Genomic DNA, 54,553 nt, shown 5'->3' on the forward strand with positions numbered 1-54,553 from the left:
GGTGGGCTCGAACTCGCGGGGCTTGTCGAAGCGGGGCGGCTCGTTGCCCAGGACGACCTCGCGCTTGTGCCGCTCGGCGCCCTTGTCCAGGGCCTTGATGCGCTGGAGGCCGGCGCGCAGCCGGTCATAGGTGACGTCGTTGGGGACGATGTCCAGGCGCAAGAGGCCCTCGTGGACGTAGGGCGGCGGGGAGCGGTCGAAGGCGAGCTGGATGCGCGTGGCGGTGGCGCGGGAGATGAGCGCGCGGGCGGGCTCCTTCACCTCCGCGCGGCGGGGCAGCACGGCTACCAGGTCACCGTTGTGCAGGCGAGTAGGCAGGGGGCGGCGGTCCGCGCGGCCCAGGGTGACGAGGAAGCGGCCTCCCAGGCCGACTTCCTCTTCGATGGATTCCAGGTCCAGGACGGACAGGCCGTGCTCCTCGCGCTCATGCAGCGTGAGGCTCTGGGCGAGCGCGGCCAGGCGGGCTTTCTCGGCCTCGCGTTCCTGGGCGAGGAGCGAGCCGAGCTGGTCGAAGAAGGAGACGTCACGGGCCATGGGCACGTCATGCCACCGGGCCGGGGCCAGGGCTAGCGGGACGGACGTCCGCGTGTTCTGGAGTGCGAGAGGGAGCCCAAAGGCCGGGGTAGAATGACGGCATGCATCTGCCTGGGGGCATTGTCGAAAACGTGCGCAAGCGTCCCGGCATGTACTGCGGTGACGTTGGCGAGTACGGGCTGCACCACCTCGTCTATTTCCTCCTGGACGTCGCCTACGAAGAAGCTCGCCGTGGGGAGTGCAGGGACGTGGTGTTGGAGGTGGGAGGGGATGGTTCCATCGCGCTCTTCTGCACCAGTCGCACCGTCACCGCCGAGAACTTGGTCAGAGTGGTGACGGGAGCGGGCATCCTAGGGCATCCGCCGGGCGATGGCTGGGGCTGGGACAGCATGCTCGTCGTGTCCCTGGGATTGTCTTCACGCTACCAGGTGGACATCTGGGCGGACGGGCGGCAGTGGCGGTTGATGGGCGAGCACGGCCATCCCCAGGGCGAGGGCGCGGCGGTGACGCCGATGGAGCCAATGCCTGTCTCCGCGGAGCGAGGGGTACGCGTCCACTTCGTTCCGGACGCGACCATCTTCGAGGTGCTCGCCTTCGACAGGGCTCGCCTTTCCCGTCGCTGTAACGAGCTGGCGGCGCTCGCTCCTGGGCTGCGCGTCAGTTTCGCCGACCTCCAGCGGGGAGAGCGCACGCTGTGGCACTTGCCTGGCGGTGTGGCGCAGTGGGCTCACGTCCTCACTCAGGCTCGGCCCCATCTCCACCCCGAGCCGGTCGCCTTCGACTTCACGTGGGACGGACTGCGCGTCCAGTGTGCATTGCAGTGGTGCGAAGACGAGGACGGCATGGTGCTGTCGTTCGCGAACACCGTGCGGACCGTGCGGCATGGCGCACACGTGAAGGGCGTCACCCAGGCGCTCCGGGGGGCACTGGCGAAGCTCTCAGGTGAGACGCGGGGCGCATTCCCCTGGGAGCGGGTGGCGCAGGGACTGACGGCTATCGTCGCCGTGAGTGGACCCCGGAGGCAGATGGCGTTCGCGGGCCCCACCAAGGAGTTGCTGGCCATCCCTGGCCTGGAGGAGGCCATCCGCAAGCAACTCCAGCCCTTGTTCATCGAGCTCCTTCGCGAGCACCCGGTGACGCCGGCACTCCTGGCACGGCGTACGAGCGGAACGCGGTAGCCCTCCAGAAACAGTCCGGGCCGGCATTCCCTCGAAGGGAACACCGGCCCGGCGCCTGCGTCAGCTCAACCCTGGCCTGCTAAATCTTGCCGCCGCTCACGACCAGCGCGTAGGTCGCGTCCAGCACGCGCGTGGCCAGATTCGTGTCCTCGATGATTTCGTCACCAATCACCTCCACGGTCCACGTGCCGGAGGCGGGGTTGGCGAGGAACACGTTCTCCACCGTATCCACCGTGTTCGACACGCCGCCCGGCGTAGAGACGTTGCTCGCCGTCAGGCCGTTGTTGCCCCAGTAGACGACGCCGGTGGGGGACGTCACGCGCAGCGACAGGTCGTTGATGCGGGCGTGCGCCGCGCCCACCGTGCCGGCGGGGTCGGTGTAGACCATGGTGACGTTGAGCTCCGTCTCTCCGGGAGCCACGGTGACGTTGTACGTGTTCGTGCCGAGCGGGAGCAGGGTGTCCGTCTCGTTGATGATGCTCGTCACGGCGGCGCGGTCATACAGGCGCTTCACGTCCGCGGTGCCCCAGCCCTGCCGCGCGCGCGTCAGGTCGCCGTTGGAGCCACCCGCGGTCCAGTTGTAGCGATGCGCCATGTTGATCATCAGCGCCTTCGCCGTGGCCATCTTCGGACGGCTGGCGAAGACATCCGCGCCACCACCGAAGCCCGCCCAGACGCCCTCGTGCCACATCTGGAACAGCAGGCCGAAGTGCCCCGCCGTCTGCGGCGTGGCCGCGCTGGTGCCGCCGAAGTTGGTGTAGGACGTGTTGCTGGTGTTCGACGCGGAGCGGATGAGGTCGTAGTAGTACGACAGGTCCGGCTTGAGGCGGCCGTCCGCCGCCGGGCCCACGCTGGCGCCGCCGTTCCACCGGTCATCCCCGCGGTTGGCGTTGTCGTAGTGGTACATGCCACCCACGGACACGATGTTCTTCGCCCACGCCTGTGGCCGCGAGTTCTGGTTGCCGGTGTTGCTCTGCGACTGCGTGCTGAGAATGGGGTACTGGAACAGGTAGTCATCCACCTCCGCGGAGATGGTGGTGTAGCTCGTCACCTGCGCGCTGCCCACGCTGGACGTCTGGAACACGGCGCGGTACGGCCCGGCCGGGTCGATGAGCTCCCGGTTGATGTCGTAGCGAGACTTGGTGCCGCCGAACTGGGAGGACTCGTTGTAGCGATAGAAGATGCCCTGCCCGGAGGGGACCAGGCCGCGCGCGTTCCCGTCCACGCCCCGGGCGAAGTTGATGCTGTAGCAGGCGGTGCCGTGGAAGCTGCCCGTGGTGGACGTGCTGTGGATGAGGGGAGGCGTCGCCCACTCCTGGTGCGTGGTGCGCAGCTCCGTGTCGAAGATTTCGCCGCGGACGCCCTGTCCGGTGAAGCCCTCCAGGCCTTCGAGGTAGGTCGCGCCGCCCACCTGGCGGACGTTGTTGTTGTCGAGCTCACCCGGACCGCCCCAGCGGTCGACGTATTGCACGGCGTTGGAGCGAATCAGCCGCTCCAACTGGGACTGGGTGAGAGTGGCCTCCACGCGCAGGCCGCCCGCCTCGATGAGCTCCACCGTGCCGCCCAGCGTGCGGACCAGCGAGGCGACCTCGCCCTGTCGCGCCGCGCCGCGCTCGCCCACCATGATGGAGTAGCGCTGTGGCTCCAGCTTCAGCGCGCGGCCCTGGAGGGACTCGCGCAGCACGCCTTCTACCCGGTACTCCGGATGGTACGCGCCCACCCAGCGGACATAGGGCAGCCCGGCAACGCGCTTGTGCGTGCTGGCGTTCATCTCCACCAGGAAGGTGTGGTCCGTGAGGAAGCGCAGCACCTTGCCCCCCGCGGCCTTGATGGCGTCGCGGTACTCCGGCAGGGGCGTGGCGTGGAACTGCACCAGGTGCAGGGTGTTGCTGGCGTCCGCGGTGAGCACGCCCGCGACCAGAGGCTGTGCGCCCTCCAGCGGATCGAAGCGCGCGTGCTCCAGCCGCACCAGGTACTCGGTCGGCTGCACGCGGCCCAGCAACGCCACGCCGCCCTGGCTGTAGGCGAAGAAGTCCTGGCGGCGGCCGTCCGCCGTCTCTTCCTGCCAGGTATGGAGCTGCACCGACGCACGCGGCACGTCGAGCGTCTTCAGCGCATGGATGGGCTGCGCCGTCCGGTGGAAGACATGCCCGGCGCCCGTGGCAAGGGCATACGTGCCGCTCGCCGCGCGGTCGATGCCCGTGGCGAGGCGCGCCTTCTCGACCTCGGCGCCGGTGATGACCCGGGCGGGGCCCAGCGCCGCGGTGCTCCGGATGATGCCGGGGCGCAGGTCTGGCGTGTTCGCGGCAAGCGCCGTGACTGGCGCGGACAAGCCCCAACCGAGGGCCAGGAGGGACAGCGGGGACAACGAGGACGGCATACGCATGGCGGGTCTCCTTGAGAGGGACTTCCGTGCTGCACGACGCTTGAATCCTCGAAAAACGAGATGTGCTTGTTAGTCTGCTTAAGGCGAGTGTGTCAATGCATGCCCAAGTCTGGGAATCCATTGGAATGACAGGCATTCGTGACGTTTGGATGACACTGCGGACGCGACAGATGTGTCGGGTTGACTGTCTTTTTCGCGTGGCAGCGTTATGGCTGGGGACCGTCGCTGTCAGGCGCTCTCATGCGGAGGCGTCCGGAGCGACACGTCATGGACCTGGTTCTCTTTGTAGGCCTGCAGGGCTCGGGCAAGAGCAGCCTCTACCGGCAGCGTTTCGCTGCGACGCACGTGCACGTCAGCAAGGACCTGTGGCCTCACGCCGTTCGCAAGGAGGCCCGCCAGCGCCGCTACATCGCCGAGGCCCTGGCCTCGGGCCGGTCGGTGGTGGTGGACAACACCAATCCCTCCGCGGACGTGCGCGCGCCACTCATCGCCCTGGGGCGCGAGTACCAGGCCCGAATCATTGGCTATTACTTCGCGTCGAAGCTGGAGGACTGCCTGGCGCGCAATGCCTTGCGTGAAGGGCGTGCCCGGGTGCCGGAGGTGGCGTTGCGTGCCACCGTGAAGCAACTCGAGCGGCCCCGGCTGGAGGAGGGCTTCGACGCACTGTTCTACGTGACGCTGGACGCCGACGGTGGCATTCGCGTCCAACCCTGGATGGAGGAACCCGATGGACCCTGATGAACTGGCGGCGCGAGCAAGGCAGGGCGAGGTGTTCCACGGCCAGCGCATGCTGCCGGGCGCCTGGGTGGTGCTGCGCGTGGATGGGCGGGGCTTCTCGCGCTTCACCGAGGCCCGCTACGAGAAGCCCTTCGACCCGGTGTTCCACCAGTTCATGGTGCGCACCGCCAGCGTGATGCTGGAGGAACTCCAAGGCGTCTACGCGTACACGCAGAGCGACGAAATCTCCGTGCTCTTCCGGCCGGACTGGGCGCTCTTCGACCGCTCCGTCGAGAAGGTGGTGTCGCTGGCGGCGGGCCTGGCCAGCGCCACCTTCACGCACGCCGCGGGTGTCCCGGCGGTGTTCGACGGCCGGGCATGGCTGGGCGCCTCGGAGCGCGCGGTGCTGGACTACTTCCTCTGGCGACAGGCGGACGGCAGCCGGTGTTCGCTGCATGGCTGGTGCTACTGGACGCTGCGCAAGGAGGGCCGGAGCGCGGCGCAGGCCACCCGTGAGCTGGACGGCAAGCCCGTGAGCTACAAGAACGAGCTGCTCTTCCAGCGAGGCATCAACTTCAACGACGTGCCCCTGTGGCAACGGCGTGGAAGCGGGGTGTGGTGGGAGGCGTACCAGAAGGAGGGCGTGGACCCACGGGATGGCCGGCGGACCCAGACACTCCGGCGGCGGCTCAAGGTCGACTCCGAGCTGCCAATGAAGGAGGCCTACGAGCACCTGGTGCGGGGCCTGCTCGCGGCGCCCGGGGCCGAGGCGGACTGATGCCCAGGGGCGTCAGCCCGCGGTGTCCGGGCCGCCGTTGAGGGGCAGCACCTTCCACAGCCGGGGCTTGTCGTATTGGGGCGGAATCATGCCCAGCGGCCAGCCCTGGGCGGTGACCTCCGCGTACTGGTAGCTGCGCCCGGCGTAGCGCAGCGCCGTGCCCTTGCCGGGCAGCCCCACGCCCACCGCCGCGTGGGACAGCGGGTCGGAGTACAGCACCACCGCGTCGACTCCCGCCTGCCGGAGCAGCATCACCGCGAGCACCGCCTTGGAGTCGCAGTCGCCGCGATTCTCGGCGGGGACCAGCGCCGGCGGGACGATGCCGAAGGCCTCGTCCTCCGGCAGTTCGTAGTCGATGCTCTGCACGAAGCCGAGGATGAGCTGCGTGGCCTGCGCGGCATCCAGCCTCCGCTCGCGGATGGAGGCGACGAAGGTGTCACCCAGCCTCCGCACGGGCTCGGCGTTGGTGCGCATCAATTCCTCGTAGATGCAGCGCATGTCGGCGCTACAGCCGGGCGGTGCGTTGAACGAGAAGCGCTCCCTGCCCAGTGAGCGGTAGTGCAGCCGGCGGCCCAGCGCCGCGTGTTCATCCGCCAGCGTCTGGGCCAGCGCCGTCCCCAGGCCGTAGGAGACGTGGTGCTCGGGGGGCTGGATGCTGTCCGCTCGCCAGTCGTAATCACGAGCCCGCTGCGGTGAGGTGCCCGGCGGGAGCAGCACCAGTCCCAAATCCACCGCGCGGGCGCCTCTGGGATGGCCGGGCTCTGGTGGCGCGATGTCCATGCCCGCCAGATGGCCCAGCGTGCCCAGGCCGCAGCAGCAGAAGCAGCTGGCGAGGCCCACCACGCCGAGCATCCATTTGAAGAACGTCTTCACGCGGGCGCGCGCAGCGTCCCTTCAGGGAGCTGGGGGAAGGGGATGAGCCCGTTGAGCGCCGCCTGGAGGCCCGGGGCGGTCAGCAGCGCCAGCACCAGCAGGATGGCGGAGAGGATGAGCGCCGCCGCGACGTTGCCCTTGCGCACTTCCGCCAGCTCGTCGATGCCCGGCGTCATCCGGTCGAACAGCAGCACGCCCGTGCCGAGCACCGTGACGCCCACGCCCAGTGACAGCCCCACGTGCAGGACGGCCACCGCGACCAGCCGGCCCACGACCAGCAGATGCAGGGGCGGATTCTGCACGGTGAGGTCCAGCGCGTCCGACGTGGCCTGCACCGCGTGCTGCACCAGCAGGCCCAGCGACACCAGGCTGGCGGCGTGGACGAGGCAGGCGGCGACGTTGCCCTGGCGCAGCTCCTCCGCGGGGTTGGTGCCGAGGATGCGGCTCAGTCCACGCAGCGCGAGCCAGATGCCCAGCGCGGCGACGAGGCCGCCGAACACCACCTTGATGAGACCGACGAATAGCAGGAGGAAGTCCATGACGAGCGAGGCGAGCCGGGCGCCCTGGATGAGCGCCCGGCCTCGCATTCTAGCCCGGTGTTACTGCCGGCCGAAGGTCTGCGTCCAGTAGTGCCGGTACGTGCTGCTCGGCGCGTTGAAGTAGCCGACGCCAATCTCCAGCAGCGCCGGGTTCATGACGTTGTTGCAGTGCCCGGTGCTGGTCATCCAGCCATTCACCACGGCCAGGGCCGTGGAGTAGCCGGCCGCGATGTTCTCCGCGGCGTTGCGGTACGTGTAGCCCGCCCAGTTCATCCGCTGCCAGGGCGTGGAGCCGTCCGAGCCCGTGTGGCTCATGAAGTTGTTGGTGCCCATGTCCTTGGAGTGCTTGCGCGCCGCACACCGCAACTGGGGGTTGTTGCTGAGCGCGGGCGCGGGCGGCTTGGCCACGCCACCACAGACGGCCCCGGCGGCACGGCGCTCGTTGACGAGCACGAGCACCTGGTCTTCCAGGGCCGTCCACGCCGAATTCCACGTCGTCACGTCGTCGCAGTACGCGGCGGCGGTGACAGTGGCGGACCCTTCCTGCGTCTCCATTGGCGGGATGACAACGCCTTCTCCAGCGGGCGTCTCTGTGGTGGTTTCCGGCTCACCACAGCCGGTGAACATCGCGGCACCCAGGACAGCGACAGCAAGAAAACGTGAGTTCATGACTGCTCCTTTCCACGGGGTGTGGAGCGCCATCCTCTCGCTTCACATGCCCGCACCGAAAGGCGCTGTTCGCACTCTCTTCGGCGAGCGCCTGCTCGTGTGCCTGATGCATGTCGCTGGCCTTCAAAAGCGCTGCGTCTCTGCCCGTCGCGAAGTCTTCCGTGGTGGGCACAGTCTCTTCATCCGGGACAATTCCCACGCCATGGAATGTGCAGCGGTCGGGACGAAGAACTTCCATCTCGGTGTACATGAACCGGACGCTGCCTGGGCGCACCAGTTTGGTGATGGTGCCGTGGGCGTCCGCGCTGCGCTGCCCCACCACCGCGAACCGGGCCGGATGCCCGTCTGTCCGTGGCTGGGGAATTGAAGCCCGCCACGCGTCTCCTCTACGGTGTCAGCGCCTGATTCCGGAAGGATGGAGACGCGCGGCGCATGTCGGCTCCAGCGAGTGATTCAAACGCCAGTGGGCGCGGGACAGGGGCCCTGCCGTTGCTGCGTCACCACCCGGCGTTCCGGGCCTTGTGGGGCGCGCGAGTCCTCTCCTTCACGGGTGATGCGCTCAGCCTGGTGGCGCTCATGCTGTACGTCGCGGAGCAGACGGGGCAGGCGCTGGCTGTCTCCCTGTTGCTGCTCGTGGGGGACTTCGCACCCGCCTTGCTGGGGCCGCTCACCGGGGCCATCAGTGACCGGTTCGACCTCAAGCGAGTGATGATTGCCTGCGAGCTGCTCCAGGGCGCGCTCCTGGTGCTCATCGCGCTCACGATGCCGCCACTGCCGGTGCTGCTGGCGCTGGTCGCCGCGCGAGCGATTGCCGGACAGGTGTTCCAGCCCGCCTCCCGGGCGGTGGTGCCCGCGTTGGTGCGGAGCGAAGACCTGGAGGCCGCCAACGCCAGCGTGGGCTTCGGGACGCAGGCCGCCGAAGCGTTGGGGCCGTTGCTCGCGGCGGCGATGTTTCCGCTCGTGGGGCTCCAGGGCGTGCTGCTGGTGGACGCGGCGTCCTTCTTCCTGTCCGCGGGCTTGTTGGTGGCGCTGCCGTCCGTGCAGCCCGCGCATGACGGCGCCGCGCCGCCCGTGTCGTTGTTCCGGCAGGCACGGGATGGGCTCGTCTACCTCTGGCGGGCGCGGGTGGCCCGCGTCGTCGCGTTGGGCTTCTGCGCCGTGGTGGCCTTCAACGGCGTGGATGACGTGGCACTGGTGTTGCTCGCGAAGGACACCTTCCAGGCAGGGGACTCGGCGGTGGGGCTGCTGCTGGGCGCGGTGGGGCTGGGCCTGGTCGCGGGCTACGCGCTGATGGCGCGGCTGGGCGCGGGGGCGGCGATGCCGGTGATGCTGGTGCTGGGCTTCGCGGTGAGCAGCCTGGGCAATCTGCTGACCGGCCTGGCCTGGGCCGTCTCCGCGGCGTTCGCGATGCAAGCCGTGCGCGGTGTGGGCATCGCCGCCATGGATGTGGCCAGCCACACGCTCATCCAGCGCTGGGTTCCGGCTGGGATGCGGGGGCGGGTGTTCGGCAACTTCTACGGCGCCATTGGTGTGGCGGCGGGGCTGTCCTACGTCGCGGGAGGATTGTTGCTGGACGCGACGTCCGCGCCAGTGACGCTGCTGGTGGTGGGGGCGGGGGGAATGCTCGCGACCGTCGTGGTGGCGTGGCGGCTTCCGGGCGCGCTGCGGACAAGCGCGGCAACGCGCGAACCGGATTGACGCCTCAGACGCGGCGCTTGCCTTTCACGAACGCCAGCCCCACCGGGTTGCCCCGGTAGATGACCACGGTTCATTCCTGCTTCAAGGCGCGCACCGGACTGTCACCCGACGCCTACCGCCGGCGCTGCGCGCTTCGATAGCGCCGTCCGCGCCTCCCAGCGAGCCTGAAGCCGGGGGAAGCAGGCGCGAAACACCATGAACCACACGGCGCCCGCCAGCAGGTCCACGGCATAGTGATAACGCAGCACCAGCGTGGACACGAGGATGGCCACGGCGACGGGCACCATCAGCCGGAATCGCCACGGGTGCTGGCGCCGGTCGTGTTCGAGCAGCACCAGCGTGATGTACGTGTGCAGGCTGGGGAAGAGGTCGTAGGTGGACGAACCGCTCGCCACCACGGCGGCATTCAGTTGCGTGAACCAGCCACCCTCGATGGGGACGGTGAACAGCTCCGGCCAGGCGGCCACGGGGCCGATGGCGGGCATCAGGTAGTAGCCGGCGATGCCCGGGACATAGGCGGAGAAGACGTCGATGAAGAAGCGCTCCGCCCGCGCACGCGGCCCCACCAGCGCCCAGGCCATGGCGAGGTGCAGGTATCCGTGGAACGCCAGATAGCTGGCGCTGAAGAACTCGTTGACCCAGGGCGTGCTCCACCGCTGGAGCCAAGCGGCCGGGGTGATGCCGAACAGGAACACGTCAGCGGACAGAAGCCAGGCGTCACGCGTCACGAGCCCCAGCGCGGGGACGGCCTGCTTCACGGAGGCATAGAAGAAGAACGTCGCGAGGTAGGCGAGCAGCAGCCGTGCCCGGAAGACATGGGCCACTGCGTCCAGTCGCGCCAGCAGCGCCACGCTGGCCATGAACAGCACCGTGCCGCCAACTGTCTGCACGGTGGCAGCCGCGGAGATTCCCGCGACGAACACCAGCGCCGTCAAGAGGGCGATGCCGAACGCCGCCAGCAGGACTTCGTGCGGGTACAGCCGCTCAGGCATCAGGCGTGGCGGGTTTCGCCCCTCGGATGAGCGAACCGGAGAGGACGCCGCGCACGAACGAGAAGTAGGACGGGATGAAGGGGGCCCCCTGCGCGACGAGGTCCGCGCGCAGCGTCCGGTGCAGCGCGGGCAGGTTGTACCAGGGCACGCGGGGATACAGGTGGTGCTCCAGGTGGTAGTTCTCGTTGCACATGAAGAAGCGCGTCACCGGGTTCGACAGGATGGTCCGGGAGCCTCGGACCGGGTGCGTGCTCTCCGGCAGGAAGGTGTGCTGGCTCATGCCCCGGACGTTGACCAGGGTGTTGAGGAGGAGCATCGGAATCGCCCAGGCATGGAGCAGCACCTGTCCGGGGATGAAGATGACCGCGGCCGTCAGGCCCGCGACGGCCAGCGCCACTTCGAACAGCACCCATCGGCGCTCGGCGGCCGTTCCCTGTCGCCAACCCAGGATGGGAATCATCGTGATGTAGGCGGGATAACCGAGCAGCAGCCGGCCCACATGCATCAACAACTCCAACCACCGCCGCCCCGTGTAGTTGGCGTAGTGGTCCGGGTCCTTCCCTCCGCCCAGGTCGGCATGGTGCTTCAGGTGCAGCACCTTGTAGGCCGCGTAGTTCTGCAACACCGGGAGCGCGCAGGCGATGCCACCCAGCCGGTTCAACCAGGGCCGCCGCGCGAGGCCACCGTGGACGGCCTCGTGGGTGAACAGGCTGATGCCATGCAACGACGCCGCGGCGATGAGGTACAGCGGGGCGCGAGCGAGCCAGTCTATCCAGGCCGCGTCCCGCGCCGCGAGCACCACGGACAGCGCCGCTGCGCCCAGGTAGAGCATGAGGAACACGGCGAGCCGCGGAACGTGCCGCGCATCGACCTGCTCCAATTCACGCAACTGCGAAGGGGTGAGGGATTCTGTCGCGAGCGGCATGGGAAGTTCCGAGGTAGAACCATGCCATGGAACCTGGCCTGGTTTCGACGCCGCCCCTTCGCTTGAAGTTCGCCGTTGTCCGGGAGGACGCCGCGCTGGAGCTGGCGCTCGTCGAACGCACGCGGGCGCGGGCCGTGCTCGCGGTGGCCTCGGGAGGCTGCACGCTCCTCACCCTGGCGCGGCGCCATCCTGCGCTCGAGCTGGTGGGCTTCGATTTCAACCCGCGTCAGCTCGCGCATGTCCGGGAGAAGGCGGAGGGGCTCGGCCGCCTTCCGCTGGCTCGCTACAGCGTGGAAGAGGAGGACACCACGGCCCTGAATCAGCGCGGCGAATTCGAGGGGCTCTTTCGCACGCTCCGCCGGTTCATCGAGGAGTTCGTCGCGCCCGCGCACGAGCTCGCCGCCTTCTTCGCGCCAGCCACCACGGCCTCACAACGCCGGGAGGCATGTGCCCGCTGGTTCGCTTCGCCCTACTGGCCCGTGGCCTTCGAGCTGGCCCTGGCGGCGCCGCTGCTGAACACCATGTTCGGGCCCGCCGCGACCCAGCATGCCGAGCCCGGCTCGTATCCTGGCTATTTCCAGTCGGTCTTCGAACGCGGGCTCCAGCGCGAGGATGCGCCTCGAAATCCCTTCCTCCAGCACGTGCTGCTCGGCAGGTACTTGCGTGAGGATGCCCCCGAGTATCTCCGGGCCGAAGGCCCGCTGGCGCTGACGCTCGTCCAGGGCTCGTTGCCGAATGTGCCGCGCCTGGACCGCTTCGACGTCATCTCGCTCTCCAACATCTTCGACTGGTCGGAGGACGCGCTGGTGGCGGAGTGGGCGGGGTTGCTCGCGCGTGAGGCGCGGCCCGGTTGCGCCGTCCTCATCCGTCAGCTCAACAACCGCCGGGACCTTCGCCGCTTCTTCCAGCCCGCCTTCGAGTTCGATGACGCGCTCGGCGCGGAGCTGCTTGCCAGGGACAGGAGCCTGTTCTACGAGCGCATCGAGGTCGGCTTCCGCGTGCCAGACAGCCCATGAGTGACGTGCGTTTCATCGTTGCCCGGCCCGACTCGCTCGGGCCCTATGTCGAGCGGCTGCGCCTGCTGGAGCGTGAAATCCTCTATCCACTCGCGGATGGGGCCGACCACTTCTTCATCGACCATGGGTCCGGCTACCACCCGTTCTTCTCCTCCATGGGCGAGGCGTACTTCCTGCTGGCGCTCCGTGGCGACGACTTGCTCGGTTCCGTGACGGGGGTCTTGCGTCCGGTGTGGCACGGGACGCGGAAGGTGGACGCGCTCTACATCTGCGACCTCAAGCTGGCGAAGCACGCGCGGGGCTCCGGGCTCTCCACGAAGCTCCTGCTTCAGGGGCTCAAGCACCTCTTCCTCATTCCCCCGCTGCGCCGGATTCGTTTCCTCTATGGCGCGGCGATGCGCGGCGCCCGGGGCGACGTGATGCGCATCGCCCGTGGGTGGAATCCGCTGCGCATGGGGCGCCCCACGAGCCAGCTCGCGCTCTACTTCGTGCCGCCCGCTCGGCTTCAGGCGTTGGATACGCGGAGTGCACCCCCGCGCCCCACGGAAGCAGGGCTCCGCCTGGGGCCCGCGCCCGCCAGGGCGCTGGAGGGGGCGGGGTGGTGCACCACGGCGGGGGCCAAGGACCTTCAGCGGCTGTCCACGGGTCGCCCGTGGCCCTTGGTCCACCTGTCGGCGCCGCCCGAAGCCTGGACGCGCGGTTGGGGCGAGTACCTTCGTACCTGCGGTGTGGAGCTGGCGGCGCTCGGAGAGGAGGCGCTCGCCTGCTTCAGCATCGACGAGCGGCTGGAGGACCACGTCCACTGGCTGCGAGAGGCGGGCATCGCTCCTGATTCGGTGTGCACCGTCTATTCTCTCGACCTCTCCTTTCCTGTCAGAGCGCCAGCATGGGTGCACCTTCCCTCATCCGAAATCTGAAGCTGCGTCAGCACATCGCCGGGCTCAAGGCGGAGTGGAACGCATTGGATGCGCCCTACCTGCGCGCGCTGAGAGACGGCACCTTCGCGCGGGAGGACTTCGTCGAAACGCAGCTCCAGTTCTCCTCCGCGGTGGCGCACTTCTCCAGGCCCATGGCGATGCTCGCCAGCCGGCTGCCTCAGCCCCACCAGCGGCTGCCGCTGGTGGAGAACATCTTCGACGAGCACGGACGCGGCACGTTGGCTCACGGCCACGAGCGCACGTTCCACCTGCTCCTCTCGCGCCTGGGCGTTGAGACAGCTCGCGTGGAGCGACATGTGACCTGGCCGGAGGTGCGTGCCTTCAACGTCGCGCTCACCGGCATCGCCGCGTTCGAGGGGCCGCTCACGGGGCTCGCCGTGTTCGGCATCATCGAGGACCTGTTCAGTGGCATCTCCCTGGACCTGGGCCGCGGCATCGTCGCGCGGGGCTGGCTCCAGCACGGCGAGGTGGTGCACTACCCCACGCACGCGGACCTCGACGAGGAACACGCGGAAGGCTTCTACCGGCAGTTGGATGCGCCCTACGAGACGGACGCGGGGGCCGCCGAGATTGAGCAGGGCCTGACGTTGGGCGGTCACCTCTTCCTGGGGCTGTACGACGCGCTGTTCCGGGCGCGTCACCGCCGGCTGGGTTAGGGCCGCGGCCCGCTGGGGCCTTCCCGCGCCGCGTCTCCGACGGCATGGAGCCGCAGCCAGCCCCGGTTTCGGAGGAGTTGGCGGATGGGGGCTCGGAGCTCCGCGCGGAGCCGGGGCTCCTCGGTGGCCACCGCGTCGGCTGGGACCCGCAACTGCCAGGAGACACCGTCAGGGTGTGATGGCTCGGAGGGTTCTCCCGCGAGCACCAGCCGGACGATGAGCGGCGGCAGGTCCGTGTCATCACCAGCGCGCCATTGCGTCGTGGCCCGCGCGCGCTGGGGCGAAGCCAGGTGGTTGAAGATGCCCACGGCCTGCTGCGCGACCTCCGGCCGTGAGCATTCGAAGACGATGGACCAGACGCGGGCCTGCTTCATTCGCGGCGTCCGCTGCAACCAGCGGAAGAGCAGCACCGCGAGCGCGGCGCCCAGCAGTTGCGCGGCGATGATGGACTCCACGTCCATGGAGTGCATGGCACTGGGGCGGGTGCTGAACGCCCGGGCGAGGATGAGCGCTGGGTTCGCCAGGGCCCGGGAGTCGGTGAACCAGACGGTGGCGGCCAGATAGCCGGCGACGACCAGCGGAATCGCGGTAGGGCGATTCCGCACGCAGCCGCGCACCATGACGAGCAACCCGAAGGTGGACACCAGCTCCGTGACGAACTGCGCCAGGCTGGCCGTGGGCTCACTCGCGCCGACGAGCATCGGCTCATGACACATGACGTGGGCCACCCACCGGCCCGCGACGGCGCCGCCCACCTGCGCCAGCACGTACAGCGGCACGTCGCGCCACGGTGTGCCGTCTTCGAGCGCATCCGCGAAGGTGAGCGCGGGATTGAAGTGCGCCCCCGTGAGCGGTTGAAGCACGTAGGCCAGACATGCCAGCACCGCGCCCGCCGCCAGGGACATGAAGAGGCGTCCATCCGTGGCGCTCACGCCCAGGTGCTCGGCGCCGTGGTGGGCGCCCTCCAGCGCGACCACGAGCAGTCCACAGCCCAGGGCCTCCACCACGAGCCGCCGGGAGCGGTTCATCCGGGCCACGTCATCCGGCGCGGCAGGGGACTGGAATGCGTGCGTCACGGCGAAGCCCCTCCTGGAAGCAGGTCCGCGGGCCCCTGGGAGATCGGCTCCTCCACCGCACCTGGAACCGGAAACCTAGGGCTCACCCGTGGCACCGTCAAAGGCAGGGGGCCAGACTGCCCGTCGGTGAACAAGGCCGGTTGGCCAGACGTGGAGGCGCTGCGCCCGTTGTCGTCGCTCAGGGCTTGTGCGCTCGCAGCCGCCACACCTGGAAGGTGTGCAACCGCCGCCCACGAAAGTCACCGAAGAGCTCCACGGGGCCTTCCACCGTGGTGAAGCGAGAGGCCAGCTCCTCGGGGGGCTCCGCTCCGCCTTCGCTCACCCACAGCACGTCCTGCCCGGGCGTCACGGCCGGGTCGGCCCACAGGTCATATTGGCTGAAGCGGGCCGGTGCCCCCGTCTTCGTGAGCCGCCGCGCGTAGTAGGCCACCTGGGACGCCAGTTGGTAGTTGGGCGCGTAGACAGCGGCCACGTTGTCGGGCGTCAGCTCCGGGAACAACCGCTGCGGCGTGGCCAACTCGCGCAGCACGCGCCAGCCGTGCGTCCGCCACAGCGTCCTGTCCCGGCGGAAGTGGAGCACGGGGAAGAGCAGGTGCGAGCCCACCACCAGCACCACCGCCAGCCCGCTGAACGCCGCCGCGCGCTGCCAGACGGGCCGCATGCCCGCCACGCCCACGCAGGCCGCGAGGTACGCCGCGGACGGCCAGTTGGCCTCGCCTCGGGTGCGCAGCGACGCGTAGCCGAAGAAGAGCAGGGGGACGCAGGCCGCCATGCGCAGCAGGAAGTGCTCGCGCGGACCGCGCACGCCGTACACCAGCGCGAGGGGAAAGAGCACCGGTCCTCCCAGGGCGAGCTGGCCCGCGAGGAACTCACCGAAGGTGCTCCAACCGCTGCGCCAGCCGCGGCCCAGGCCATGGCTGAGCTGGAAGGCGAAGCCCACCCAGTCATGGCCCGCGTTCCAGAACACCACCGGCGCGAAGAAGGCGCCCGCCAGCGTCGCCGTGCGCCACGCGCCCCAGGGCAGGCGTCGCGCTCGCACCGTGGCGATGAGGAACGCCACGCCCAGCAGCACGGCCGGGTACTTCGACAGCAGGGCGCACCCTCCGGCCAGTCCCGCGAGGACCCATCGCTCCCGCCACAGGGCCCACAGGGCCAGCGTCCAGAACAGGAGCAGGGGAGAGTCGGGCGTGGGCCACACGCCGGCCACCGCGCCCGCGGGGACGACGCTCCACAGCGCCGCCGCCCGCCAGGCCGTCGCCGCGTCGCCATGGACGTCGCGCGCCAGCCGCCACACCGCGGCCACCGTCCCCACGCCGCACAGCATCGCCGTGCCCTCGATGCCCAGCAGGGCGATGTGCCAGGCCACCAACGGTGGATGGTCGAAATAGCCCCAGTCGAGCTGGCGGGCCCATTGCCAGTAATAGGCGGTGTCGAAGTAGACGTCCGTGCCCAGCACCAGGGCGAGCCGCGCCGCCATCGCCACGCCGAGCAGCGCCACGCAGGTCTTCAGACTGAGGCCCGTCGAGGCGGGAGACGGCGGAGACACGGCGGCGACCTACTCCGTCCGCCCCTCTGTTGACCACCATCCCTCCAGTGCTTTCGGCTTGCCCGCCCTCGCGCGGGTTCGTATCTCGACAGGCATTCCTCTTCCTGGAGTCCCGATGGCCACGCCCCCTCCGTCAGCTGACACTTCCAACCGTCTGGCCCGGGAACCCTCTCCGTATCTGCGCCAACACGCACACAACCCCGTGGACTGGTTCCCCTGGGGGGAAGAGGCGCTCGCGAAGGCGAAGGCGGAGAACAAGCCCATCCTGCTGTCTGTGGGCTACTCCGCCTGTCACTGGTGCCACGTCATGGCGCACGAGTCGTTCGAGTCACCCGAGACGGCCCGGCTGATGAACGAGGGCTTCATCAACATCAAGGTGGACCGCGAGGAGCGGCCAGACCTGGACCAGATTTATCAAGGCGTGGTGCAGCTCATGGGACAGGGCGGCGGCTGGCCGCTCACGGTGTTCCTCACGCCAGACCTGAAGCCCTTCTACGGCGGCACCTACTTCCCGCCGCAGGACCGCTATGGGCGCCCGGGCTTCCCCCGCCTGCTGATGGCGCTGCGGGACGCGTGGGAGAACAAGCAGGACGAGGTGCAGCGGCAGTCGGCCCAGTTCGAGGAGGGGCTCGGGGAGCTGGCCACCTACGGGCTGGAGGCCGCGCCCGCGGTGCTGACGGCGGCGGACGTGGTGGGCATGGGCCAGCGCATGGCGAAGCAGGTGGACGCGGTCCACGGGGGCTTCGGCGGCGCGCCCAAGTTCCCCAACCCGATGAACTTCGCGCTGATGCTGCGCGCGTGGCGAAGGGGCGGGGGCGCGCCGTTGAAGGACGCGGTGTTCCTGACGTTGGAGCGCATGGCCCTGGGCGGCATCTATGACCAGCTGGGAGGCGGCTTCCACCGGTACTCGGTGGACGCGCGCTGGCTGGTGCCCCACTTCGAGAAGATGCTCTACGACAACGCGCAGCTCCTGCACCTCTACGCGCAGGCGCAGCAGGTGGAGCCGCGCCCGCTGTGGCGCAAGGTGGTGGCGGAGACGGTGGCCTACGTGCGCCGCGAGATGACCGACGCGGGCGGCGGCTTCTACGCGGCGCAGGATGCGGACAGCGAGGGCGAGGAGGGGAAGTTCTTCGTGTGGCGCCCGGAGGAGGTCCGCGCGGCCTTGCCGGAAGCGCAGGCGGAACTGGTGCTGCGCCACTTCGGAATCAAGCCCGGCGGCAACTTCGAGCATGGCGCGACGGTGCTGGAGGTGGTGGTGCCCGTGTCGGAGCTGGCGCGGGAGCGCGGCGTCTCCGAAGACGCCGTGGAGCGCGAGCTGGCCGCGGCGAAGCAGACGCTCTTCGACGCGCGGGAGCGGCGGGTGAAGCCGGGCCGGGACGACAAGCTGCTGTCGGGATGGAACGGGCTCATGATTCGCGGGCTCGCGTTGGCCTCGCGTGTCTTCGGTCGGCCGGAGTGGGCGAAGTGGGCGGCGGACGCCGCGGACTTCGTGCTGGAGAAGGCGTGGGACGGGACGCGGCTGGCGCGCTCGTACCAGGAGGGACAGGCGCGCATCGACGGCTTCCTGGAGGACTACGGTGACCTGGCCTCGGGCCTCACCGCGCTCTACCAGGCCACCTTCGACGTGAAGTACCTGGAGGCGGCGGACGCGCTGGTGCGCCGGGCCGTGGACCTCTTCTGGGACGCGGAGAAGGCGGCGTACCTCACCGCGCCCCGGGGACAGAAGGACCTGGTGGTGGCGACGTATGGCCTCTTCGACAACGCCTTCCCGTCCGGCGCCTCCACGCTGACGGAGGCGCAGGTGGAGCTGGCGGCGCTCACGGGTGACAAGCAGCACCTGGAGTTGCCGGAGCGCTACGTGGCGCGGATGCACGACGGGCTCGTGCGAAACACCATGGGCTACGGCTACCTGGGCCTGGCGGCGGATGCGCTGCTGGAGGGCGCGGCGTCCGTCACCGTCGCGGGCGCGTCCGACGACGTGGCGCCGCTGCGGGCCGCCATGGACCGCGCCTTCGCGCCCACGGTGGCGCTGGCCTGGAAGGCGCCAGGGCAGCCCGTGCCCGCGTTGCTGCAAGGGACTTTCGAAGGACGTGAGCCCGTGAAGGGACGGGCCGCCGCCTACCTGTGCCGGGGCTTCGTCTGCGAGCTGCCCGTCACCGAGCCGGACGTGTTGGCCCAGCGGTTGGCGGCGCTCACCGGCCCCTGAGCAGGGGCCGGCGCGGCCTGCGTCACTTGACGGCCGTCACCTTCAGCGCGCCGATGAGCGGCGTGATTTCGGCGTTGCCTTCCTTGCCGAAGGCGAAGTGCGTGGCGTCCGCCACCACCTGGTTGAAGGTGGGGTCCAACTGGGTCCACTCGCCCACGAAGGCCTCCACCCATTCGTGCCAGTAGAGGGCGGGCACGCCGTCCTGGTTCACCATGTAGATGACGCCGTCCACGCGCCGGGCGGGCACGCCCGCCGCGCGCAGCAGCGCCACGGACAGGAGCGAGTGCTCCGTGCAGTCGCCCTTCTTCTGGCTCAGCACGTCCGTGGCCCGGTCCGCGCTGGCGCCGTAGTCCTTCTCCAGGTTGGTGTACACCCAGGTGTTCACCTTCTGGGCGATGCGGTACGCGTCCTTCTCCGTCCCCACGAGCTGCTTCGCCAGCTCGCGGATGGCCGGCGCGTCGCTCTCCACCATGAGCGTGGACTTGAGATTCTCTCCGCCCTCCGGGTCCTTCAGCGGCAGGGGCTTGCGCGTCTTGGGCGCGACGGCGGACAGCGTCACCTCTACGCTGCCATCCGGCTGCGGCTTGAACTGCTGGCGGTACGTCTGCTCCTGGAACTTCGCGGGCAGGCCCTGCACCACCAGCGTGACGTGGCCGGGCACGGTGCGCGCGGACTCGGGCAGCGGCTTGGGCAGTACCACGCGGGTGAGTCCGAAGACTTCCACCAGGTCCAGCCGCTTCGCGACGGCCTCCGTCTCCTTCCGGGCCTGCATCGTCGTGCCGTAGTCCACCAGCACCATCTCCCCGCGCTGGGTGATGTACGAAACGACGGGGACCTTCTCCTTCTCCGACACGGTGATGGCCTTGCCCAGCTTCACCTGCACGCCGTTGATGGTCCGCTGTTCCTCGGGCTCCACGGTGGTGGAGAGGCCGTAGGACTCCAGGTCCATTCCATCCAACGAGAAGCCCGTCACCTTCGCCTTGCGCAGCAGCGCCACGCGCGGCGGGTCGGCGTCCTCCACCCGCTCCTTCGTCGGAGGCCGCTTGGGCAGCGTCTCGTCGGGGCGGCCCGGGCGCTTGCGCACCACCTGGAAGCCGTCCGCCGTGGCCGTGCCCACCAGCGTCTGCGTGCCGCCGTCACCGGTCTGCTTCACGACGAAGGACAGCAGGCGCCCACCGGGCTTCGCCTCGTAGATGCGCTCCTCGTCATGCATGCGCTCCGACACGCGCGAGCCCACCATGGCCTTGAAGACGAGCTGGTTGGTCGTCTTCACCCGCGCGGGCTGGCCCGGCAGGACTTCCAGGTCGGTGAAGAGCCAGCCGACCTTCTTGTCCATGAGGTACAGGCCGAAGTACTCGCCGCCCTTGGGCCGGGCGGCCTTCACCACGTCGGAGACGGGAGCCTGTGTGGCAGTGGCCTTGGCCGCCGGGGCGGGCGCCCTCGCGAGCGCGGACGGTGCGCCCACCAGCAGGGCACACAGGGGCACGAGGGCCAGCAAGGTCGGTCGGTGCGTGCGAGTCATCGTGCCCCTTCTAACGAGGGAAGGGGCCGTTGTCTTCACCCGCCCGGCCTCGCGGCGTGGCGATTACAGCCGCTTGGTGAGGATGATGAGGTCGTCCCCCACCTTGTAGAAGTCCCGGATGCGGGCCTCCTCGCCGTACTTCATGGAGGCGTAGAAGCCGCGCGTGGGGCCGTAGGCCTCGGTGGCGCTCGTCTCCACGCGGATGAGGCGCCCGTTGCGGCGGCGCAGGTCGCCCTCCATGGCGGACACCAGCGCCGCGCCTACGCCCTGACCGCGAACTTCCGGTGCGGACGCAATCCAGTACAGGTCGTAGGTGTCCTCCGTCATCGGCGTGGGGCCGTAGCAGATGTAGCCCACGAGCTCGCCGTCGCGGTCCGCGACGATGATGGCGTAGTCCGTGTTGTCCGGCGTGAGCGTGGTGTTTGCCAGCTCGATGGCGACCTCAACCTCCTGCGGCGAGAAGGTTTCGATCTTTCGAATCAGGGCGGCGATTGGCGCCCGATCCTTTTCTTCGATGGGACGGATGTCCATGTGCTCTCTCGAGCGCGACCTCCACGAGCCGGGACGCCAGGGCCGGATAGTCCATTCCGGCGGCCAGGGCGGCCTTGGCGAACCCCGCGCTCGGATGAAGGTCGCAGTTGGGGTTGATGTCGATGACGTAGGGCACGCCCTCTGGGGATACCCGAAGGTCGACCCGTCCATAGTCCTGACAGTCCAGTGCTGCAAAGGCTTCCAGCGCGACCTGCACGCAACGGGACTCCAGGTTCGCGTCCAGCCGGCACAATCCGCTGGTGGTGTCCCGGTACTCCGCCGACGCCGCCTCCCACTTGGCGTTGTAGGAGACGATGTTGGGTCTGTCCTCGAACGTACGACCGAAGACGATTTCCGTCAGGGGCAGCGCCTGGCGCGGCCGGTTGCCGAGCAGCGGCACATAGATTTCCCGCCCGGGGATGAACTGCTCCACCAGGGCCGGCTGATGAAACTCACGGAGCACCGCGTCACAGGCGCGGACCAGCGCGGCGCGCTCGTGCACCACGGACTCCGACGTCACGCCCATGCTGGCGTCTTCCCGCGCGGGCTTGACGATGAGCGGCCAGGGCAGGTCCACCGCCAATGCATCCTCCAGGCGCTCCACCACGTGGAAGGGCGGCGTGGACACGCCGCGCGCGGTGAGGACTTCCTTCGCCTTGGGCTTGTGCAGCGCCAGCCCCAGGGACAGCGCGCTCGAGCCCGTGTAGGCCAGCCCCAGCGCGTCCAGCAGGCAGGGGATGGCCATCTCGCCCCGGCTGTCGGCCGCCAACGACTCGCAGAGGTTGACGACCAGGTCCGGCTGGCACCGGCGCAGGGTGTCCATGAAGTCGAGCCGGTCACCTTCGATGGCGAGCGGTTCGGCCAGGGTGTCGCCCCGGTTGAGGGCGTCCGCCATGGAGGAGGCGACACGGACCACATCCTCCCGGGCCTCCCGCCCAGGGTCGTCCTCGAGGAGGTCGTGGTCGCGGTTGTGCAGCAGGATGATGTGCATTCGGTGGTGCGGAAGGGTTACCACGTCCCCTGCCTCCATCACAGTCCGCACGTGAGGCCGGCTGCCCCCCGGAAAGGTTCGCGGTACGTTTGATGCCTCCCGAGGGGGTATCCAGGAGTATGGAAAGGGAATCATGCGCATCCGTGACCCCATCCACGGCACCATCCCGGTCAGCGACCCCGAGAAGGCCGTCATCGACAGCCGGCACTACCAGCGGCTGCGGTATGTCCGACAGCTTGGCTTCGGGGACCTGGCCTTTCCCGGGGCCACGCACACGCGCCACATCCATTCCCTGGGCGCCATGCATGTCGCCTCGCGCGTGTTCGGCGCGGTGGCTGCCCGCTCGTCGCTGCCGGAGGACGTGCGGGAGCGCTTCTGCGCGGCGGTGCGTCTGGCGGTCCTCTGCCATGACCTGGGGCACATGCCGCTGTCGCATGCCTCGGAGCGCATCGCCCCGAAGCGCTCGCTCCTGCGCCTGCCATCCTGGCTGGACGGCACCGCGGAGGGCGAGCTGGCCACGCACGAGGACTACACGGCGAAAATCCTCCTCGACAGCTCGCTGACGCCCATCATCGAGAAGCACTTCGGCGGCATGGGGATTACGCCCATGGCGGCGGTGGCGCTGGTGTCGGGCGCGAAGCCGCCGAAGGACCCGGGCTTCACGCACCAGGGTGTGGACTGGACGCCGCTGCTACGCGCCATCGTCTCCGGCGAGCTGGACGCGGACCGCATGGACTACCTGCTGCGCGACTCCTTCTACACAGGCGTCAACTATGGCCGGTACGACATGGATTGGATTGTCAGCAACCTCAATCCCGCGATGAAGGACGGGCGGGCCTACCTCGCCCTCAGCCGGGCGGCGGCCTTCGCCTTCGAGGACTTCCTCCTCAGCCGCTACCACATGTTCGTGTCGGTGTACCTGCACCACACCTCCGTGAACTTCGACTACATGCTGCGGCGCTACTACGAGGAGTCGCCCGGCGAGTTCGAGATTCCTTCGGACCCGGAAGAGTTCCTGCTCTGTGACGATTCGGCGCTCTGGTACACGCTGCGCCGCTCCAAGAATCCGTGGGCCCAGCGCATCAGCCAGCGGCAGGGCTACAAGCTGCTGGCGCAGTTCACGGAGCGGGACACGGGCTACGACCTGGACGTGCTGCGCAGCGCGCTGGTGTCCCACAAGTTCGACCACTACGTCGTCGAGTCCCAGAACGTGCTCAGCAAGTACACCTCCGGGCCATCTGGCCGAGGGCCGAGCCTGTACATCATCGACGCCTCCACCGGCCGGCTGACCGAGGTGGCGCGCTACACGCCGCTGTATCAGCGCTACAGTGGGGCGGTGCGGCTCGTCCGGCTGTACGTCCGGCCAGACCAGGCGGACAAGGCACATGCGTTGATGGGCCGGGTACTCGGCCAGGCGGTGGAGTCATGAGCGAGCGTCTTCCCAGTCTGGGCCTGGGCCTGGACCTGCTGCCCCACAGTCCGGTGGAGGCCCGCCCTTCTTCCGTGGCGCTGCTGTACCGGCGCGCGGGGGAGGGCGTGGAGGTCTTCTGGGTGAAGCGCGGCAAGGCGCTTCGCTTCGCGGGCGGCTTCTATGCCTTTCCCGGCGGCAAGCTGGACGCGGCCGACGCGGACGTGCCGGTGGCGGGCGCCAGCGGAGAGGAGGCGGCGCTGCGCTCGGCCGCGGCGCGCGAGCTCTTCGAGGAGACGGGCGTGCCGGTGGCCCACGGCGCCGAGGCGCTGCCCGCCGCGAAGGTGGCGTCGCTGCGCAAGGCACTCCTGGACGGGACGCTGGGGTGGGGCGCTCTGTTGAAGGCGGAGGGGTTGTCGCTGCACGCGGATGACTTCCGGGCCGCGGGCCGGTGGGTGACGCCGCCGGCGCTGCCCGTGCGCTTCGATACGCGCTTCTACCTGGTGGAGATGCCCGCCCACGCGCGCGCGGAGTGGTGGCCGGGCGAGCTCGCGGAGGGCGCCTGGGTGACGCCCGCTGATGCCCTGGCGCGGTGGGGAGATGGCACGGCGCTGCTGCACCCGCCCGCGGTGCATGCCTTCCAGGTGCTGGGCTCCTTCACGGATGCGTCCGAAGTCCTGGCGCGCCTGGCGTCGCCTCCGTTCTGCCCGGGCTACGTCTCGCAGCGCATCGAATTCCAGCAGGGCGTGCGCGTGGTGGCGCTGGAGACGCCCACGCTGCCGCCGGCCGCGCATACCAACGCGTATGTGCTGGGCAACGGCGAGCTGCTCATCGTGGACCCGGGCGCCGCGGACGTGAAGCAGTACGCGAAGCTGCTGTCACTGGTGTCGGGCCTGAAGGCGGAGGGGCTGCGGCCTGTGGCAGTGGTGCTCACCCACCATCACGGTGACCACGTGGGCGGCGCGCGCGCGGTGAAGGAACGCTTGGGCATCCCGCTGTGGTGCCACGCGCGTACGGCGGACCGCCTGGACTTCCCCGTGGAGCGGCTGCTGGAGGACGGTGACGTGCTGGAGCTGGCGGGCGAGGTGCCGCAGCGCTGGCGCGTGCTGCACACGCCGGGGCATGCACAGGGGCACGTGTGTCTCGTGGACGAGCGCAGCCGCTCGGCGGTGGTGGGGGACATGGTGGCCGGTGTGGGGACCATCGTCATCGACCCGCCGGAGGGGCACATGCGGGACTACCTGACGCAGCTCGCGCGGCTGCGGGACTGGCCCGTGAGCACGCTGTACCCGGCGCACGGCTCACCGATTCCGGACGGGCCCGCGAAGCTCCAGGAGTACCTGGACCACCGGGCGGCGCGGGAGGCACTCATCCTTCAGTCCGTGTCACCCAACGGTGCCACGCTGGCGCAGGTGGTGTCCCTGGCCTACGCGGACACGCCGCCGCTGCTGCATCCCCTCGCGGAGCGCAGCGCGCTGGCCACCCTGGAGAAGCTGGTGGAGGAAGGCCTCGTGCGTGAGGAGTCGCTCCAGTACTTCCGCGCCTAGAAGCGGCCGGCGAGCCCCATCGCCCCGCCTCCCGGGGCCAGGCTCACCGTGGGCACCAGCACCACGGGGCGCTCCTGCTGGCGTCGCCGCTCGTAGGCGCCATGGGACAGCTCGAACGCGAGGATGGACGTCGCCACGGGCACGGCGAAGGTGGCGGTGAGGACCGCCCAGGACGCTTCGTCCGACAGCGCCACGACGGCCAATGGCGCGGCCGTTCCCACCAGTCCGCCCAGCAGCGTGGGCAGGAATCCGCCGCGTGCATCCATCAGCGAGCCTCCCAGGTACACGCCTGACACTGCGCCGAGCCCCATCCCAAGCGAAGCGCTGATGAGGCTGAGGTTCCTCCCGGACCGGCACTCGCTGTAGCCGCAGGACACCTGGTCCGACACGAGGACGCCTCCGAGGAAGGTCACCGCGAGGCCAGAGGCGCCAATCAGCGCGCCGCCCACCGTTTCGCCCACCAGGCGCGCGCCCAGCGGGAACGGCGCATCCTGGGACGGATGCAGCCGGGGAGAGGCCGGCGGCCTGGATGCCGGTGACGGACGGCCCACCGCGGGCCGCTGCTGAGTGGCCGTCATGGGCTCTGGCATCCGCGGCGCGTCATCCGTTGGCTGGGCGAGCGCGAGGGCGGGCAGCAGGAGCGTCAGCAGGATGGGGCGGTTCGGATGGGAGTGCATGGGCGCTGGTGCTCGGAGTGAGAGCACGGCGCGGGCACGGATGCCATCGCCTCCCTGATGGGTTTCGCGCTGAACGGACGGCGCGCCTCAGGAGGACTGCGTCGCGGGTCTGGGGCGAGTTCCATGGGGCGCTGTTCGGAAATGTCGGGACTTTGGCGCGGCGAAAAGTCCCGACATTTCCGAACAGCGAGCTCCCGAGGTGCGCAGCTGCCCTGGGGTGCTTCGCCTCAGAAGCTCCCGGCGAGGCCCAGGCGAGGCCCGCGTTCGCCCATCCCGGCGACGGGGACCACCTGGAACGTGCTCGGGGCCTTGCGCGTGAGCGCGGGGCGTTCCTCCCCCGGCGATGACAGCTCATAGCCCGCCACGGCGCCCACCACGGGGAGCAGCAGCAGGAACACCGCGCCGCCGGGCTCGTTGTCTCCGATGCCCAGCAGGGCGGAGCCGACCAGCGCGCCGCCCCAGCCGATGAGGCTGCCGCCCGCGGTGGCGAGGAAGGTGCCCCGGCCGCCCATGAGCTTTCCACCCAGCCAGGTCCCGGCCGGGATTCCCACCACGACCCCCGTCAATCCACCGACGCCCGCGACGATGCTGCACTCGTCGCAGCCCACCGTGGACGCACCCACGAAGAAGCCCGTGAGGAGGCCCAGGGAGCCCGCGATGATGCCGCCACCGGCGCCACCCAGGAACTCCACGGCCACCCGTGGCACGGGGTCCGTGGCGCGGGAGTGGGCTCTGCCAGGAAGGGCCTGTTCATTGACGGAGGCCGTGCCCTCCGTCTCCTGGCTCGTGCGGGAGTCGTCCCCGGCGTCTTCGTCGCGGCGCGTCGGCGCGTCCCAGCCGCCCGGGGCTGGAACCAGGGGCGGCGGCGTCAGTTCGGAGGCGGGTGCCCGGGCGGGCTCGCTCGCGGGGGGCTCCTGCGCCCAAGCGGCGTTCGGGCCCGAGAGGACCAGCATGGCCAACCCGATGGAGTGGGCTCGTGAAACCTTCACCTGGGACACGCTACCGCAACGACGGGCGCGCGTCGCCCTAACCAGCGGAGGCCTCGGAAACAGGCTGGGCTCGGCCCTTGCGGCGCAGCAGCACGACGGCCAGGGGGATGCCGCCCAGCAGGAGCTGGGGAACGAGCGAGAGCGCGTCCGGATAGATGCCCAGCATGTCCACGGTGATGAAGGGCACGGGCGCGAGCGGCAGCGCGCCGACTTCCTGCAGCGAGTGGAGGCCCTTGCCCAGCAGCATCACGGCGGTGAGGACCAGGATGACGGTGGACGCGTTGAAGAGCGTCTTCATCGGCAGGCGGTAACCCAGCCGGTTGATGAAGAGGACCATCACCACCATGGCCACCGCGCCCGCGAGCGCGCCCCAGGCCACGCCCTGTGGCGAGTCCAGCGCGAGCCCCTGGAGGAAGATGGCCGTCTCGAAGCTCTCACGCAGCACGGCGGTGAAGGCGATGAGGAACAGGCCCAGCATGCTGCCTCGGCCCAGCGCGCCCTGCATCTTCTCGCGCAGCTCGCCCATGAACTGGCTGATGTTGGAGCGGGCGTTGAGCCACAGCGCCGCGTACACCAGCATGCCCACCGCCGCGAGCGCGGCGATGCCTTCCATCCACTCGCGCTGGGCGCCGGCCAGCAGGTGGCGGCCGAGCACGTAGGACAGCGCGCCGGCGATGAGCGCGGAAATCCATCCGAAGTGCACCACGCGGGCGTGCTCGGTGGCCTTCATCTTGCGCAGCGCGGCCAGCAGCGCCGCGACGATGATGGTCGCCTCGAAGCCCTCGCGCAGCAGGATGAGCAGCGTCAGCCACATCGTGGACAGCAGGGTCGCGGTGGTGCCCGAGTCACGCCGCGCCTGGTCCAGCAGGGCCAGCAGCTCCCGGCCCTCGTCTTGGAGGTGCGGGCTGCCGCGCTCCGCGGCCATGCGGGCCTTGAGGAAGCCCTGCTCGATTTTCAGCGTCAGCGCCGAGTCGCGCGCGCTGAGCTTGGGCTCCACCGGCTCCACGCCGTTGAGGTAGCCGTCCAGCAGGGCCGCCTTCGCGCCCGCGATGTCACCCGCGGCGCCCAGGCGCATGGCCTGCTGCACGTTCTCCCGGGCGGCGAGCAGCGAGCGCTCCTCGTCCGCGTCCAGCATCTTCCGGCGCAGACAGGCGAGGTTCTCCTGACCGAACTCCTTCACCAGGTCCGCGTCGGTGGCGTTGGCCAGCCGCTCCAGGGAGACGCGCGGCGGCGTGCCCTCGCACTCGGGGAGGCGCATGGTGAAGACGTAGAAGGCCAGCGACCAGCGCTCCTCCTCGGACAGGGTGGGGTAGGCCGGCATCGCGGTGCCGGGCACGCCGAAGCTGGTGGTGTTGAAGGCCTTGTACGGCGTGAGGCCTTCCATCAGCTCCGCGTCCTGGAAGTTGGCGGGCGCCGGCTCCATGTTGGCGGCGATGGCCACCTTCGCGCTGCCGTCGGCGCCATGGCACGCGGCGCAGTTGGTGGCGAACAGCGACTGGCCCAGCGCCAGGTCCGGCGGGCGGCGTGGGCTGCGGGCCAGCCCTCCAGCCGTGACGAGGTTCTCCACCAGCTCACCGCAGTCGCGGCTGACGCCGTCAGGGTCCTCGCCCTTGTCCACGCGGGCCTGGATGTCCTGCACGCGCGGCAGGAAGGCCGCTGCCGCGGGACCCAGGCCACGCGCCGCGTCCACCGCCTCCGCCGCGAAGCTCTTCTGCTCCGCCAGCTCGAACGCGGACTGCGACTCGATGGCGAGCGGATAGTCCGCCTCCAGGTACTGGAGGATGCCGATGAGCCGGTGCCACGTGCGTTCCTCGGAGGCGCCGTCGTCCGCGCGGGACGCCATAGGCAGGGCAATCAGGAGGAACAGCAGCAGCGAGGCGGCGCGAGTCATGCCACCCCTCTACCAGTGGGGTGGTGGCCTTTCAATCTTGCGAAGCAACTTCAAAATCTACCGGACTCAGGTCGCGCCCACACCAGAACCGCCTGTGGGTCCAATCGTCTCGACGACCTGGAGCGAGCCCACGCGGAGTGAATCCACCTGCCAGTCATCCCCCCGCAGCTTGCCAATGGTCAGGGCTCGGATGGCCAGGGTGCCGATGCTGAGCGCGCCGATGGCGAGCGCTCCCAGCGCGGTGGCTCCAACGGCCAGTGCGGGCAGGGCACGAGACCGGGGCCTCAGCCGGTGACGCAGCAAGGGAGCAAGCCGGAGGCTGGCCACGAGCGCGGCCACGTTGGAAGCCGTGAGCACGGCGGCGCTGGAGAGGGCCGCGGTCCGCCACGGCGCGTCGATGGGACGAGAGAGGACGGTGGTCTGCATCCCGTGGAAGTGTGCATGGCGTCAGGACGTGCCAGGCGGCGGGATGGGAGGCCCCCGGCCGGATGGATGGCCGGGCGCCTCGTGCTTCACCTTCGCGCTACTGCTCGATGATGATTTCGCAGTACTGCGGGAAGCGGTCGCACGGGTAACAGACGCCACCGGGGCCGCCCACGCAGACCTCGTTGGCGGCACACCGGCCTTGCAAATCACACAGGCGCAGCTCCTGCTCGGCGCTGCCCGTTTCGTCCACGGGGGCCTCCTCCACGGAGCCACCACAGGCCAGCATCACCGCCGCTGCAACCAATCCAAGTCCTCGCATCCACGTCTTGTGCATCCGGAGCTCCGTGGGACTGACGGGTGAGGTCTGGATTGTGCGCTTAACGTTTGAAGGAAGGAATGTGGGCGTGCGCCCTCGCCCGGGCATGCATGTAGACGCTGCCGGGCGAAGGGGTGTGTCAGCGCTCGTAGGTGAGGAAGGTATGGGGTGGCTCGGCGTCGGGATGTGCTTCCTCTTCGACGCATGTCCAACCCGACAGGTCCACGTCGGGGAACCAGGTGTCGCCAGGAAAGTCCCGGGCGATGCGCGTGAGGTAGAGGCGCTGCACGCGGTCCATCGTCTGGGCATAGAGGTCCGCGCCCCCGGCGATGAAGACCTCTGAGTCACCGCTGGTTTCCGCCGCGGAGAGCGCTTCGTCCACGGAGTGTGCCACCTGGACACCCGGGGGCGCGAAGTCACGCTGGCGGGTGACGACGATGAAGGTGCGGCCCGGCAGCGGACGGCCGATGGACTCGTACGTCTTGCGCCCCATCACCAGGGTGTGGCCCATGGTGATGCGCTTGAAGCGCGCGAGGTCCGCGGGCAGCCGCCACGGGAGCTGGTTGCCCGCGCCGATGACCCGGTTCGCCGCCATGGCGACGATGGCGGACAGCTTCATACGGCCACGGGCGCCTTGATGGCGGGGTGCGGGTCGTAGCCTTCGAGCGTGAAGTCCTCGTACTTGAAGGCGAAGAGGTCCGTCACCTCGGGGTTGATGCGCATGCGAGGCAGGGGGCGCGGTTCGCGCGACAGCTGCGTCTTCGCCTGCTCGACGTGGTTCAGGTACAGGTGCGCGTCACCCACGGTGTGGATGAACTCGTGCGCCTGCAGGCCCGTCACCTGCGCCACCATCATCGTCAGCAGTGAGTACGAGGCGATGTTGAAGGGCAGCCCCAGGAAGAGGTCCGCGCTGCGCTGATAGAGCTGGCAGGACAGCCGCCCGTTGGCCACGTAGAACTGGAAGAGGACGTGGCAGGGCGGCAGCTTCATGGACGGCAGGTCCGCCACGTTCCACGCGCTGATGATGTGGCGGCGCGAGTCGGGGTTCTTCTTCAGTCCCTCCACCAGCGCCTTCATCTGGTCGATGTGTCCACCATCGGGCGCCGTCCACGAGCGCCACTGGTGCCCGTACACGGGGCCGAGGCTGCCGTCGGCGTTGGCCCACTCGTCCCAGATGGTGACGCCCTGGGCCTGGAGCGTGCGCACGTTGGTGTCCCCCGCGAGCATCCACAGCAGCTCATGGAGGATGGACTTCGTGTGCAGCTTCTTCGTGGTGAGGAGCGGGAAGCCTTGCGTGAGGTCGAACCGGAGCTGGGGCCCGAAGACGCTGAGCGTCCCCGTGCCGGTACGGTCGCCCTTCTTCACCCCATGGTGCAGGACGTGGTCGAGCAGGGACAGATAGGGCTGCATGGGGCCCATGTAACTGAGCCGGTGTCCGACTCAAAGCGCTAAGCAGGAGCACCGCTCAGAGTAAAACTGGTACAGCCCCCCACACGTGTGTCGCAGGTCTGCGGCTTCTCATGGACGCCAGTCGTCACGCACCGTTAGAAGCCGGGGCATGAAACTCTATACGAAGACGGGTGATGCGGGAGAGACCGGTCTGTTCGGTGGCGGACGCGTCTCGAAGGACGACGTTCGTGTGGACGCGTATGGGGAAGTGGACGAACTGAACGCGACCCTCGGCCTGGTGCGGAGCTTCGAGGGACCCACGGACGTGGACGCGTTGCTCCACCGGCTCCAGGACCAGCTCTTCACGGTGGGCGCGGTGCTGGCCACGCCTGAGGGCACGAAGGCGTCGGCGCACATCCCCGAGCTGAAGGCCGAGTGGGCGGAAGACATGGAGGGCGCCATCGACGGCTTCGAGGCGGAGCTGCCGCCGATGACCCACTTCATCCTGCCCGGAGGCACGCAGGCCGCGAGCGCGCTGCACCTGGCGCGCACTGTCTGCCGCCGCGCCGAGCGCCGCACGGTGCCGCTGCTGCGCGAAGGGAAGATTCCGAAGGCGGTGGTCGTCTATCTCAACAGGCTCTCCGACCTGCTCTTCGTCCTGGCACGCGTGGTCAACCACCGTGCGAGCGTGGAAGACGTGAAGTGGATTCCGGCGAAGCCCTCGAAATAGTCGGACGCGCCCCGTGAACGTGCTGCCCACCGCCCATCTGCGTGACCTCGCCAGCTCGGTTGGCTTCGACCTGGTGGGGTTCGCGCGCGCCGAGCCCATCCCGCCCGACTTCCTGATGGAGTGGGTGGCCGCGGGCTACGCGGCGGACATGGACTGGATGGGCGAGCGGGCCGCCGAGCGGCTGGACGTCTCGCTCCTGTTGCCGGGCGCGAAGACGGTCATCTCCTTCGCGAACAACTACTGGCGCGACGACGCGGAGACGGTGGACTCCCCCATCGCGCGCTATGCCCGAGGGCGCGACTACCACTCCACGCTGCGCGACCGGATGAAGGCGTTCCGCAAGGCGCTCAACGTGATGTACCCGGGGCTGGGCAGCTACGGCGGCGTGGACAGCGGCCCGCTGATGGAGAAGGTGTGGGCGGCGCGCGCGGGGCTCGGCTACGTGGGGAAGAACGGCTGCTTCATCACCGAGCCCTACGGCTCGTGGGTGCTGCTGGCCACGCTCGTGGTGGATGCCGAGGTCGACGACTACGGCAACGGCCCCGCGGCGGACCGGTGTGGCGCTTGCCGCCGCTGCCTCATGTCCTGTCCCACGGGCGCGCTGGTGGGCAACGGCCGCGTGGACGCGCGCGCGTGCCTGTCCTACCAGACCATCGAGAACCGCGAGCAGCAGGTGCCGGAGGCGTTCCGGTTCAAGTTCGACAACCTGATTTTCGGCTGCGACATCTGCCAGCAGGTGTGTCCGCTGAACCGCCGGCCGGTGTTCGCGGAGCACCCGCGCTTCGCGCCCCGGGCAGTGGCGGAATTGGGTGTGCGCGAGCTCGCGGGACTCACAGTGGAACAGTATGAGCACCTAATACCTGGCACCGCGCTGGCGCGCGCACGGTATGACGGGCTGCGCCGCAACGCCGTGTATGCGTTGGGTGTGGCGAAGCAGGCGGACACGAAACCGTTGCTGGAAAAGCTCTGCGGCGATTCGAGTGAATTGGTACGTACCGCCGCGCAATGGGCGCTCCTTCAGCTCGACCCCTGACGTCCACCTCTCCGCAGTCATTGGGCCCCGTCTACGCCGGGCTCATCCTCCAGGTCCTCATCAGCGCGGGGACGTACCTGGCGGGAAAGCGCGCGATGTCGGAGCTGGCGCCGCTCACGGTGGTGCTGTGGCGTTTCGTGTTGAGTGGCTCGGTGTTCATGCTGCTGCTGTGCTTCCTTCCGGGGCCCCGGCTGCCGCCGCGCAACGAGTGGGGACGGGTGTTGCTGCTGGGCCTGCTGGCGGGGCCGGTGAACCAGGTGTTCTTCTTCTATGGACTGTCCCAGTCCACGGCTGCGCACGCGGCGCTGCTCTACGCGCTGACGCCGCTGGGCGTGTACCTGCTCAGCCTGGGGCGCGGGCATGAGCGCGCCTCGCTCCGGGCGATGGGCGGCATCATCACGGCGTTCGCGGGCGTGGTGGTGTTGCTGCTGGGGCGCGGGCTGGCGGATGCGAGCGGCTCGTTGATGGGAGACCTGCTCATCCTGGGCGCGGTGATGTCGTGGGTGGTGTACACGACGGAGGGCAAGCCGTTCGTCGCCATCCACGGACCGATTCGCGCGACGTCGTGGAGCATGGTGGCCTCCACGTTGATGATGATGCTGATGGCGCCGTTCTTCGCGAAGCCGGAGGCGGTGCTCGCGGCGAGCTCCGCGGCTCGGTACTCCATCGTCTACCTGGGCCTGCTCACGTCGGTGGTGGCGTACCTGCTCTGGTACTTCGCGCTGTCGAGGGTGCCGGCGTCGAAGGTGGCCGTGTTCTCCAACCTCCAGCCTGCGGCGACCGCGCTGGCCGCCTGGGCCATCCTGGACGAGGCGCTGCACTGGGAAATCGCCGTGGGCGGCGTGCTCGTGCTCCTCGGCGTGCGACTGACGCAGGCGGCGCACGTCCGGACGCCCGCCGCAGCGCCGGCCGTGCCAGAGCGGCCTTCCGCCTCATCGAGCGTCGGATAGCCGCAAGACTCGGAGTGCCGGGCCTGTCGTCGCCCTTTAGCTTCCCGTCATGGCCGCAAGGGTTCCCCGGAAGGAAGCAGACGTCGTGTCCACGCAGAGGGTGACGGCGGGAAGGTCACGCCCGCCCGGCTCGGTCCGAGCCGTGAAGCATGTCCCGGAGCGGGTGGCCGACGTCGAGTGGGCACGCGTCTCGGAGGAGTTGGACGCGCGAGGCTGCGCGACATTGGAGCGGCTCGTGACGCCCGCCGAGTGTGACGCCCTGGCGGCGCTGTATCCGGAAGACGCCGTGTTCCGCAGCCGCGTGGTGATGGCGCGGCACGGCTTCGGAAGAGGTGAGTACAAGTACTTCGAGTACCCGCTGCCGGACGTGGTCGCCGGGCTGCGCGAGGCGCTGTACCCCCGGCTCGCGCCGATTGCGAACCGCTGGAACACGGCCATGGGCATCGAGGTGCGGTATCCGGAGTCGCATGCGGCGTACCTCGAACGCTGCCACGCGGCGGGGCAGGTGCGGCCGACGCCGCTGCTGTTGCGGTACGAGGCGGACGACTACAACTGCCTGCACCAGGACCTCTACGGGGAGCATGTCTTCCCGCTCCAGGTGGCGATTCTGCTGTCGGAGCCCGGGCGGGACTTCACGGGAGGCGAGTTCATCCTCACCGAGCAGCGTCCGCGCATGCAGTCACGGGCGGAGGTCGTCCCGCTGCGCCAGGGAGACGCGGTGGTGTTCGCCGTCCACCACCGCCCGGTGCAGGGCACGCGAGGCGTGTACCGCGTCAACCTCCGGCACGGCGTCAGCCGCATCCGCTCAGGGCAGCGCCACACAGTAGGCGTCATCTTTCATGATGCGGCGTGAGGCGCGCGAATGACGATGGACTTGTTCGACGGCCTGGGTGGCTCTGGTCCTCGCGAGGAATCGCTGGGCCCTGGTGCCATGGTGCTTCGGGGCTTCGCGCTGGCCCACGACGCGGAGTTGCTGAGCGCGGTCCGGGACGTCGCGCTCGCTTCGCCCTTCCGCCACATGGAGACGCCGGGCGGCTTCCGCATGTCGGTGGCGATGACGAGCTGCGGTTCGTGGGGCTGGGTGACGGACCGGACGGGGTATCGCTATGACGCGGTGGACCCGGTGCAGGGACGGCCCTGGCCGGAGATGCCGGCGGTCTTCCTGCGGCTGGCGCAGTTCGCCGCCGCGAAGGCAGGCTTCGAAGGGTTCATCCCTGATGCGTGCCTGGTGAATCGCTACGAGCCCGGGGCGAAGATGTCGCTGCACCAGGACAAGGACGAGCGTGATTTCTCCGCGCCCATCGTCTCCGTCTCACTGGGGCTCCCGGCGGTCTTTCTCTTCGGTGGCGAGGAGCGAGCGGACAGGCCGGCGCGAGTACGGTTGAGCCATGGCGACGTGGTCGTCTGGGGCGGACCCGCCCGCCTGCGCTACCACGGCGTCACGCCGCTCAAGCCGGGCCACCATCCGCAGGTGGGTGGGCATCGCATCAACCTGACGTTCCGGAAGGCACGATGATGCCTGGCGCAGCGCTGCGGCCTCCCTGTGCTTCAGTTTCGCGATGAGGACGGGCCCTGATGGGCTGCCGGTTGGAAATGGTGGACGGCGGTGAACGCCATAGAGTGCATCCATGCTTCGTCCGGGTGAGGACCTGCTTCAGGTGGAAGAGCGGCTGTGGCTGTTGTCCGCGCCGACCGGACAAGGCATCTACGACTTCGCCTTCGACCGCTTCTTCGCATGCCGCCGTCCGTACGTGCTGCCGGAGTCCATGGAGGTGGTGGCCAGGGTCGGCGTCTGGAACGACTACGCCGAGCGCTACCGCGAGTTGGCGGAAGCGGGCATCCGCCTGGTGCACACACCCGAGCAGCACCTCCTGGCCACGGAGCTGCCTCACTGGTACCCGAAGCTCACGGACCTGACTCCGCGCAGCGTCTGGTTCGATGAGCGGCCAGACGCGGAGACCGTGGAGCGTCTGCTGGGGTGGCCCGTGTTCGTGAAGGGTGAGCGGCAGACCAGCCGGCACCGCAAGTCGCTCTCCATCATCGAGGGGCCCGAGCAGTTCCGGCAGGCGATGGCTGCCTACGCAAAGGACCCCATCCTCCACTGGCAGCGAGTGGTGTGCCGGGAGTTGAGGCCCCTGCGCCGGGTCGAAGAGGGCGCGCCGGACCGCATCCCCAGCTCCTTCGAATTCCGCACCTTCTGGTGGAAGGGCGCGCTGGTGGGGTGGGGGCCCTACTGGTGGCAGGGCACGCCGTACACCCTGACGCCGGAAGCGCAGCGAGAGGCGCTCGGGCTCGGGCGCGAGGTGGCACGTCGGCTGGACGTGCCCTTCCTCGTGGTGGACGTGGCCCAGGAGGTATCGGGCCGGTGGATTGTCATTGAGTGCAACGACGGCCAGGAGAGCGGCTACGCGGGGATTTCTCCGTTCGCGCTCTGGCGGGCCATCCTGGATGCCGAGCGCGAAACCGGAGCGGCCTAGCGCGCCTCAGTCCCCGTTCGGGTCCCACTCGGAGATGTCGTACTTGGGCTCTGGCGGCAGCGCCGGCTTGGTGGACTTGCTGGGCTCCGGCTTCTTCACCACCGGAGGCGGCGCGTCGGACACGTCTTCGTCGAGCAGCGGGTCCTTCTTCGCCGGGCTCGCGGAGACCGCGGGCGGAGCAGGCTTCACCGGCTCGGGCGCGGCTGGCGCGGGCGCGGGCTCTGGCGCCGCCATCACCGTGGGCTCGTCATCCAGAGAGTCCAGGTCGCCCAGGGACGTCGGGTCGGCGGGGGCCGAGGCGGGAGTAGGGGACGGAGGTGGGTCCGATTCACTCGCCCGGTACACGCCCGTCCGCGTGGCCTCCGCCGCGACACCGGAGGACGGAGGCGGCGGAGGAACGGGCTCCGGCGCGCGGCGCGAAGGCTCCGCCGTGGCGGAGGACTCCGACGCGCGGTAGCCGTCCCGCCGTCCCGAGGGCTTCTCATCCCCGAACGGGTCCTCCTCGCGGCTGTTGCGCCGGCGGGTGGGCTGCGCATCACCGTCGCCGAACGGGTCCTCCTCGCGGGTCAGCTTCTTTCCCTTCCGCCTCTTCGGCGGATCCGCCACCACCCCGGCGGGCAGCCCCTTCAGCGACGAGTGCCGGTCCGCACACAGGCCCACGTTCTCCTGGCAGTCCGCCAGGCAGTGGGTGAGCTGCTTGATGGTTCGCCCGCTGCCTCCGTATTGGATGGAGCAGTCTTCCTTGCAGGTCGCGTAGTCCTCCTGGCAGCCAGAAGGGACGGCGGCCGCGGCGGGGCCGGCGGCGAGGGTCAGGCCAAGAATCAGAAGGGCTCGCATGGCGATTACGAAAACTACCAGTCTTCTGGGGTTCCGGCGCCAGGGGGGCGCGTTATGGTCCCCTGGCGCGATGGTCGCGCCACGAGGAGGCACATGGCTGTCAGGGTGGGCATCATCGGGAGCCCCGGGTTGGCCCAGGCACTGGGCATCCCCGGCAAGGGCGAGTCCCACATCTTGGAGACGCCCTTCGGTCCTCACGCGGGCCCTATCGTCACCACCGAACTCGAAGGCGTCGCGGTCACCTTCGTCGCCCGACATGGTACCGGCCACGTCTACAACGCCACCCGCGCGCCCTACCGCGCGAACATGTACGCGCTGAAGGTCCTGGGCGTCACCCACGTCCTCGCCACCGGCACCGTGGGCAGCCTGCGTGAGCACATCCATCCGCTCCACCTCGTCCTGCCGGACCAGGTCATCGACCGCACCTACCGCCGTCCCTGCACCTTCTACGATGACGTCGCCGTCCACGTGGACCTGGGGAACCCCTTCTGCGGCACCCTGCGCCAGGTGCTGGAGCACGCCAGGGACCCGCTGGGGCCGACCGTGCACACCGAGGCCACCTACGTCTGCATCGAAGGCCCGTCCCTCAGCACTCGCGCGGAGAGCATGCTCTACCGCACGTGGGGAGGAGACCTGGTGGGCATGACGGGCATGCCCGAGGCCCGGCTCGCCCTCGAGGCGGAGCTCCACTACGCCATGGTGGCCCTGCCCACCGACTACGACTCGTGGCAGCCGCGCGCGCCAGGGCAGGAGCATGACGATCTGCTGGCGCAGATCTCCCACAACCGGAAGGCCGTCACCGCCAGCGGCGCCGCGCTCATCCGCCGCGCGTTGCCTCGCATCGGCGAAGCCCGCGCCACCTGCCGCTGCGACACCGCCCTGGCCCTGGCCATCGGCACCGAGCGCAGCCGCATCCCCGACGAGGTGCGCGGCCGCCTCCGTCCACTGCTGGGCAGATACCTCCCGCCCAACGTCGCCTGACGACACCGCACCAGGTCCTTCGGCCGGGCCACACGCCGTGCGCTCGCCTAGCCGCCTGCTGCCAAAGCGCGCTTCCGTTTTCACCTTCTGAGCCCCGGTACGACCCGGAGCGAGGAGGCGAGCATGCGGTTGCCCAGACTCAAGCACCTGTCCTGGCGCGAGTTCAGCCGGCGCTTCGTGAAGGAGTTCCAGGAGGACAGCGTCACCGACATCGCGGCGCAGCTGTCGTACTACCTGCTGTTCTCGCTGTTCCCCTTCCTCTTCTTCCTCGTCACGCTGGTGGCGTACCTGCCGTTCGCCCCGGGCGCGGTGGACGCGATGTTGGACCGCATCCGTCCGCTGGTGCCGGGAGACGCGCTGGGCCTCATCACCGGCCACCTGCAGTCCCTGGTGAACCAGCCCCAGCCCAAGCTGCTGACGGCCGGTCTGGTCATCACGCTGTGGTCCGCGTCGCGCGGCGTGAATGCGCTGCGCACCGCGCTCAACCTGGCCTACGACGTCTCTGAATCCCGGCCCCTCTGGAAGACGCAGGGCCTGGCGATGCTGGTGACGCTGATGGGCTCGCTGCTCATCCCGCTGTCCTTCGCCGCGTTCCTGCTCGGCGGGCGGCTGGGGCTGTGGCTGGCGGGGAAGCTGCAACTCGTGGACGCCTTCCACCTCGTGTGGTCCTGGCTGCGCTGGCCCTTCACCGCGTCACTGGTGATGCTGGTGCTGGCGCTCTGCTACTACCTGCTGCCCGACGTGAAGCAGCGCTTCAAGTACATCACCCCCGGCTCCGTCCTGGGCACGGGCCTGTGGCTGACGAGCACCTGGGGCTTCACGCAGTACGTGGAGCACTTCGGCAAGTACAACGTCACCTACGGCTCCATCGGTGGCGTGATGGTGCTGCTGCTGTGGCTCTACCTCTCCGGGCTCATCTTCATCGTCGGAGGCGAAATCAACGCCATCCTCGAGCACGCCTCGGTGGAGGGGAAGTCGAAGGGCGCCCGCGGCTTCGGGGAGCCCGCGCCGCTGGAGCCGCCCCTGAAGACGCCCGGCGCGGCCAAGAGCGCCAGCAGCGCCATGCGGTCGAAGCTGGCGCGCTTCCGGTGGCGGCGCCGCGTGGCCCGGGGGCAGGAGCCCGAGCCCACCGTGGAGGAGCAGGACCCTCGCTCCTCCACGCTGCACTGACGGCCGGGGACTACTTGCCGCCCAGGGCCTGCTTGATGGCGGGAAGCCCACCCGGACCGTTGTTGCTGCCCCGCAGGTTCTTCTGCGAGATGATCTTCTGGATGTTGGCGATGCGATCCCTGTTGGTGGGGTGGGTGCTCAGCCACTTCATCAGCGCGGGCGTGTCGCCCTGCTCCTTCTGGAGCTTCTGGAAGAAGGTGATGAGGCCCCGCGGGTCATAGCCCGCGCCGGAGGCGTAGCGGGCGCCGTACTCGTCGGCTTCAATCTCCTCGCCGCGGCCGTGCGCCAGCAGCGTGCCGCCGCTCACCAGCGACGCGGCGATCTGCGCCACGGTGCCCGGGTTCTGCCCCAGCGCCGCCTGGGTGATGGCCTGCAGGCCCATCTGGTTGACCATGGCGCGCGCGGAGTGACGGCCCACGACGTGGCCCGCCTCGTGCGCCATGACGCCGGCCAGCTCCGCCTCCGTGTCCGCGGCCAGGATGAGGCCGGTGTAGACGTACAGGTAGCCGCCGGGCGTGGCGAAGGCGTTGACCATCTTCGGGTCGTCGATGACGTTGATCTTCCACTTCACCCCGGGCCGGTCCTTGGAGGCCTGGTTCAGGATGCTGGCGGAGATGCCGCGCACGTAGTCGACGACGGCCGCGTTCTGCACGTATTTGATCTTCTCCTTCGTCTCCAGCTCCGCCTTGACCTGCTTGCCGAGCTGCTCCTCCTGCTCGTCGGAGATGAGGGTGCGGGCCACGGCCTTCTCGGCGGAGATGCGCTGCTTGGTGCAGCCCGTCGACAGGCCCAATGCCAGGGTGACTCCCAGTACCGCCACGAGGATGCGCTGCATGACGAGTGCTGCCTTTCTTTCCAGAGGTCTACGCCGCGTCGCTCCGCGGGAGGCGCGACGCTGGCCCACATCGGCACCTGCCTTCAAGGGCCACATGGTGCAAGCATCCAGGCATCCGGCTTTCGCGCCGCCACCACCCCCGTGTTCACTGCCCGGCAGGTAGGCGGTGCGTGGGGACGCCCGCCGGTGTATGTGCCCCCCAGGATGCCAGAGCTACCCGAAGTCGAAATCGCGCGGCGCAACCTGGTGCGCTGGTTCAGCGACCGGCGCCTCGTGCGCGCCGAGTCGGAGAACACCCGCATCTTCCGAGGCGCCGAGCGCCAGCAGTTCGACACGCTGACGGGCCGGTTGGAGTCGCTGGTCCGCCGGGGCAAGTACCTGCTCTTCGCCTTCGAGGGCGGCAAGGGGCTGATGGGGCACCTGGGGATGACGGGCAAGTTCGTCCGCCGCACCGAAGGGCAGGTGGCGCCCTACAGCCGCGCCCGGTTCCATCTGGACGACGGCCATGTCATCCACTTTTCCGATCCACGAATGTTCGGCCGCCTGGAGCCGGCGCCCGCCGCGCGCCTGCGGGAGCTGGACGCGGTGCGAATCCTGGGGAGGGATCCGCTGGCGGATGGCCTCACCGCGGGGCAGCTCCAGCAGGCCGTGGGCTCCTCCCGGAAGGAGCTGAAGGTGGCGCTGATGGACCAGGAGCGCATCTCCGGCCTGGGCAACATCCACGCCGCCGAGGCGCTCTTCCGCGCGGGCCTCCACCCCTCGCGCCAGCCCGGCTCCCTGACGCCAGACGAGTGGAAACGCCTGGTCCAGGGCATCCGCGCCGCCATCGACTTCGGCCTCAAGGAGCAGGAAGGGGAGGAGCCGGTGTACCTTGAGGAGGGGCGCTCGGAGAATCCATTCCAGGTGTACGGCCGCGCGGGGAGCCCATGCTCCCAGTGTGGCACCCGGGTCGAGTCCTTCACCCAGGGAGGCCGTACCACCCACTTCTGTCCCCGGTGCCAGCCGGCGGACGGACGCCGAAGTGAGGCGGGGGCGCCGGCCGTTGACGGCGCGAAGGCCCGCCCTGGTAAGCGTTGACACCCCTTGGTCCCGTCGCTTGAATCGCCCGCCTTTCAGACCCGGCCGCCCCAGGTGGCCCTGGAGATCGTTGCCCATGTCTCACGCCCTGCTGGCGGCGCTACTCGTCGCTTCGTCCACGGCCACCGCTCAGACGCCGGTGCCGGAGGGTAGCCCGCCCGCGCCCGCGGAAGCCGCACCCGCTGCTCCCGCCGCCCCCGCGGAGTCTGTTCCCGCGGAGACCGCGCCCGTGTCCTCCACTCGCGAGGGCGTCAGCCGTGACGACCTGGAAGCGCTGAAGGAGGAACTGCGCGAGGAGATTCGCGCCGAGGCCGCCAAGCAGTCCATTGGCGCCACGGACGAGTGGGCCGAGGAGTTCCCGGAGGAGAAGCGCAAGCTCGAGGTCTTCACGCTCGACGGCTACTTCCGCGTCCGCCCCACGCTCTTCTACAAGTTCGACCTGGGCAAGGCGCCCGGCCGGGAGCTCTTCCCGCGCTCGCCTCGCAGCCCGCAGGAGAACACCCAGTCCTTCGCCACCATGCGCGTGCGCCTGGCGCCCACCTTCAACATCTCCGAGCAGGTGGCGTTGAAGATGGAGGTCCTCGGCCTGGACAACTTCGTCATGGGCGCCATGCCGGACACGCTGCTGCCCGGCAACACGCGCAACATCTTCGGCATCTTCTCCGAGAGCCAGGACCCGCTGGCGGACGCGCTCCAGGACTCCATCAAGCTGCGCCGCGCCTACGGCGAGGTGAAGACGCCGGTGGGCATCCTGCGCTTCGGCCGCATGGGCAGCCAGTGGGGCCTGGGCATGCTGCGCAACGACGGCACCTGCTTCGACTGCGACTTCGGCGACACCGTGGACCGCGTCCAGTTCGTCACCAACCCCTTCGAGGGCTGGTACGTGACGCCGATGCTGGACTTCAACTCGGAGGGTGTCACCGACACGCGCGGCACCGTGGGCGAGCCCGTCGACCTGACCCAGTCCGATGACTCGCACAGTTGGGTGATTGCCATCGCGCGCCGGGACACCGACCAGGTCATCCGCTCCAAGCTGGACAACAACCAGGGCGTGCTCCAGTACGGCCTGCACTTCACCTACCGCACCCAGAAGTGGGAGTACGACGGCTCCACCACGAATGGCCAGAACACCGGCTTCATTCCGCGGGACGCGACGCTGTTCGTGCCGGACCTGTGGCTGAAGTACGAGGAGAAGAACTGGCGGCTGGAGTTCGAGGCCGCCGCCCAGTTGGGCCGCATCGGCAACCGCGCGCTGGACGTGGGCGCCATCAATGACCCCACGCACAACCAGAGCCTCACCGTGGCCCAGTTCGGCGGCGTGGCGCAGGGTGAGCTGCGGCTGCTGGACCAGAAGCTGTCGCTGAACATGGAGCTGGGCTTCGCCTCCGGCGACAAGGCGTATGGCTTCGGCAACCAGCCGGGCCGTCCGGGTTCGGGCGCCAACGGCCAGACGGCGCCGGGTGACTTCGAGGGCCCGCAGTACGACTGCGGCACGGGCGGCTGCAGGGATAACGCCATCCGCAACTTCCGCTTCAACCGCGACTACCGCATCGACCTCATCCTGTGGCGCGAGCTGCTGGTCGGGGTGACGGACGCGTTCTATGTCCGCCCCTCGGCGAAGTACACCATCACCGAGGGCTTCGACATCTACGGCCGTGTCATCTACTCGCAGGCCATGTACGCGCAGTCCACGCCGTCCACCACGCGCAAGGCGCTGGGCCTGGAGGTCAACGTGGGCGCGGACTACAAGACGGAGGATGGGTTCATCGCCGGCATCGCGTACGGCATCCTGTTCCCGATGAGCGGCTTGCAGGAGTTCGACGCGACGCTGCGCAACGACCTGGACACTCCGCAGACCATCCGCGCGTGGCTGGGGATGCAGTTCTAGCCATGCGCCAGGTTCTCGCGCGGCTGTGCGTGGCCGCCAGCGTGTCACTGACGCTGGCGGCGTGTGGCATCAAGGGGCCCCCGCGGCCGCCCGGGCCGCCGCCAGCGCCCGCGACGCAGACGCAGCCGCCGCCCCCTGAGTCGGAGCGAGGGCCCCTGGAGCCGTCGGGGCCCGCCCTGTCTCCCACGCCGGAGACCGGCGTGGAGACACCGTTGTCACCGCCGGAGTCCGAGGACGCGGGAGTCCCGTGAATCACTTCGCCTATCGCAAGGGCGTGCTCCACGCGGAGGATGTGCCGCTGGCGGCCATCGCCGAGTCCGTGGGCACGCCCACCTACGTGTACTCCACCGCCACGCTCACCCGGCACATCCGGGTGGTGACGGAGGCCTTCGGAGACCGGCCGCACCTCATCTGCTACTCGGTGAAGGCCAACTCGAACCTGGCCATCCTCCGGCTCATCGCAGAGCAGGGCGGCGGGTTCGACATCGTCTCCGGCGGCGAGCTGGCCCGGGTGCGGCATGTGGGCGGGGACGCCGGGAAGACGGTGTTCGCTGGCGTGGGCAAGACGCAGGAGGAGATGGAGGCGGCGCTGGCCGCGGGCATCCTCCTCTTCAACGTGGAGAGCGCCGAGGAGCTGGAGGCGCTGGACGCCGTGGGCCGCCGCCTGGGGCGCCGCGCGCCATTCGCCCTGCGCGTGAACCCGGACGTGGATGCGCGCACGCACCGTTACATCTCCACCGGCCTGAAGACGTCGAAGTTCGGCGTGCCGTTCGAGGAGGCGGTGGCCCTCTACGCGCGCGCGAAGAAGATGAAGGGCCTGCTGGCCGCCGGGTTGGATTGCCACATCGGCTCGCAGCTCACCCAGACGGCGCCCATTCGCGCGGCCTTGTCCAAGGTCGCGGGCCTGTACTCCGCGCTCAAGGAAAAGGGCCATCCGCTGGCGTACCTGGACGTGGGCGGCGGGCTGGGCATCACCTATCTGGACGAGACGCCGCCGTCTCCGGAGGAGTACGCCCGCACCGTGCTGGCCGCGGCGGGTGCCACCGGGGCCACGCTCATCCTGGAGCCGGGCCGGGCGCTGGTGGGCAACGCGGGCGTGTTGCTCACGCGCGTGCTGTACCGGAAGAAGACGCCAGTGCGGCACTTCGTGGTGGTGGACGCGGGCATGAATGACTTGCTGCGCCCCGCGCTCTACGAGGCGCACCACGGCCTTCAGCCCCTGGTGAAGCGGCGGGGCAAGGCGGTGGAGGTAGACGTGGTGGGGCCGGTGTGTGAATCCACCGACGTGCTGGCGAAGGCGCGGCCCCTGGTGCTTCCGCAAGCAGGCGAGTTGTTCGCTTTCATGAGCGCGGGCGCGTACGGCATGAGTATGTCGTCCACTTATAACTCCCGGCCACGCCCGGCCGAGGTGCTGGTGGACGGTGCGGCGTGGCGCGTGGTCCGGGAGCGGGAGCGCGTCGAGGATCTCTGGCGCGGCGAGCGGGCCTGAACGTATAAGCGCCGGCATGAAGACCTTCGAAGGCTCCATGACGGCGCTGGCCACTCCGTTTCGCAACGGAGCGCTCGATGAGCCCGCATACCGGGCGCTGGTCCGCCAGCAGATTGAAGGGGGCACCAGCGTGCTGGTCCCCATGGGCACCACCGGCGAGGCCGTGACGATGACGGCCGACGAGCGGGCCCGCGCGGTGAAGGTGGTGGTGGAGGAGGCGAAGGGCCGCGTGACGGTGGTGGGCGGCGCCGGCTCCAACAGCACCGCGGAGACCATCGACGGCGTGCGCCGCGTGCGCGACGCGGGCGCGGACGGCACGCTCATCGTCACGCCCTACTACAATAAGCCCACGCAGGCGGGCTTGCTGGAGCACTACCGCGCGGTGGCCAAGGCGCACCCGGGCTTCCCCATCATCGCCTACAACGTGCCGGGCCGGACGGGCGTGGACCTGCTGCCCGACACCGTGCTGCGGCTGTGTGACATCCCCGAGGTGGTGGCGCTCAAGGAGGCCACCGGTAGCATGCCTCGGGCCATCGACATCCTGGAGAAGTGCGGCGACCGGATGACGCTCCTGTCCGGTGACGACTTCACCGTGCTGCCCTTCATCGCCTGCGGCGGCAAGGGCGTCATCTCCGTGTCGTCCAACGTGGCGCCGCGGATGATGGCGGACCTGGTGGCGGCGGCGCGCGCGGGGAATATCGCGGTGGCGCGCGACCTCCAGGTGCGGATGAACGAGCTGCACCGCCTGCTCTTCATCGAGTCCAACCCCACGCCCGTAAAGTGGGGATTGCACGTGATGGGATTGTTCGGGCCCGAACTGCGGTTGCCCCTGGTGCAGATGACCGAGCCCAACGCCGCGAAGCTTCGCGACACCCTGCGCCAGCTGGGCCTGCTCACGGGCTGAGCTTTCCCTCATCCCGCCGTTACCTGGAGCGCGGCAGACATGATTCGCACCGTCATCACCGGCATCACCGGCCGCATGGGCAGCACGTTGCTTCGCCTGGCGCTCGACTCGGGAGACCTGCGGGTGGTGGGAGGCACGGCGCGGCCGGGCAGTGCCTCGGTGGGCCAGGACGCCGGGGTGGCGACGCGGCTGGGCCCGGTGGGCGTGACGGTGGTGGACAGCCTGGAGCGAGCGCTGGACGCCGCGCAGGCGGACGTCGTCATCGACTTCACCAGCGCGGAGCTGAGCGTGGCGCACGCGAAGGTGTGTGCCGCGCGCGGCGTGGCCCTGGTGGTGGGCTCCACCGGCTTCACGCCGGAGGCGTCCGCGGCGCTGGCGGAGAGCGCGAAGGCGGTGCCCATCGTCGCCGCGCCGAACATGTCGGTGGGCGTCAACCTGGTCATCCGCATGGCGGCGGAGCTGGCGCGGGTGCTGGGGCCGGGCTTCGACGTGGAGGTGCTGGAGGCGCACCACCGCATGAAGAAGGACGCGCCCAGCGGCACCGCGCTGCGGCTGGCGGACGTGCTGGCGGAGGCCCTGGGGCGCACCCAGGAGGACCTCACCTTCGCCAGGCATGGGCAGATTGGCGCGCGGCCCGCGCGCGAGATTGGTGTGCAGACGCTGCGGGGCGGCGACGTGGTGGGCGAGCACACCGTGTACTTCCTGGGTGAGGGCGAGCGCATCGAGCTCACGCACCGCGCCACCAACCGAGACCAGTTCGCTGCTGGCGCGCTGAGGGCCGCGCGCTGGGTGGCGGGGCGCGCGCCGGGTCTCCATGACATGGCCGACGTGCTCGGCTTCCAGAGGACTTCATGACGACCGCGCGCTACTGCCGCTTCCTGCATGAGGGCCGTGCGCACCACGGCCGGGTGGAAGGCTCCGAGGTGGTGGTCCTCACCGCCGCGCCCTGGGCCGGCGCGAAGGAGACGGGCATCCACCGTTCGCTGTCCTCGCTGACGCTGCTGGTGCCGTCGGACGCGTCGAAGGTCGTGTGTATCGGTCAGAACTACCGCAAGCACGCGGAAGAGATGGGCAAGCCGGTGCCGCCCGAGCCGCTCATCTTCACCAAGCCCTCCACGGCGCTCAACGGCACGGGCTCGCCCATCCGCATCCCCAAGGCGAGCCAGGAAGTCCACTACGAGGCGGAGCTGGCGCTCGTCATCGGCGAGAAGCTGAAGAACGCCAACGAGTCCACCGCGGCGCGCGCCATCTGGGGCCTCACCTGCTTCAACGACGTGACGGCGCGCGACGTCCAGCGCCGCGAGGTTCAGCACACCCGCGCCAAGGGCTACGATACCTTCGCGTGCGCGGGGCCGTGGGCGGTGACGGGCCTGTCTCCCGACGACCTCCGCATTGTGTGCCGGGTGAACGGGCAGGTGCGCCAGGACAGCCGCACGTCCGACATGATTTTCAGTCCCGCGCGCCTGGTGTCGTTCATCTCCCACATCATGACGCTGCTGCCCGGGGACATCGTCAGCACCGGGACGCCGTCGGGTGTGGGGAAGCTGTCGGCCGGGGACACGGTGGAGGTGGAACTGGAGGGAATCGGAACCCTGGTGAACCCTGTTGAGATGGAGCCGTGAGCGACACCGTCTACGTCGGGTTGGGTTCCAACGAGGGGGAGCGCGAGAATCACCTCGTCGCCGCCCTGTCCGCGCTGTCCCGCATCGACGCGGTGGCGGTGCTCCACTGCTCCTCCCTTTTCGACAGCGCCCCCGTGGGGCCGCCGCAGCCGCGCTTCCTCAACGCGGTGGTGGCCCTGGAGTGTGGCCTGCCGCCGCAGCGGCTGCTCTGCATCCTTCAGCAGATTGAGAAGGACCTGGGCCGCACCCGGGAGGTGCGCTGGGGCCCGCGCACCATCGACCTGGACATCCTCTTCTGGGAGGGACAGGTGGTGGCCGACCCCACGCTCCAGGTGCCCCACCTGGAGCTGCACAAGCGCCGCTTCGCCCTGGAGCCGCTCGTTGAGCTGGCGCCCCACCTGCGTCATCCGGTACTGGGGATGTCGGTGAAGGAGCTCCTCGGGAAACTCGCCCCGCAGGATGTCCGCAGGAGCGAGGCCACGTGGTGGCCGGAAGCGAGCTACTCGAGCAACGACACATGAACCTGTCCCTTGCCCTGGCCACCGCGGCGCTGCTGACCGCCCAGCCCTCGACGCTGCCTCCCGGCCACCCGGTCATCCCTCCGGGGACCACGGCCTCTCCCGCCACCTCTGGCATGCCGGAGGGCCACCCGCCGACGGAGGGCGCGGCTCCCAGCATCAGCCCGGAGCAGCTTCCCCCGGGCCACCCGCCCATGTCGGGCACGGGCCGGGCACCGCCGTCCGCGGAGGAGCTGCTGCGCCAGCTCGACTCCACGGAGGGGCTGGCGGACCGTGAGAAGACCTTTGAAATCGCCGCGTCGCTGGGCCGCCTGTACTACGTGAACGGCCGCAACGCGGAGGCCAGCACCTACCTTCAGCAGGCCCTGGCGCGCGCCCAGCCCACGCGGGAGCTGTTCCTGGCGCAGCGCAAGAAGCTGGGCAAGGCCGCGGTTCCCACCGCGGAGGCGGCGGGCTGCGGCTTCACCCCGAACATGCCGGTGGAGGACATGGGCGCCGCCGCGCAGGCGCGCGCGAAGAAGGGTGACACCGCGGGCGCGGCGGGCTGTGCGCGCGCGGCGCTGGCGCCGGTGCTGGACGTGGCGGTGATGCAGGCCAACGCGCTCTACCTGTCCAACGACAGCGGCAAGGCGCTGGTGGCCTACGACGCCGTGCTGGAGGTGGAGCCCCTGCACGAGGAGGCCCTCTACGCGCGCGCGGCGCTGCTCTTCGAGACGAAGGGCGACGACGTGGCGGCGCTGAAGAAGGCGGGCGAGGGCTTCGAGGCGGTCGCGACCACGTACCCCGATTCGTTCCGCGCGCCCATGGCGAAGCGGATGGTGGCGCTGGTGGAGGAGACGGTGAAGGCGGGGGGCCGCAAGCAGCTGCTCGCCTCGCGCGCGGAGGACCGCCGCATCCGCCTGTCGCAGGCGCCCGCTGCCACCGCGCCGGATGCGCCGCGGCCGCTGTCGCAGGAAATGGTGGACGCGGTGAAGAGCACCGAGCGCACGCCGGAGCTGGAGCAGGGCCTGGCGAAGCTGGTGGACGAGGGCGAGGAGCTCCTGGCGAAGGGCCAGTACCAGGAAGCGCTCGCCAACTACACGCGCGTGGTGCCCTTCCAGCCGGAGAACGGGCGCGCGAAGGCGGGCATGGCCTGGGCCCTGGTGTCCCTGGAGCGTCCCATGGCGGTGCGCGTGTGGGGCGTGGCCGTGCAGACCGACCCGCTCTCCGTGGAGAAGCTCGGCGACACGCTCAAGGCCAAGGGCGACGACAAGGGCGCGAAGGCGCTTTGGGAGAAGCTGGCCACGGACGCGCCAGACTACCCGAACAAGGCGAGCCTGCAGGCGAAGCTGGGCAAGTAGCGCCCGCGCGCTGGAAGTGCTTCGCGGCCAGCGGGTCCTGCACGTTCAGCAGGACCACGCGGCGGCCCTCCGCGGCCCACGCCTCAGACGAACTTCGCGGCCAGCAGGTCCTGCACGTCGAGCAGGCCCACGGCGCGGCCTTCCACGTCCACCACGGGGAGCTGGTCCACCCGCAGCTCGCGCATCTGCGTGGCCGCGGCCAGCACCAGCGTCTCCGGCGTCACGCAGCGCGGGTTCTTCCCCATCAGCTCGCGCACGGGCACGGTGAAGTCGGTGAGGCCCGCCTCCACGCGGCGGCGCAAGTCGCCGTCGGTGAAGATGCCCACCAGCTTCCCCGCCTTGTCCACCACGCACGCGGCGCCCGGACGGCCCGGCGTCTTCGTCATCACCCCCACCACCGCGGACAGGGGCGAGGTGTCGCGCACCAGCGGGTTGGCGTTGCCGGTGCGCATCAGCTCGAAGACGCGCTGCACGGAGCGCCCCAGCTTCCCGCCCGGGTGCAGCAGCGCGTAGTCCTCCGTGCCGAAGGGCCGCGAGCGCAGCACCGTCATCGCCAGCGCGTCGCCAATCGCGTGCAGCGCGGCGGTGGAGGCAGTGGGCACGAGGCCCATGGGGCAGGCCTCCGCGATGGCGCCGATGTCCAGCACCACATCCGCGCCGCGGCCCAGCGGGCTCTTCGCATCGCCGGTGAGGGCGATGACGGGCGTCTCCATCCGCTTGAAGGAGGGGAGCAGGCGAATCAGCTCCTCCGTGGAGCCGCTGTTGGACAGGGCGAGGATGACGTCGCCCCGGCCCACGCGGCCCAAGTCCCCGTGCACGGCCTCGGCGGGGTGGAGGTACACGGAGCGGATGCCCGTGGAGGCCAGCGTGGCGGACAGCTTCTGGCCGATGTGGCCCGCCTTGCCCATGCCGGTGACGATGACCTGGCCGCGGCAGTCGCGCACCAACTGCACGGCGCGCAGGAAGTCGTCTCCCAGACGTTCCGTCACGCCGAGGATGGCGCGGGCCTCGGCCTCCAGCACGCTCCGCGCGTAGGCGAGCGTGGCCTCCGCGTCGGGGAGGACGGCAGGTGCCTGTGCGGGACGGCCGGGGAGGGCGCGCAGGCGGGGCTTCTTGGCGGCGGAGCGGGAAGGGCGGGCCATGTTCAGTGTCCGGCCTTCTACCTCCGCACCCCCGCGGTGGCCACCCTTGACGCATGGGGGGGCATCGGTTACGCGCCTGCTCGCCCGGCCTCCATTGGCCGGGGCACATTCCACCTTCAAGAGAGGGACGAGATGAAGTTCTTCATCGACAGCGCCGACGTGGAGGAGATTCGCAAGGCCCACGCCATGGGCTGCGTGGACGGAGTGACGACCAACCCGTCCTTGCTCGCCAAGGTGGGCCGGGGCCTGGAGGAGACCATCCGCGAAATCTGCTCCATCGTGGATGGCCCCATCAGCGCCGAATGTGTGTCCATGGAAGCGGACGAGCTCATCAAGGAAGGCCGCTCCCTGGCGAAGATCCACGACAACGTCGTGGTGAAGATTCCCATGGGCGTGGAGGGCATGAAGGCCACCAAGGCGCTGACCGCCGAGGGCATCCGCACCAACGTCACGCTGTGTTTCTCCGCCAACCAGGCCCTGCTGTGTGCCAAGGCCGGCGCCACCTACGTGTCGCCCTTCGTGGGCCGGTTGGATGACATCTCCCAGGACGGCATGGAGCTCATCTCCCACATCCTGGAAATCTACCGGAACTACGAGCACTTCAACACGCAGGTGCTGGTGGCCAGCGTGCGCAACCCCGTGCACGTGCTCCAGGCCGCCCGCCTGGGCGCGGACGTGGCCACGCTGCCCTACAACGTCATCACCCAGCTGGCGAACCACCCGCTCACCGACGCCGGCATCAAGAAGTTCCTGGCCGACTGGGAGAAGGTCCCCAAGGCCGCCAAGCCGCCCGCGGCCAAATAGCCCCTCGGGAAATACAGACTAACGGCGGTTTCCGTGGCTCCAATCCCTCTGCGGGGTTGGGGCCTGTTTTTTTGAGAAAAATGGAGCCCGTCCTCCTCCGGTTCCCGGCGGGTTGCACTGGCGATTTCGCGCCGCGGCATGTATTCGTTGACTCCCGAGTCAACGAGCCGAACCCGTCACGAGGTCCCCATGGAATTCCAGCTCACCGACGCCCAGCGCGCGCTGCAGGACGCGGCACGCAAGTTCGCCCGCGAAGTGGTGCGTCCGAAGGCCGCCCACTACGACGAGACGGCCACCTTCCCACTCGATTTGCTGACGACCGCGTGGGAGCTGGGGCTGCTCAACATGGCGATACCCGCCGAGTACGGCGGCGTGGGCCTGTCCCATCTGGACCAGACCATCGTCGCCGAGGAGCTGAGCTGGGGCTGTGCGGGCGTGGCGACGTCCATCATCGCCAACGACCTGGCCAACCTCCCCATCATCCTCCACGCGACCGAGGAGCAGAAGAAGCGGCTGCTCACGCCCTTCACGGAGAAGCTGAAGTTCTCCTCGTTCTGTCTCACGGAGCCCGAGGCCGGCAGTGACGTGGCCAACATGCAGACCACGGCGCGGCTGGACGGAGACCACTACGTCCTCAACGGCGCCAAGTGCTTCATCACCAACGGTGGCCAGGCGAGCCAGTACACGGTGTTCGCCACGGTGGATAAGGGCAAGAAGCACAAGGGCATCACCTGCTTCGTGGTGGAGGGCCGCCCCGAAGGGCTCTCCGTCAGCAAGCACGAGAACAAGATGGGCCAGCGCGCCAGCGAGACGGTGTCGCTGACGTTCGAGGACGTGCGCGTCCCGGTGGCCAACCGCATTGGCGAAGAGGGTCAGGGTTTCGCCATCGCCATGGCCACGCTGGACAACAGTCGCCCGCTGACGGCCATGTTCTCCGTGGGCATCGCGCGCGCCGCGCTGGAGCACTCCATGGAGTACGCCACGCAGCGCCGCACCTTCGGCAAGCCCATCATCGAGCACCAGGCCATCCAGTTCATGATTGCCGACATGGCCATGAACACCCACGCGGCGCGCATGCTCACCTATGAGAGCGCGTGGCTCTTGGATGAGGGCAAGCGCAACTCCCTCCAGTCCAGCTACGCCAAGTGCTTCGCCGCGGACATGGCCATGAAGGTCGCCACCGACGCCGTCCAGGTGTACGGCGGCTACGGCTACATCAAGGAGTACCCCGTGGAGAAGCTGATGCGCGACGCCAAGCTCATCCAGGTCTACGAGGGCACCAGCCAGGTCCAGCGGCTCGTCATCGCGCGGGAACTGTTCAAGTAGCGCCGCGGCACTGCGTCCGGCGGCCGTTTCCCATTGCCGCCGCGACGCGCCAATGCCTATTAACCCAGACCGTTTTTCCAGATTCCAAACTCCTCCCCGTAAGGAGAAGCACCGCCGTGAAGATCCTCGTCACCGCCAAGCGCGTGGAAGACCCCGAGTCGAAGATCAAGGTCAAGCCGGATGGCTCGGGCATCGTTCAGGAGGGGCTGAAGTACAAGATCAACCCCTTCGATGAAATCGGCGTCGAAGAAGGACTTCGGCTCGTCGCGAAGCACCAGGGCGAGGTCGTCGTGGTGTCCATCGGTGGCAAGGAAGTGCAGGAGCAGCTCCGGCACGCGCTGGCCATGGGTGCGCACCGCGCCGTGTGGGTGAACCACACCGGTCCGGTGGACCAGCTCGGCATCGCGGCCCTGCTCCAGAAGGTCGTGGAGAAGGAGCAGCCGGACCTCGTCATCCTCGGCAAGCAGTCCATCGACGATGACCAGAACCAGGTGGGCCAGTACCTCGCCGAGTTCCTCGGCTGGGGCCAGGCCACGTTCGCTTCCAAGGTGGAGTCCATGGAGAGCGAGCAGGAGAAGAACAAGGTTCCCGCCATCGTCCTCTCCGCCGACAAGAAGAGCGTGCAGGTGATTCGCGAGGTCGACAACGGGCTCGCCACGGTGGAGTGCCAGCTGCCCGCCGTCGTCACCACGGACCTGCGCCTCAACCAGCCGCGCTACGCCAGCCTCCCGGGCATCATGAAGGCGAAGAGCAAGCCCATCGAGGAGCTGACGCCGGCCAAGCTGAGCGTGGATGTCACCCCCGCCATCCAGGTCCTGAAGATGTCCGCGCCCCCGGCGCGCAAGGCCGGCATCAAGGTCGCGGACGTTCCTGCCCTGGTCGAGAAGCTGCACAACGAGGCGAAGGTCGTCTGAGCGGCCCTTCCGCACACTCTCTACGGAGTCATCCAAATGCCTATCGTTCTCATTGTCGCCGAGCAGCAGCCGGACGGGAACCTCCGCAAGGCCACCCTCAACGCCATCTCCGCCGGTAAGCAGCTCGCGGAGAAGGCCGGTGGTGAGCTTCACATCGCCCTGGTGGGGAAGGACCCCTCGAAGGTCGCTGACGAGCTCAAGGGTTACGGCGCGAAGGCCGTCCACCTGGGCGCCGCCGCCGAGCTGGAGCACTACCTCGCGGAGACCTACGCGCCCGCCATCGCCGCCCTGGCCCAGGAGCTGAAGGCGGACTACATCGGCATGGCGTCCACCGCGCAGGGCAAGGACCTGCTGCCCCGCGTGGCCGGCCGTCTGCGCGCCGCCATGGCCACCGACGTCATGGCCATCAACGGCAGCGGCGCGGACATCACCTTCACCCGTCCCATGTGGGCCGGCAACGTCTTCGCCGACGTGAAGCTCACCACGCCGGTGAAGGTGCTCACCCTGCGCGCCACCGAGTTCCCCGCCGCCGCTGGCGGTCAGGGCGCCGCCGAGGTGAAGACCTTCAGCCCGAAGGTCGAGGCCTCCAAGACGAAGTTCGTCGACTTCAAGGAAGTGAAGAGCGCGCGTCCCGAGCTGACCGAGGCTCGCGTCGTCATCTCCGGTGGTCGCGGCACCAAGGGCGACTTCAAGGAGATTGAAGGCCTGGCGGACGACCTGGGCGCCGCGGTGGGCGCGTCCCGCGCGGTGTGCGACGCGGGTTGGGTTCCCAACGACCTGCAGGTCGGCCAGACGGGCAAGGTGGTGGCTCCGGCGCTCTACATCGCGGCGGGCATCAGCGGCGCCATCCAGCACCTGGCGGGCATGAAGAGCTCGAAGACCATCGTCGCCATCAACAAGGACCCCGAGGCCCCCATCTTCCAGGTGGCGGACTACGGCATGGTGGCGGACCTCTTCAAGGTGCTGCCCGAGCTGCGCGCGGAGCTGGCGAAGCTGAAGTAGTACCGGAGGGCACGGACGTGTCCTGACGCAAGGGGCGACGTGGGGACCTCCCCGCGCCGCCCCTTCGCATTTTCACCTCACAGCTCGATGTCGCGGCCCGCGTCGCGCGGCGCCACTTCTCCGGGCTCCGGGGCCTCGTCCGCGTATGGCGGCTCGGCGGGCAGTGGCAGCTCGGGACGCTTGGGTGGTTCGGTTCGGAGCAGGTCGATGAGCGTGCCGTCGCTCAGGGCGACGATGAGGTGGTTGAACTGCCAGGGGCCGTCTCCGCGTTTCTCACCCTGCGCATGCAGCGTGCCCTTGCCATGGGGCCCCTCGAGCGGGAGGGAGAACTGCGCGCGAGAGACACCGTTGCGGCTCTGCACGGAGCTGCGCCGGGGCAGGCCACTTTCGATGGGCGTACCCAACGCGCGCTGCACCAGCGCGTCGCCGCTGGCGATGGCCACGGCTTCCTGGTGCGCGTCGGACTGCCCCAGGGAGGAGAAGCCCAGGTACGTGGCGAGCACGCCCAGGCCGATACACGAGGCGAGCAGCCCCAGGCATCCCAGCGGAAGGACCCAGCGCCAGTGGCGGCTCCACCAGCCAGGCCGAGGCGCCATTGAACCTTCCTCTGCTGTGTCCATGGCCGCCTCCTCCCACTTCACGCGCGGCTTCCTCTTATTCGCTCCCGAGGCTCGCGGGGAACGCGCGGAAGCCGTCCGGCACCGCCAACGGTTGGTGTGTGTACCGGGCAACAGGTAGATTTCGTGAGTGCTCCCAAGGGCCGGGGGAGCACGTGAGGCTGGGCGCATGCCTTCGCGCAGATCCTCCTCCGCAGAGGTGTTGTTGGACGTGCTGGAGGCACTGCCTCCGGGGCACCGGCTGTGGGTGCGTGGCGCGGGGCGAAGCCTGTTTCCGCTGCTGCGGGCCGGGGACTCGGTGCGGGTGATGCGCTGTGGCCCGGGCTCGCTGGCGACCGGGGACGTCGCGCTGATGCGGCAGGGGCGCGAGCTGGTGGCGCACGTGGTGGTGTCCACGCGGCCGTGGCGGACGGCCTCGCTGCTGGGGTCCCAGGACGCCCCGGGAGGCGTGACGCTGGGCCGGGTGGTGGCCATCCGCAGGGG

General features: G+C 69.4%; 55 protein-coding genes and 1 pseudogene (1 of these 56 cut by a window edge). 33 read left to right on the forward strand and 23 right to left on the reverse strand.

From position 1 onward, the window contains the following. Positions 1 to 534: pseudogene (locus tag FMP39_RS13275) on the reverse strand (AAA family ATPase); the annotation flags it as partial. Between the two features lie 101 nt (positions 535 to 635). Between FMP39_RS13275 and FMP39_RS13280 the strand changes: the two are divergent. Continuing rightward, positions 636 to 1,712 (forward strand): DNA gyrase subunit B, encoded by a 1,077-nt coding sequence (locus FMP39_RS13280; RefSeq protein WP_141590261.1) that lies wholly within the window; start codon positions 636 to 638, stop codon positions 1,710 to 1,712. Positions 1,713 to 1,791: 79 nt separating this feature from the next. Here FMP39_RS13280 and FMP39_RS13285 read toward each other — a convergent pair whose 3' ends face one another. Further along, a complete protein-coding gene (locus FMP39_RS13285) occupies positions 1,792 to 4,098 on the reverse strand; it encodes a S8 family serine peptidase (RefSeq protein WP_141590262.1) in 2,307 nt (768 codons plus the stop codon). A gap of 267 nt (positions 4,099 to 4,365) precedes the next feature. Here FMP39_RS13285 and FMP39_RS13290 point away from each other — a divergent pair, with 267 nt between their 5' ends. Next, on the forward strand, positions 4,366 to 4,836 hold the full coding sequence (locus FMP39_RS13290) for an ATP-binding protein (protein WP_228557956.1): 471 nt from the start codon (positions 4,366 to 4,368) through the stop codon (positions 4,834 to 4,836). Continuing rightward, a complete protein-coding gene (locus FMP39_RS13295; protein WP_141590264.1) occupies positions 4,826 to 5,593 on the forward strand; it encodes a tRNA(His) guanylyltransferase Thg1 family protein in 768 nt (255 codons plus the stop codon). Before FMP39_RS13290 ends, FMP39_RS13295 begins: the two co-directional genes overlap by 11 nt. 12 nt (positions 5,594 to 5,605) lie before the next feature. Here FMP39_RS13295 and FMP39_RS13300 read toward each other — a convergent pair whose 3' ends face one another. From FMP39_RS13300 to FMP39_RS13310, 3 genes are read right to left on the reverse strand one after another with little or no spacing between them, the layout of a single operon-like run. Next, positions 5,606 to 6,466 (reverse strand): hypothetical protein, encoded by an 861-nt coding sequence (locus tag FMP39_RS13300; RefSeq protein ID WP_141590265.1) that lies wholly within the window; start codon positions 6,464 to 6,466, stop codon positions 5,606 to 5,608. Beyond that, positions 6,463 to 7,053: a DUF350 domain-containing protein gene (locus FMP39_RS13305; RefSeq protein WP_141590266.1), complete on the reverse strand. Its 591-nt coding sequence runs from the start codon at positions 7,051 to 7,053 to the stop codon at positions 6,463 to 6,465. The genes FMP39_RS13300 and FMP39_RS13305 overlap by 4 nt, the downstream gene beginning before the upstream one ends. 12 nt (positions 7,054 to 7,065) lie before the next feature. Next, positions 7,066 to 7,674: a CAP domain-containing protein gene (locus tag FMP39_RS13310; protein WP_228557957.1), complete on the reverse strand. Its 609-nt coding sequence runs from the start codon at positions 7,672 to 7,674 to the stop codon at positions 7,066 to 7,068. A 46-nt stretch (positions 7,675 to 7,720) separates the two neighbouring features. Here FMP39_RS13310 and FMP39_RS37415 point away from each other — a divergent pair, with 46 nt between their 5' ends. Continuing rightward, positions 7,721 to 8,041 (forward strand): hypothetical protein, encoded by a 321-nt coding sequence (locus tag FMP39_RS37415; protein ID WP_194858382.1) that lies wholly within the window; start codon positions 7,721 to 7,723, stop codon positions 8,039 to 8,041. 65 nt (positions 8,042 to 8,106) lie between these two features. After that, the gene (locus tag FMP39_RS13315; protein WP_228557958.1) at positions 8,107 to 9,372 is read left to right on the forward strand and encodes an MFS transporter; all 1,266 of its coding nucleotides are present in this window, start codon (positions 8,107 to 8,109) and stop codon (positions 9,370 to 9,372) included. 101 nt (positions 9,373 to 9,473) lie between these two features. Here FMP39_RS13315 and FMP39_RS13320 read toward each other — a convergent pair whose 3' ends face one another. After that, the gene (locus FMP39_RS13320; RefSeq protein WP_141590268.1) at positions 9,474 to 10,364 is read right to left on the reverse strand and encodes a phosphatase PAP2 family protein; all 891 of its coding nucleotides are present in this window, start codon (positions 10,362 to 10,364) and stop codon (positions 9,474 to 9,476) included. Next, positions 10,357 to 11,289 (reverse strand): fatty acid desaturase, encoded by a 933-nt coding sequence (locus tag FMP39_RS13325; RefSeq protein WP_141590269.1) that lies wholly within the window; start codon positions 11,287 to 11,289, stop codon positions 10,357 to 10,359. The genes FMP39_RS13320 and FMP39_RS13325 overlap by 8 nt, the downstream gene beginning before the upstream one ends. A 26-nt stretch (positions 11,290 to 11,315) precedes the next feature. Here FMP39_RS13325 and FMP39_RS13330 point away from each other — a divergent pair, with 26 nt between their 5' ends. The 3 genes from FMP39_RS13330 to FMP39_RS13340 are packed head-to-tail and all read left to right on the forward strand — an operon-like array spanning position 11,316 to position 13,899. Next, positions 11,316 to 12,305, forward strand: coding sequence for a DUF3419 family protein (locus FMP39_RS13330; RefSeq protein WP_141590270.1), 990 nt, complete (start codon positions 11,316 to 11,318; stop codon positions 12,303 to 12,305). After that, positions 12,302 to 13,222, forward strand: coding sequence for a GNAT family N-acetyltransferase (locus FMP39_RS13335; RefSeq protein WP_141590271.1), 921 nt, complete (start codon positions 12,302 to 12,304; stop codon positions 13,220 to 13,222). Before FMP39_RS13330 ends, FMP39_RS13335 begins: the two co-directional genes overlap by 4 nt. Further along, positions 13,192 to 13,899, forward strand: a complete 708-nt coding sequence (locus tag FMP39_RS13340) for a TenA family transcriptional regulator (protein WP_141590272.1) — start codon at positions 13,192 to 13,194, stop codon at positions 13,897 to 13,899. Before FMP39_RS13335 ends, FMP39_RS13340 begins: the two co-directional genes overlap by 31 nt. Here FMP39_RS13340 and FMP39_RS13345 read toward each other — a convergent pair. Together FMP39_RS13345 and FMP39_RS13350 are read right to left on the reverse strand one after the other, a co-directional pair. Next, a complete protein-coding gene (locus FMP39_RS13345) occupies positions 13,896 to 14,975 on the reverse strand; it encodes an aquaporin (RefSeq protein WP_141590273.1) in 1,080 nt (359 codons plus the stop codon). The genes FMP39_RS13340 and FMP39_RS13345 overlap by 4 nt on opposite strands. Before the next feature lie 178 nt (positions 14,976 to 15,153). Beyond that, positions 15,154 to 16,521 (reverse strand): glycosyltransferase family 39 protein, encoded by a 1,368-nt coding sequence (locus FMP39_RS13350; protein WP_141590274.1) that lies wholly within the window; start codon positions 16,519 to 16,521, stop codon positions 15,154 to 15,156. Positions 16,522 to 16,636: 115 nt separating this feature from the next. Here FMP39_RS13350 and FMP39_RS13355 point away from each other — a divergent pair, with 115 nt between their 5' ends. Beyond that, complete coding sequence (locus FMP39_RS13355) at positions 16,637 to 18,727, forward strand: thioredoxin domain-containing protein (RefSeq protein ID WP_141590275.1); 2,091 nt, start codon at positions 16,637 to 16,639, stop codon at positions 18,725 to 18,727. A 22-nt stretch (positions 18,728 to 18,749) separates the two neighbouring features. Here the strand turns inward: FMP39_RS13355 and FMP39_RS13360 are convergent, their stop codons facing one another. From FMP39_RS13360 to FMP39_RS13370, 3 genes are all read right to left on the reverse strand, one after another. Next, entirely contained in the window at positions 18,750 to 20,249 is a 1,500-nt protein-coding gene (locus FMP39_RS13360) for a transglutaminase family protein (RefSeq protein ID WP_194858383.1), read from the reverse strand. 63 nt (positions 20,250 to 20,312) lie between these two features. After that, positions 20,313 to 20,780, reverse strand: coding sequence for a GNAT family N-acetyltransferase (locus FMP39_RS13365; RefSeq protein ID WP_141590277.1), 468 nt, complete (start codon positions 20,778 to 20,780; stop codon positions 20,313 to 20,315). Then, entirely contained in the window at positions 20,692 to 21,771 is a 1,080-nt protein-coding gene (locus tag FMP39_RS13370; RefSeq protein WP_141590331.1) for an ATP-grasp domain-containing protein, read from the reverse strand. Before FMP39_RS13370 ends, FMP39_RS13365 begins: the two co-directional genes overlap by 89 nt. A 133-nt stretch (positions 21,772 to 21,904) precedes the next feature. Between FMP39_RS13370 and FMP39_RS13375 the strand changes: the two genes are divergently transcribed. Next, on the forward strand, positions 21,905 to 23,200 hold the full coding sequence (locus tag FMP39_RS13375; protein ID WP_090492286.1) for an HD domain-containing protein: 1,296 nt from the start codon (positions 21,905 to 21,907) through the stop codon (positions 23,198 to 23,200). Then, entirely contained in the window at positions 23,197 to 24,726 is a 1,530-nt protein-coding gene (locus FMP39_RS13380) for an MBL fold metallo-hydrolase (protein ID WP_141590278.1), read from the forward strand. The genes FMP39_RS13375 and FMP39_RS13380 overlap by 4 nt, the downstream gene beginning before the upstream one ends. Here the strand turns inward: FMP39_RS13380 and FMP39_RS13385 are convergent. The 7 genes from FMP39_RS13385 to FMP39_RS13415 all read right to left on the reverse strand — a co-directional run bounded on the left by FMP39_RS13385 (position 24,723) and on the right by FMP39_RS13415 (position 30,435). After that, entirely contained in the window at positions 24,723 to 25,403 is a 681-nt protein-coding gene (locus FMP39_RS13385) for a hypothetical protein (protein ID WP_228557959.1), read from the reverse strand. The genes FMP39_RS13380 and FMP39_RS13385 overlap by 4 nt on opposite strands. Positions 25,404 to 25,630: 227 nt before the next feature. Beyond that, positions 25,631 to 26,392 carry a GlsB/YeaQ/YmgE family stress response membrane protein gene (locus FMP39_RS13390; RefSeq protein ID WP_228557960.1) on the reverse strand — a complete coding sequence of 254 codons (762 nt, stop codon included), beginning with the start codon at positions 26,390 to 26,392 and terminating at the stop codon, positions 25,631 to 25,633. 37 nt (positions 26,393 to 26,429) lie between these two features. Next, the gene (locus FMP39_RS13395; protein WP_141590281.1) at positions 26,430 to 28,283 is read right to left on the reverse strand and encodes a cytochrome c/FTR1 family iron permease; all 1,854 of its coding nucleotides are present in this window, start codon (positions 28,281 to 28,283) and stop codon (positions 26,430 to 26,432) included. A gap of 66 nt (positions 28,284 to 28,349) precedes the next feature. Further along, complete coding sequence (locus tag FMP39_RS13400) at positions 28,350 to 28,709, reverse strand: hypothetical protein (protein WP_141590282.1); 360 nt, start codon at positions 28,707 to 28,709, stop codon at positions 28,350 to 28,352. A gap of 97 nt (positions 28,710 to 28,806) precedes the next feature. Next, positions 28,807 to 29,043, reverse strand: a complete 237-nt coding sequence (locus FMP39_RS13405; protein WP_141590283.1) for a hypothetical protein — start codon at positions 29,041 to 29,043, stop codon at positions 28,807 to 28,809. Between the two features lie 121 nt (positions 29,044 to 29,164). Beyond that, positions 29,165 to 29,644 (reverse strand): dihydrofolate reductase, encoded by a 480-nt coding sequence (locus tag FMP39_RS13410; protein ID WP_141590284.1) that lies wholly within the window; start codon positions 29,642 to 29,644, stop codon positions 29,165 to 29,167. Beyond that, positions 29,641 to 30,435, reverse strand: coding sequence for a thymidylate synthase (locus tag FMP39_RS13415; RefSeq protein WP_090492394.1), 795 nt, complete (start codon positions 30,433 to 30,435; stop codon positions 29,641 to 29,643). Before FMP39_RS13415 ends, FMP39_RS13410 begins: the two co-directional genes overlap by 4 nt. 148 nt (positions 30,436 to 30,583) lie before the next feature. On the opposite strand from FMP39_RS13415, the gene FMP39_RS13420 reads away from it, so the two are divergent. From FMP39_RS13420 to FMP39_RS13445, 6 genes are all read left to right on the forward strand, one after another. Continuing rightward, a complete protein-coding gene (locus tag FMP39_RS13420; protein ID WP_141590285.1) occupies positions 30,584 to 31,144 on the forward strand; it encodes a cob(I)yrinic acid a,c-diamide adenosyltransferase in 561 nt (186 codons plus the stop codon). Positions 31,145 to 31,157: 13 nt separating this feature from the next. Beyond that, the gene (gene queG / locus FMP39_RS13425) at positions 31,158 to 32,177 is read left to right on the forward strand and encodes a tRNA epoxyqueuosine(34) reductase QueG (RefSeq protein ID WP_141590286.1); all 1,020 of its coding nucleotides are present in this window, start codon (positions 31,158 to 31,160) and stop codon (positions 32,175 to 32,177) included. After that, entirely contained in the window at positions 32,150 to 33,127 is a 978-nt protein-coding gene (locus tag FMP39_RS13430; protein WP_141590287.1) for a DMT family transporter, read from the forward strand. Before queG ends, FMP39_RS13430 begins: the two co-directional genes overlap by 28 nt. Positions 33,128 to 33,176: 49 nt before the next feature. Further along, positions 33,177 to 33,980, forward strand: a complete 804-nt coding sequence (locus FMP39_RS13435; protein ID WP_141590288.1) for a 2OG-Fe(II) oxygenase — start codon at positions 33,177 to 33,179, stop codon at positions 33,978 to 33,980. 9 nt (positions 33,981 to 33,989) lie between these two features. Further along, on the forward strand, positions 33,990 to 34,643 hold the full coding sequence (gene alkB / locus FMP39_RS13440) for a DNA oxidative demethylase AlkB (RefSeq protein ID WP_141590289.1): 654 nt from the start codon (positions 33,990 to 33,992) through the stop codon (positions 34,641 to 34,643). A 112-nt stretch (positions 34,644 to 34,755) separates the two neighbouring features. Then, on the forward strand, positions 34,756 to 35,604 hold the full coding sequence (locus FMP39_RS13445; protein WP_141590290.1) for an ATP-grasp domain-containing protein: 849 nt from the start codon (positions 34,756 to 34,758) through the stop codon (positions 35,602 to 35,604). A 6-nt stretch (positions 35,605 to 35,610) separates the two neighbouring features. On the opposite strand, the gene FMP39_RS13450 is transcribed toward FMP39_RS13445, so the two are convergent. Next, positions 35,611 to 36,441 (reverse strand): hypothetical protein, encoded by an 831-nt coding sequence (locus tag FMP39_RS13450; protein WP_141590291.1) that lies wholly within the window; start codon positions 36,439 to 36,441, stop codon positions 35,611 to 35,613. Between the two features lie 93 nt (positions 36,442 to 36,534). Between FMP39_RS13450 and FMP39_RS13455 the strand changes: the two genes are divergently transcribed. Beyond that, a complete protein-coding gene (locus tag FMP39_RS13455) occupies positions 36,535 to 37,422 on the forward strand; it encodes an MTAP family purine nucleoside phosphorylase (protein ID WP_141590292.1) in 888 nt (295 codons plus the stop codon). 123 nt (positions 37,423 to 37,545) lie between these two features. Next, on the forward strand, positions 37,546 to 38,592 hold the full coding sequence (locus FMP39_RS13460) for a YihY/virulence factor BrkB family protein (protein WP_141590293.1): 1,047 nt from the start codon (positions 37,546 to 37,548) through the stop codon (positions 38,590 to 38,592). 10 nt (positions 38,593 to 38,602) lie between these two features. Here FMP39_RS13460 and FMP39_RS13465 read toward each other — a convergent pair whose 3' ends face one another. Beyond that, complete coding sequence (locus FMP39_RS13465; protein WP_141590294.1) at positions 38,603 to 39,427, reverse strand: M48 family metallopeptidase; 825 nt, start codon at positions 39,425 to 39,427, stop codon at positions 38,603 to 38,605. A 204-nt stretch (positions 39,428 to 39,631) separates the two neighbouring features. Between FMP39_RS13465 and mutM the strand changes: the two genes are divergently transcribed. The 9 genes from mutM to FMP39_RS13510 all read left to right on the forward strand — a co-directional run bounded on the left by mutM (position 39,632) and on the right by FMP39_RS13510 (position 48,265). Continuing rightward, a complete protein-coding gene (gene mutM, locus FMP39_RS13470) occupies positions 39,632 to 40,504 on the forward strand; it encodes a bifunctional DNA-formamidopyrimidine glycosylase/DNA-(apurinic or apyrimidinic site) lyase (RefSeq protein WP_141590295.1) in 873 nt (290 codons plus the stop codon). 76 nt (positions 40,505 to 40,580) lie between these two features. Next, on the forward strand, positions 40,581 to 42,392 hold the full coding sequence (locus tag FMP39_RS13475) for a TIGR04551 family protein (RefSeq protein WP_141590296.1): 1,812 nt from the start codon (positions 40,581 to 40,583) through the stop codon (positions 42,390 to 42,392). 2 nt (positions 42,393 to 42,394) lie between these two features. Continuing rightward, positions 42,395 to 42,643, forward strand: coding sequence for a lipoprotein (locus FMP39_RS13480; protein ID WP_194858384.1), 249 nt, complete (start codon positions 42,395 to 42,397; stop codon positions 42,641 to 42,643). Next, a complete protein-coding gene (gene lysA / locus FMP39_RS13485; RefSeq protein WP_141590298.1) occupies positions 42,640 to 43,881 on the forward strand; it encodes a diaminopimelate decarboxylase in 1,242 nt (413 codons plus the stop codon). The genes FMP39_RS13480 and lysA overlap by 4 nt, the downstream gene beginning before the upstream one ends. Before the next feature lie 16 nt (positions 43,882 to 43,897). Continuing rightward, positions 43,898 to 44,785, forward strand: a complete 888-nt coding sequence (gene dapA, locus FMP39_RS13490; protein ID WP_141590299.1) for a 4-hydroxy-tetrahydrodipicolinate synthase — start codon at positions 43,898 to 43,900, stop codon at positions 44,783 to 44,785. A 39-nt stretch (positions 44,786 to 44,824) separates the two neighbouring features. Further along, positions 44,825 to 45,640, forward strand: coding sequence for a 4-hydroxy-tetrahydrodipicolinate reductase (dapB, locus tag FMP39_RS13495; RefSeq protein WP_141590300.1), 816 nt, complete (start codon positions 44,825 to 44,827; stop codon positions 45,638 to 45,640). Then, positions 45,637 to 46,407, forward strand: a complete 771-nt coding sequence (locus FMP39_RS13500; protein WP_141590301.1) for a fumarylacetoacetate hydrolase family protein — start codon at positions 45,637 to 45,639, stop codon at positions 46,405 to 46,407. The genes dapB and FMP39_RS13500 overlap by 4 nt, the downstream gene beginning before the upstream one ends. Next, the gene (gene folK, locus FMP39_RS13505; RefSeq protein WP_011555876.1) at positions 46,404 to 46,928 is read left to right on the forward strand and encodes a 2-amino-4-hydroxy-6-hydroxymethyldihydropteridine diphosphokinase; all 525 of its coding nucleotides are present in this window, start codon (positions 46,404 to 46,406) and stop codon (positions 46,926 to 46,928) included. Before FMP39_RS13500 ends, folK begins: the two co-directional genes overlap by 4 nt. Beyond that, positions 46,925 to 48,265 (forward strand): lipopolysaccharide assembly protein LapB, encoded by a 1,341-nt coding sequence (locus FMP39_RS13510; protein WP_141590302.1) that lies wholly within the window; start codon positions 46,925 to 46,927, stop codon positions 48,263 to 48,265. Before folK ends, FMP39_RS13510 begins: the two co-directional genes overlap by 4 nt. 83 nt (positions 48,266 to 48,348) lie before the next feature. On the opposite strand, the gene FMP39_RS13515 is transcribed toward FMP39_RS13510, so the two are convergent. Further along, the gene (locus FMP39_RS13515) at positions 48,349 to 49,407 is read right to left on the reverse strand and encodes an SIS domain-containing protein (RefSeq protein ID WP_090492336.1); all 1,059 of its coding nucleotides are present in this window, start codon (positions 49,405 to 49,407) and stop codon (positions 48,349 to 48,351) included. 132 nt (positions 49,408 to 49,539) lie between these two features. On the opposite strand from FMP39_RS13515, the gene fsa reads away from it, so the two are divergent. From fsa to FMP39_RS13535, 4 genes are all read left to right on the forward strand, one after another. After that, on the forward strand, positions 49,540 to 50,211 hold the full coding sequence (gene fsa / locus FMP39_RS13520; RefSeq protein WP_011555873.1) for a fructose-6-phosphate aldolase: 672 nt from the start codon (positions 49,540 to 49,542) through the stop codon (positions 50,209 to 50,211). A gap of 189 nt (positions 50,212 to 50,400) precedes the next feature. Beyond that, positions 50,401 to 51,537, forward strand: a complete 1,137-nt coding sequence (locus FMP39_RS13525) for an acyl-CoA dehydrogenase family protein (RefSeq protein WP_090492338.1) — start codon at positions 50,401 to 50,403, stop codon at positions 51,535 to 51,537. Between the two features lie 116 nt (positions 51,538 to 51,653). Next, positions 51,654 to 52,451: an electron transfer flavoprotein subunit beta/FixA family protein gene (locus FMP39_RS13530; RefSeq protein ID WP_090492340.1), complete on the forward strand. Its 798-nt coding sequence runs from the start codon at positions 51,654 to 51,656 to the stop codon at positions 52,449 to 52,451. A gap of 36 nt (positions 52,452 to 52,487) precedes the next feature. Next, positions 52,488 to 53,453 carry an electron transfer flavoprotein subunit alpha/FixB family protein gene (locus tag FMP39_RS13535; protein ID WP_011555870.1) on the forward strand — a complete coding sequence of 322 codons (966 nt, stop codon included), beginning with the start codon at positions 52,488 to 52,490 and terminating at the stop codon, positions 53,451 to 53,453. Between the two features lie 77 nt (positions 53,454 to 53,530). Here the strand turns inward: FMP39_RS13535 and FMP39_RS13540 are convergent, their stop codons facing one another. Continuing rightward, positions 53,531 to 54,049, reverse strand: coding sequence for a cytochrome c oxidase assembly factor Coa1 family protein (locus tag FMP39_RS13540; RefSeq protein WP_228557961.1), 519 nt, complete (start codon positions 54,047 to 54,049; stop codon positions 53,531 to 53,533). A gap of 190 nt (positions 54,050 to 54,239) precedes the next feature. Between FMP39_RS13540 and FMP39_RS13545 the strand changes: the two genes are divergently transcribed. Beyond that, positions 54,240 to 54,553, forward strand: partial view of a GNAT family N-acetyltransferase gene (locus FMP39_RS13545; protein WP_141590303.1) — the start only. 664 nt of this gene lie beyond the right edge of the window; only the first 314 of its 978 coding nucleotides appear in the window; its start codon is at positions 54,240 to 54,242; its stop codon lies beyond the right edge, outside the window.

The sequence above is a fragment of the Myxococcus sp. AB056 genome (assembly GCF_006547365.1).
GTDB classification, from domain to species: domain Bacteria; phylum Myxococcota; class Myxococcia; order Myxococcales; family Myxococcaceae; genus Myxococcus; species Myxococcus virescens.

Coding starts and splice junctions, on each gene's coding strand:
- dapB (WP_141590300.1), top strand. CDS start 44,825: ATGATTCGCACCGTCATCACCGGCATCACCGGCCGCATGGGCAGCACG.
- FMP39_RS13370 (WP_141590331.1), bottom strand. CDS start 21,771: ATGCACATCATCCTGCTGCACAACCGCGACCACGACCTCCTCGAGGAC.
- FMP39_RS13415 (WP_090492394.1), bottom strand. CDS start 30,435: ATGCAGCCCTATCTGTCCCTGCTCGACCACGTCCTGCACCATGGGGTG.
- alkB (WP_141590289.1), top strand. CDS start 33,990: ATGACGATGGACTTGTTCGACGGCCTGGGTGGCTCTGGTCCTCGCGAG.
- FMP39_RS13445 (WP_141590290.1), top strand. CDS start 34,756: ATGCTTCGTCCGGGTGAGGACCTGCTTCAGGTGGAAGAGCGGCTGTGG.
- FMP39_RS13465 (WP_141590294.1), bottom strand. CDS start 39,427: ATGCAGCGCATCCTCGTGGCGGTACTGGGAGTCACCCTGGCATTGGGC.
- FMP39_RS13455 (WP_141590292.1), top strand. CDS start 36,535: ATGGCTGTCAGGGTGGGCATCATCGGGAGCCCCGGGTTGGCCCAGGCA.
- FMP39_RS13380 (WP_141590278.1), top strand. CDS start 23,197: ATGAGCGAGCGTCTTCCCAGTCTGGGCCTGGGCCTGGACCTGCTGCCC.
- FMP39_RS13360 (WP_194858383.1), bottom strand. CDS start 20,249: ATGACTCGCACGCACCGACCGACCTTGCTGGCCCTCGTGCCCCTGTGT.
- FMP39_RS13365 (WP_141590277.1), bottom strand. CDS start 20,780: ATGGACATCCGTCCCATCGAAGAAAAGGATCGGGCGCCAATCGCCGCC.
- FMP39_RS13315 (WP_228557958.1), top strand. CDS start 8,107: ATGTCGGCTCCAGCGAGTGATTCAAACGCCAGTGGGCGCGGGACAGGG.
- FMP39_RS13540 (WP_228557961.1), bottom strand. CDS start 54,049: ATGGCGCCTCGGCCTGGCTGGTGGAGCCGCCACTGGCGCTGGGTCCTT.
- FMP39_RS13460 (WP_141590293.1), top strand. CDS start 37,546: ATGCGGTTGCCCAGACTCAAGCACCTGTCCTGGCGCGAGTTCAGCCGG.
- FMP39_RS13480 (WP_194858384.1), top strand. CDS start 42,395: ATGCGCCAGGTTCTCGCGCGGCTGTGCGTGGCCGCCAGCGTGTCACTG.
- FMP39_RS13475 (WP_141590296.1), top strand. CDS start 40,581: ATGTCTCACGCCCTGCTGGCGGCGCTACTCGTCGCTTCGTCCACGGCC.
- FMP39_RS13325 (WP_141590269.1), bottom strand. CDS start 11,289: ATGCCGCTCGCGACAGAATCCCTCACCCCTTCGCAGTTGCGTGAATTG.
- FMP39_RS13320 (WP_141590268.1), bottom strand. CDS start 10,364: ATGCCTGAGCGGCTGTACCCGCACGAAGTCCTGCTGGCGGCGTTCGGC.
- mutM (WP_141590295.1), top strand. CDS start 39,632: ATGCCAGAGCTACCCGAAGTCGAAATCGCGCGGCGCAACCTGGTGCGC.
- FMP39_RS13525 (WP_090492338.1), top strand. CDS start 50,401: ATGGAATTCCAGCTCACCGACGCCCAGCGCGCGCTGCAGGACGCGGCA.
- FMP39_RS13285 (WP_141590262.1), bottom strand. CDS start 4,098: ATGCGTATGCCGTCCTCGTTGTCCCCGCTGTCCCTCCTGGCCCTCGGT.
- FMP39_RS13400 (WP_141590282.1), bottom strand. CDS start 28,709: ATGCAGACCACCGTCCTCTCTCGTCCCATCGACGCGCCGTGGCGGACC.
- FMP39_RS13430 (WP_141590287.1), top strand. CDS start 32,150: ATGGGCGCTCCTTCAGCTCGACCCCTGACGTCCACCTCTCCGCAGTCA.
- FMP39_RS13500 (WP_141590301.1), top strand. CDS start 45,637: ATGACGACCGCGCGCTACTGCCGCTTCCTGCATGAGGGCCGTGCGCAC.
- FMP39_RS13355 (WP_141590275.1), top strand. CDS start 16,637: ATGGCCACGCCCCCTCCGTCAGCTGACACTTCCAACCGTCTGGCCCGG.
- FMP39_RS13335 (WP_141590271.1), top strand. CDS start 12,302: ATGAGTGACGTGCGTTTCATCGTTGCCCGGCCCGACTCGCTCGGGCCC.
- FMP39_RS13310 (WP_228557957.1), bottom strand. CDS start 7,674: ATGAACTCACGTTTTCTTGCTGTCGCTGTCCTGGGTGCCGCGATGTTC.
- FMP39_RS13385 (WP_228557959.1), bottom strand. CDS start 25,403: ATGCACTCCCATCCGAACCGCCCCATCCTGCTGACGCTCCTGCTGCCC.
- FMP39_RS13280 (WP_141590261.1), top strand. CDS start 636: ATGCATCTGCCTGGGGGCATTGTCGAAAACGTGCGCAAGCGTCCCGGC.
- FMP39_RS13295 (WP_141590264.1), top strand. CDS start 4,826: ATGGACCCTGATGAACTGGCGGCGCGAGCAAGGCAGGGCGAGGTGTTC.
- FMP39_RS13510 (WP_141590302.1), top strand. CDS start 46,925: ATGAACCTGTCCCTTGCCCTGGCCACCGCGGCGCTGCTGACCGCCCAG.
- FMP39_RS13420 (WP_141590285.1), top strand. CDS start 30,584: ATGAAACTCTATACGAAGACGGGTGATGCGGGAGAGACCGGTCTGTTC.
- FMP39_RS13375 (WP_090492286.1), top strand. CDS start 21,905: ATGCGCATCCGTGACCCCATCCACGGCACCATCCCGGTCAGCGACCCC.
- FMP39_RS13305 (WP_141590266.1), bottom strand. CDS start 7,053: ATGCGAGGCCGGGCGCTCATCCAGGGCGCCCGGCTCGCCTCGCTCGTC.
- FMP39_RS13340 (WP_141590272.1), top strand. CDS start 13,192: ATGGGTGCACCTTCCCTCATCCGAAATCTGAAGCTGCGTCAGCACATC.
- FMP39_RS13515 (WP_090492336.1), bottom strand. CDS start 49,407: ATGGCCCGCCCTTCCCGCTCCGCCGCCAAGAAGCCCCGCCTGCGCGCC.
- FMP39_RS13535 (WP_011555870.1), top strand. CDS start 52,488: ATGCCTATCGTTCTCATTGTCGCCGAGCAGCAGCCGGACGGGAACCTC.
- FMP39_RS13290 (WP_228557956.1), top strand. CDS start 4,366: ATGGACCTGGTTCTCTTTGTAGGCCTGCAGGGCTCGGGCAAGAGCAGC.
- fsa (WP_011555873.1), top strand. CDS start 49,540: ATGAAGTTCTTCATCGACAGCGCCGACGTGGAGGAGATTCGCAAGGCC.
- FMP39_RS13450 (WP_141590291.1), bottom strand. CDS start 36,441: ATGCGAGCCCTTCTGATTCTTGGCCTGACCCTCGCCGCCGGCCCCGCC.
- FMP39_RS13395 (WP_141590281.1), bottom strand. CDS start 28,283: ATGACTCGCGCCGCCTCGCTGCTGCTGTTCCTCCTGATTGCCCTGCCT.
- FMP39_RS13405 (WP_141590283.1), bottom strand. CDS start 29,043: ATGCACAAGACGTGGATGCGAGGACTTGGATTGGTTGCAGCGGCGGTG.
- FMP39_RS37415 (WP_194858382.1), top strand. CDS start 7,721: ATGCCCGCACCGAAAGGCGCTGTTCGCACTCTCTTCGGCGAGCGCCTG.
- FMP39_RS13330 (WP_141590270.1), top strand. CDS start 11,316: ATGGAACCTGGCCTGGTTTCGACGCCGCCCCTTCGCTTGAAGTTCGCC.
- FMP39_RS13410 (WP_141590284.1), bottom strand. CDS start 29,644: ATGAAGCTGTCCGCCATCGTCGCCATGGCGGCGAACCGGGTCATCGGC.
- FMP39_RS13435 (WP_141590288.1), top strand. CDS start 33,177: ATGGCCGCAAGGGTTCCCCGGAAGGAAGCAGACGTCGTGTCCACGCAG.
- dapA (WP_141590299.1), top strand. CDS start 43,898: ATGAAGACCTTCGAAGGCTCCATGACGGCGCTGGCCACTCCGTTTCGC.